This window comes from Microbacterium sp. (genome assembly GCF_049661145.1).
Classification (GTDB): Bacteria; Actinomycetota; Actinomycetes; order Actinomycetales; family Microbacteriaceae; genus Microbacterium.
On sequence record NZ_JBASZT010000336.1, the window covers coordinates 1 to 50,345 of the forward strand.

Annotated in this window: 44 protein-coding genes; 26 read left to right on the forward strand and 18 right to left on the reverse strand. The window is 69.2% G+C overall.

Features of this window, described 5'->3' with window-relative positions:
- From WBP48_RS13890 to WBP48_RS13905, 4 genes are all read left to right on the forward strand, one after another.
- Positions 1–1,807: GDSL-type esterase/lipase family protein (locus WBP48_RS13890; protein ID WP_424441345.1), on the forward strand; the 1,807-nt coding region annotated here is incomplete at its 5' end.
- Between the two features lie 242 nt (positions 1,808–2,049).
- Entirely contained in the window at positions 2,050–4,317 is a 2,268-nt protein-coding gene (locus WBP48_RS13895; RefSeq protein ID WP_424441346.1) for a polyribonucleotide nucleotidyltransferase, read from the forward strand.
- Positions 4,318–4,601: 284 nt separating this feature from the next.
- Positions 4,602–5,627, forward strand: a complete 1,026-nt coding sequence (locus WBP48_RS13900; protein WP_424441347.1) for an aldo/keto reductase — start codon at positions 4,602–4,604, stop codon at positions 5,625–5,627.
- Between the two features lie 97 nt (positions 5,628–5,724).
- The gene (locus tag WBP48_RS13905; protein ID WP_424441348.1) at positions 5,725–6,324 is read left to right on the forward strand and encodes a histidine phosphatase family protein; all 600 of its coding nucleotides are present in this window, start codon (positions 5,725–5,727) and stop codon (positions 6,322–6,324) included.
- Positions 6,325–6,407: 83 nt separating this feature from the next.
- Here WBP48_RS13905 and WBP48_RS13910 read toward each other — a convergent pair whose 3' ends face one another.
- A complete protein-coding gene (locus WBP48_RS13910) occupies positions 6,408–6,878 on the reverse strand; it encodes a GNAT family N-acetyltransferase (RefSeq protein ID WP_424441349.1) in 471 nt (156 codons plus the stop codon).
- Positions 6,879–6,922: 44 nt separating this feature from the next.
- Here WBP48_RS13910 and WBP48_RS13915 point away from each other — a divergent pair, with 44 nt between their 5' ends.
- Both WBP48_RS13915 and WBP48_RS13920 read left to right on the forward strand, forming a co-directional pair.
- Positions 6,923–7,738, forward strand: coding sequence for a 4-hydroxy-tetrahydrodipicolinate reductase (locus WBP48_RS13915; RefSeq protein ID WP_424441350.1), 816 nt, complete (start codon positions 6,923–6,925; stop codon positions 7,736–7,738).
- The gene (locus tag WBP48_RS13920; protein WP_424441351.1) at positions 7,735–8,187 is read left to right on the forward strand and encodes a hypothetical protein; all 453 of its coding nucleotides are present in this window, start codon (positions 7,735–7,737) and stop codon (positions 8,185–8,187) included. The genes WBP48_RS13915 and WBP48_RS13920 overlap by 4 nt, the downstream gene beginning before the upstream one ends.
- A 27-nt stretch (positions 8,188–8,214) precedes the next feature.
- On the opposite strand, the gene WBP48_RS13925 is transcribed toward WBP48_RS13920, so the two are convergent.
- The 6 genes from WBP48_RS13925 to WBP48_RS13950 all read right to left on the reverse strand — a co-directional run bounded on the left by WBP48_RS13925 (position 8,215) and on the right by WBP48_RS13950 (position 14,939).
- Positions 8,215–8,871 carry a LuxR C-terminal-related transcriptional regulator gene (locus tag WBP48_RS13925; protein WP_424441352.1) on the reverse strand — a complete coding sequence of 219 codons (657 nt, stop codon included), beginning with the start codon at positions 8,869–8,871 and terminating at the stop codon, positions 8,215–8,217.
- A complete protein-coding gene (locus tag WBP48_RS13930) occupies positions 8,871–10,331 on the reverse strand; it encodes a histidine kinase (protein WP_424441353.1) in 1,461 nt (486 codons plus the stop codon). The genes WBP48_RS13925 and WBP48_RS13930 overlap by 1 nt, the downstream gene beginning before the upstream one ends.
- Positions 10,328–11,854: a TRAP transporter substrate-binding protein gene (locus tag WBP48_RS13935; protein WP_424441354.1), complete on the reverse strand. Its 1,527-nt coding sequence runs from the start codon at positions 11,852–11,854 to the stop codon at positions 10,328–10,330. The genes WBP48_RS13930 and WBP48_RS13935 overlap by 4 nt, the downstream gene beginning before the upstream one ends.
- 66 nt (positions 11,855–11,920) lie before the next feature.
- Positions 11,921–13,477, reverse strand: coding sequence for a hypothetical protein (locus WBP48_RS13940; protein WP_424441355.1), 1,557 nt, complete (start codon positions 13,475–13,477; stop codon positions 11,921–11,923).
- A gap of 75 nt (positions 13,478–13,552) precedes the next feature.
- Complete coding sequence (locus tag WBP48_RS13945; RefSeq protein WP_424441356.1) at positions 13,553–14,521, reverse strand: TIGR01777 family oxidoreductase; 969 nt, start codon at positions 14,519–14,521, stop codon at positions 13,553–13,555.
- Positions 14,514–14,939 carry an OsmC family peroxiredoxin gene (locus WBP48_RS13950; RefSeq protein WP_424441357.1) on the reverse strand — a complete coding sequence of 142 codons (426 nt, stop codon included), beginning with the start codon at positions 14,937–14,939 and terminating at the stop codon, positions 14,514–14,516. Before WBP48_RS13950 ends, WBP48_RS13945 begins: the two co-directional genes overlap by 8 nt.
- A gap of 170 nt (positions 14,940–15,109) precedes the next feature.
- Here WBP48_RS13950 and WBP48_RS13955 point away from each other — a divergent pair, with 170 nt between their 5' ends.
- From WBP48_RS13955 to WBP48_RS13965, 3 genes are read left to right on the forward strand one after another with little or no spacing between them, the layout of a single operon-like run.
- Positions 15,110–20,656: a glutamate synthase-related protein gene (locus WBP48_RS13955; protein WP_424441358.1), complete on the forward strand. Its 5,547-nt coding sequence runs from the start codon at positions 15,110–15,112 to the stop codon at positions 20,654–20,656.
- On the forward strand, positions 20,653–22,395 hold the full coding sequence (locus WBP48_RS13960) for a diflavin oxidoreductase (RefSeq protein ID WP_424441359.1): 1,743 nt from the start codon (positions 20,653–20,655) through the stop codon (positions 22,393–22,395). Before WBP48_RS13955 ends, WBP48_RS13960 begins: the two co-directional genes overlap by 4 nt.
- On the forward strand, positions 22,395–23,309 hold the full coding sequence (locus WBP48_RS13965; protein WP_424441360.1) for a hypothetical protein: 915 nt from the start codon (positions 22,395–22,397) through the stop codon (positions 23,307–23,309). The genes WBP48_RS13960 and WBP48_RS13965 overlap by 1 nt, the downstream gene beginning before the upstream one ends.
- 48 nt (positions 23,310–23,357) lie before the next feature.
- Here the strand turns inward: WBP48_RS13965 and WBP48_RS13970 are convergent, their stop codons facing one another.
- From WBP48_RS13970 to WBP48_RS13985, 4 genes are all read right to left on the reverse strand, one after another.
- On the reverse strand, positions 23,358–24,275 hold the full coding sequence (locus WBP48_RS13970; RefSeq protein ID WP_424441361.1) for an NAD(P)/FAD-dependent oxidoreductase: 918 nt from the start codon (positions 24,273–24,275) through the stop codon (positions 23,358–23,360).
- A gap of 14 nt (positions 24,276–24,289) precedes the next feature.
- Positions 24,290–25,144 carry an L-threonylcarbamoyladenylate synthase gene (locus tag WBP48_RS13975; protein WP_424441362.1) on the reverse strand — a complete coding sequence of 285 codons (855 nt, stop codon included), beginning with the start codon at positions 25,142–25,144 and terminating at the stop codon, positions 24,290–24,292.
- A gap of 75 nt (positions 25,145–25,219) precedes the next feature.
- Positions 25,220–26,053, reverse strand: a complete 834-nt coding sequence (locus WBP48_RS13980; protein ID WP_424441363.1) for a phosphosulfolactate synthase — start codon at positions 26,051–26,053, stop codon at positions 25,220–25,222.
- 45 nt (positions 26,054–26,098) lie between these two features.
- Complete coding sequence (locus tag WBP48_RS13985; RefSeq protein ID WP_424441364.1) at positions 26,099–27,475, reverse strand: MmgE/PrpD family protein; 1,377 nt, start codon at positions 27,473–27,475, stop codon at positions 26,099–26,101.
- Positions 27,476–27,581: 106 nt separating this feature from the next.
- Here WBP48_RS13985 and WBP48_RS13990 point away from each other — a divergent pair, with 106 nt between their 5' ends.
- Positions 27,582–28,022, forward strand: a complete 441-nt coding sequence (locus tag WBP48_RS13990; RefSeq protein WP_424441365.1) for an SIP domain-containing protein — start codon at positions 27,582–27,584, stop codon at positions 28,020–28,022.
- A gap of 146 nt (positions 28,023–28,168) precedes the next feature.
- On the opposite strand, the gene WBP48_RS13995 is transcribed toward WBP48_RS13990, so the two are convergent.
- The gene (locus WBP48_RS13995) at positions 28,169–28,615 is read right to left on the reverse strand and encodes a TlpA family protein disulfide reductase (protein ID WP_424441366.1); all 447 of its coding nucleotides are present in this window, start codon (positions 28,613–28,615) and stop codon (positions 28,169–28,171) included.
- Positions 28,616–28,712: 97 nt separating this feature from the next.
- Here WBP48_RS13995 and WBP48_RS14000 point away from each other — a divergent pair, with 97 nt between their 5' ends.
- The 5 genes from WBP48_RS14000 to WBP48_RS14020 all read left to right on the forward strand — a co-directional run bounded on the left by WBP48_RS14000 (position 28,713) and on the right by WBP48_RS14020 (position 33,629).
- Positions 28,713–29,540 (forward strand): thymidylate synthase, encoded by an 828-nt coding sequence (locus tag WBP48_RS14000; protein ID WP_424441367.1) that lies wholly within the window; start codon positions 28,713–28,715, stop codon positions 29,538–29,540.
- A complete protein-coding gene (locus tag WBP48_RS14005; protein ID WP_424441368.1) occupies positions 29,537–30,037 on the forward strand; it encodes a dihydrofolate reductase in 501 nt (166 codons plus the stop codon). Before WBP48_RS14000 ends, WBP48_RS14005 begins: the two co-directional genes overlap by 4 nt.
- 57 nt (positions 30,038–30,094) lie before the next feature.
- Positions 30,095–30,850 (forward strand): SDR family NAD(P)-dependent oxidoreductase, encoded by a 756-nt coding sequence (locus WBP48_RS14010; RefSeq protein WP_424441369.1) that lies wholly within the window; start codon positions 30,095–30,097, stop codon positions 30,848–30,850.
- 69 nt (positions 30,851–30,919) lie between these two features.
- A complete protein-coding gene (gene dapA, locus WBP48_RS14015) occupies positions 30,920–31,897 on the forward strand; it encodes a 4-hydroxy-tetrahydrodipicolinate synthase (RefSeq protein WP_424441370.1) in 978 nt (325 codons plus the stop codon).
- A gap of 55 nt (positions 31,898–31,952) precedes the next feature.
- Positions 31,953–33,629, forward strand: coding sequence for a ribonuclease J (locus WBP48_RS14020; protein ID WP_424441371.1), 1,677 nt, complete (start codon positions 31,953–31,955; stop codon positions 33,627–33,629).
- A 217-nt stretch (positions 33,630–33,846) separates the two neighbouring features.
- Here the strand turns inward: WBP48_RS14020 and WBP48_RS14025 are convergent, their stop codons facing one another.
- A complete protein-coding gene (locus WBP48_RS14025; RefSeq protein WP_424441372.1) occupies positions 33,847–34,821 on the reverse strand; it encodes a hypothetical protein in 975 nt (324 codons plus the stop codon).
- 307 nt (positions 34,822–35,128) lie between these two features.
- Here WBP48_RS14025 and WBP48_RS14030 point away from each other — a divergent pair, with 307 nt between their 5' ends.
- The 9 genes from WBP48_RS14030 to WBP48_RS14070 all read left to right on the forward strand — a co-directional run bounded on the left by WBP48_RS14030 (position 35,129) and on the right by WBP48_RS14070 (position 42,942).
- Positions 35,129–35,623: an N-acetyltransferase family protein gene (locus WBP48_RS14030; RefSeq protein WP_424441373.1), complete on the forward strand. Its 495-nt coding sequence runs from the start codon at positions 35,129–35,131 to the stop codon at positions 35,621–35,623.
- A 76-nt stretch (positions 35,624–35,699) separates the two neighbouring features.
- On the forward strand, positions 35,700–38,441 hold the full coding sequence (locus WBP48_RS14035; RefSeq protein WP_424441374.1) for a DNA translocase FtsK 4TM domain-containing protein: 2,742 nt from the start codon (positions 35,700–35,702) through the stop codon (positions 38,439–38,441).
- A 37-nt stretch (positions 38,442–38,478) separates the two neighbouring features.
- Positions 38,479–39,081, forward strand: coding sequence for a CDP-diacylglycerol--glycerol-3-phosphate 3-phosphatidyltransferase (gene pgsA, locus WBP48_RS14040; RefSeq protein ID WP_424441375.1), 603 nt, complete (start codon positions 38,479–38,481; stop codon positions 39,079–39,081).
- On the forward strand, positions 39,078–39,623 hold the full coding sequence (locus tag WBP48_RS14045) for a CinA family protein (protein ID WP_424441376.1): 546 nt from the start codon (positions 39,078–39,080) through the stop codon (positions 39,621–39,623). The genes pgsA and WBP48_RS14045 overlap by 4 nt, the downstream gene beginning before the upstream one ends.
- A 179-nt stretch (positions 39,624–39,802) precedes the next feature.
- Positions 39,803–40,123, forward strand: coding sequence for a helix-turn-helix domain-containing protein (locus tag WBP48_RS14050; protein ID WP_424441377.1), 321 nt, complete (start codon positions 39,803–39,805; stop codon positions 40,121–40,123).
- A 1-nt stretch (position 40,124) separates the two neighbouring features.
- On the forward strand, positions 40,125–40,349 hold the full coding sequence (locus WBP48_RS14055; RefSeq protein WP_424441378.1) for a DUF3046 domain-containing protein: 225 nt from the start codon (positions 40,125–40,127) through the stop codon (positions 40,347–40,349).
- Positions 40,350–40,722: 373 nt separating this feature from the next.
- Positions 40,723–41,775, forward strand: a complete 1,053-nt coding sequence (gene recA, locus WBP48_RS14060; RefSeq protein ID WP_424441379.1) for a recombinase RecA — start codon at positions 40,723–40,725, stop codon at positions 41,773–41,775.
- Positions 41,775–42,548: a regulatory protein RecX gene (locus WBP48_RS14065; RefSeq protein ID WP_424441380.1), complete on the forward strand. Its 774-nt coding sequence runs from the start codon at positions 41,775–41,777 to the stop codon at positions 42,546–42,548. Before recA ends, WBP48_RS14065 begins: the two co-directional genes overlap by 1 nt.
- Before the next feature lie 43 nt (positions 42,549–42,591).
- A complete protein-coding gene (locus WBP48_RS14070; RefSeq protein ID WP_424441381.1) occupies positions 42,592–42,942 on the forward strand; it encodes a hypothetical protein in 351 nt (116 codons plus the stop codon).
- Between the two features lie 115 nt (positions 42,943–43,057).
- Here the strand turns inward: WBP48_RS14070 and WBP48_RS14075 are convergent, their stop codons facing one another.
- From WBP48_RS14075 to WBP48_RS14095, 5 genes are all read right to left on the reverse strand, one after another.
- The gene (locus WBP48_RS14075; RefSeq protein WP_424441382.1) at positions 43,058–43,261 is read right to left on the reverse strand and encodes a helix-turn-helix domain-containing protein; all 204 of its coding nucleotides are present in this window, start codon (positions 43,259–43,261) and stop codon (positions 43,058–43,060) included.
- Positions 43,261–43,755 carry a DUF2975 domain-containing protein gene (locus WBP48_RS14080; protein ID WP_424441383.1) on the reverse strand — a complete coding sequence of 165 codons (495 nt, stop codon included), beginning with the start codon at positions 43,753–43,755 and terminating at the stop codon, positions 43,261–43,263. Before WBP48_RS14080 ends, WBP48_RS14075 begins: the two co-directional genes overlap by 1 nt.
- Before the next feature lie 117 nt (positions 43,756–43,872).
- Positions 43,873–45,504 (reverse strand): amidohydrolase, encoded by a 1,632-nt coding sequence (locus WBP48_RS14085; RefSeq protein ID WP_424441384.1) that lies wholly within the window; start codon positions 45,502–45,504, stop codon positions 43,873–43,875.
- A 19-nt stretch (positions 45,505–45,523) separates the two neighbouring features.
- Positions 45,524–46,903, reverse strand: coding sequence for an APC family permease (locus tag WBP48_RS14090; RefSeq protein WP_424441385.1), 1,380 nt, complete (start codon positions 46,901–46,903; stop codon positions 45,524–45,526).
- A gap of 166 nt (positions 46,904–47,069) precedes the next feature.
- On the reverse strand, positions 47,070–48,110 hold the full coding sequence (locus tag WBP48_RS14095; protein WP_424441386.1) for a LacI family DNA-binding transcriptional regulator: 1,041 nt from the start codon (positions 48,108–48,110) through the stop codon (positions 47,070–47,072).
- 71 nt (positions 48,111–48,181) lie between these two features.
- On the opposite strand from WBP48_RS14095, the gene miaB reads away from it, so the two are divergent.
- Together miaB and WBP48_RS14105 are read left to right on the forward strand one after the other, a co-directional pair.
- Positions 48,182–49,732 carry a tRNA (N6-isopentenyl adenosine(37)-C2)-methylthiotransferase MiaB gene (gene miaB / locus WBP48_RS14100; RefSeq protein ID WP_424441387.1) on the forward strand — a complete coding sequence of 517 codons (1,551 nt, stop codon included), beginning with the start codon at positions 48,182–48,184 and terminating at the stop codon, positions 49,730–49,732.
- A 100-nt stretch (positions 49,733–49,832) separates the two neighbouring features.
- On the forward strand, positions 49,833–50,345 hold a 513-nt coding region (locus tag WBP48_RS14105), incomplete at its 3' end, for a tRNA (adenosine(37)-N6)-dimethylallyltransferase (protein WP_424441388.1).

Sequence of the window (50,345 nt, forward strand, 5' to 3'; positions counted from 1 at the left end):
GTCTGTGCCCGGTTATCCCACGGTGCGGGTCTCGGCGCCCCACAGCGCCCAGCTCGCGCGGCGCCTGCGGGCCTTTCAACCCGACGTCGTCCACCTCGCATCGCCCTTCCTGCTCGGCTGGCAGGCGCTCGCCGCCGCCGACGACCTCCGCTTGCCGACCGTCGCCGTCTACCAAACCGACGTCGTGGCATACGCCAGCCGCTACGGGTTGCCGCGGGCGACCGTGCTCGCCGAGCACCACCTCGCGCGACTGCACCGGCGTGCCACCCTGACGCTGGCGCCGTCCACGGCATCCATCGATCAACTCACGGGGCTGGGCGTCGACCGGGTTTCGCTGTGGGCACGCGGGGTGGACCTCGAGCGGTTCCACCCGGGTCGTCGCAGCGAGCAGTGGCGCACACAGGTCGCCCCCGGCCAGATCATCGTCGGCTACGTCGGCCGACTCGCCCCCGAGAAGCAGGTCGGTGACCTCGCCGTCCTGCGGGGGATTCCCGGCGTCCGCCTGGTCGTCGTCGGCGATGGGCCCGAGCGGGCCGCGCTGCAGCGACTGATGCCGGATGCCGCATTCCTCGGACACCTCTCCGGATCCGCGCTGGCTGAGGTCGTCGCGAGCTTCGACCTGTTCGTGCACCCCGGCGAGAGCGAGACGTTCGGGCAGACCATTCAGGAGGCGATGGCCAGCGGCGTCCCCGTGATCGCCACCGGTCGCGGCGGCCCACTCGACCTCGTCCACAGCAGCATCGATGGCTGGCTGTATCGTCCAGGGGACTTCGGCGAACTGCGCGCGCGGGTGGCAGACCTCGTCGGCGATCCCGCGAAGCGGCGTGCCTTCGGAGCCTCGGCGCGGGATGCCGTGGGTTCGCGGTCGTGGCCCGCTCTGAGCGTCCGCCTGGTCGAGCACTACGAGCGTGCGCGGAGGCTGCACCGTCTCGACGACTCGCGGGGTCGGCGACGCGCACTCGCGTATCCGCGACCGGACGAGCGCGACGCGGCATCGCGTACCCCGCCATGGCGGCGGTATGTCGCGCTCGGCGACTCGATCACCGAAGGCCTGTGCGACGCGTCGCGGATGCCCGATGGTCACTATCGCGGCTGGGCGGACCGGCTCGCGCACCTGCTTGCGCTGTCCGGTGGGGGCGGCGCCGCGAAGGGCGATTTCCGCTACGCGAATCTCGCGGTGCGCAGCCGCACCGTCGCGCACCTGATCGATGAACAACTGCCCGCCGCACTGCGGCTGCGCCCTGATCTCGTGTCCGTGCTGATCGGTGCGAATGACCTCGTCGGCATCCGTCCCGATGTTCCGGCGCTGGCCGCGGCGGTCGAAGGAGCAGCGATGAGCTTGCGCGCGAGCGGCTGCGAGGTACTGCTCGTGACACCGTTCCTGCCCCACCTGCGCACCGCGACGCTACTGGCACGGCGTTTCGCCCGATTCAACGCGGAGCTCCGGCGGATCGCCGTGCGCAGCGGTGCGATGCTGCTCGACATCGAGGCGCATCCCGCGCTGGGAGCGCTCGAGTTCTGGGCCGACGACAGGGTGCACTTGCGCTCATCGGGTCACCGCTTCGTCGCGTATCAGGCTGCTGCGGTGCTCGGTGTGCCGGATGCCGCCGCGCTCGCGGGTCTGGATGAAGCCCTGCACGCGGACGAGGATCCACCGCGCGAGGGCACCTGGCTGCGCCGTGACGCGTTGCCGTGGGCGTGGCGTCGGCTGCGCGGCCGGACAGCGGGCGACGGGCTGTCGGCGAAGCACAGCGACTACGTTGCGATCGCGGATCCGGATAGCCAGGACCGGGCGCGACAGGGCTGAGGCTGCGTCGGCTGATAGGCTGGTGCAGGATGCCGTGGATTCTCCGCGGTACCCGGAGCAGGCCGGCAGGAAGCTGGTCCCCTGTGGTGGGTTCCCATTCCGACGAATGGTGGCTTTCGACTGGTGGCCAGCGCTGACGAGTTCGTGGCGATGTCGCGCGTCGAAATCTGCCTGTTCCTGCTCCTTCGACACGCTCGCGTGCGATACGCGCGTGCGAGCTTAAACAAAGAAGGAGAGACCTCTTGGAAGGTCCTGAAATCACCGCCGCCGAAGCCGTCCTCGATAACGGACGCTTCGGCACCCGCACGGTCCGGTTCGAAACCGGACGCCTCGCCCAGCAGGCGCAGGGCGCCGTCGCCGCCTACCTCGACGAAGAGACCATGCTGCTGTCGGCCACCAGCGCCGGCAAGCACCCCCGCGAAGGGTTCGACTTCTTCCCGCTGACGGTCGATGTCGAAGAGCGCGCCTACGCCGCCGGCAAGATCCCCGGCTCGTTCTTCCGCCGCGAGGGACGCCCCTCCACCGAGGCGATCCTCGTCTGCCGTCTCATCGACCGTCCGTTGCGCCCGTCGTTCGTCGACGGTCTGCGCAACGAGGTTCAGATCGTCGTGACCGTCCTGTCGATCGCCCCGGGCGAGTTCTACGATGCGCTCGCGATCAATGCGGCATCCCTCTCCACGCAGATCTCGGGTCTGCCGTTCTCCGGTCCCATCGCCGGAGTGCGCCTCGCGCTCATCCCCGGTCACGGCGAGCACGCCGATCAGTGGGTCGCGTTCCCGAACGCCGCTCAGGTCGAAGAGGCCGTGTTCGACCTCATGGTCGCCGGCCGGGTCCTCGACGACGGCGACGTCGCGATCATGATGGTCGAGGCCGAGGCCACAGAGAACAGCTGGAACCTCATCCGCTCCGGCGCCGTCAAGCCCAGCGAGGAGATCGTCGCGCAGGGTCTCGAGGCCGCCAAGCCCTTCATCACGGAGCTCGTCTCGGCGCAGAACGTCGTGGCGAACACCGCCGCCAAGGAGATCCAGCCCTACCCGGTCTTCCCGGCGTACACCCAGCAGACCTACGACTTCGTCGCCGAGCGCGCCTACGACCGGCTCGTGCCCATCTACCAGATCGCCGACAAGATCGAGCGGCAGAACGCCGACGACCAGGTCAAGGACGACGTCAAGGCGCAGCTGATCGCCGCCGTCGAGGCGGGGGAGCTGCCCGCGACGGCGACGCTCGAGTTCGCCGGTGCCTACAAATCGGTCACGAAGCTGATCGTCCGCGGCCGCATCCTCTCCGAGGGCGTCCGCATCGACGGTCGAGGCCTTGCGGACATCCGTCCGCTGGATGCCGAGGTGCAGGTCATTCCGCGCGTGCACGGCTCCGCGATCTTCCAGCGCGGCGAGACCCAGATCCTGGGCGTCACGACGCTGAACATGCTGAAGATGGAGCAGCAGATCGACTCGCTGTCACCCGTCACGCACAAGCGCTACATCCATCACTACAACTTCCCGCCGTATTCGACCGGTGAGACCGGCCGCGTCGGATCGCCGAAGCGTCGCGAGATCGGGCACGGCTTCCTCGCCGAGCGCGCGCTCGTGCCGGTGCTGCCCTCGCGCGAGGAGTTCCCCTACGCGATCCGCCAGGTCTCCGAGGCGCTGGGCTCGAACGGTTCGACGTCGATGGGCTCGGTCTGCGCGTCGACGCTGTCGCTGCTGAACGCGGGCGTGCCGCTGCGCGCACCCGTCGCCGGCATCGCGATGGGCCTCGTCTCCGACACCGTCGACGGTCAGACCCGCTACGCGGCGCTGACCGACATCCTCGGCGCCGAAGACGCCCTGGGCGACATGGACTTCAAGGTCGCCGGAACCAGCGAGTTCGTCACCGCGATCCAGCTCGACACGAAGCTCGATGGCATCCCGTCGTCGGTGCTCTCCGCCGCGCTGACGCAGGCGAAGGAAGCGCGCCTGACGATCCTGAACGTGCTGACCGCCGCGATCGACGGCCCCGACGAGATGGCTCCGACCGCTCCGCGCGTCATCAGCGTGCAGATCCCGGTCGACAAGATCGGCGAGCTGATCGGCCCGAAGGGCAAGACGATCAACGCGATCCAGGACGAGACCGGCGCGCAGATCTCCATCGAGGAGGACGGCACGGTGTACATCGGCGCCGTCGACGGCCCGTCGGCCGAGGCCGCCCGCGCCCAGGTCAACGCGATCGCCAACCCCACCAACCCGGAGGTCGGCGAGCAGTTCCTCGGAACCGTCGTCAAGCTGGCCGCGTTCGGTGCGTTCGTCTCGCTCCTGCCCGGCAAGGACGGTCTGCTGCACATCAGCGAGGTCCGCAAGCTCGCCGGCGGCAAGCGCGTGGAGAACGTCGAGGACGTGCTCTCGGTCGGCCAGAAGCTGCTCGTCAAGATCACCAAGATCGACGACCGCGGCAAGCTGTCGCTCGAGCCGGTGCTCGATGAGACCGCCGACCAGGAGGGTCGCGTCGCCGCGACCGCTCCCGCCCAGGTCTGACCTCGGCGCACGATCGCAGGGCGCCGAGCCCGGCGAAAGACCACGGATGCCCGTTCCTCCCGTCTCGGAGGGCGGGCATCCGTCTTTCGCGCAGGATTGTCCCCCGAATGGGGGACAGCGGCGGGCAGAACAGCAATACCGTGATGCAAGCGTTATGCAATGTTCACCGCCGGTCCCCCGCAATGATCCGTTATGTCCCAGGGTTGCCCTACTCTCGGTACTAGGCACCGGGGGGTGCTGAACAACGTGGATCCTCCTGTGCGGATCCACGAGGGGGTGGACAGATGGGTTCTTTGGACGTCGGCACGTCGCCGACTCAGACGCGCGCCGGCAGTGCACACGACCATCCGTCCGCGCCGATCCCGGTGCAGGGGGCGCCGCTGGGGACGGCGGTCCGCGTGCCCCTCGGCGAGACAGGGTTGCAGGTCTTCCCGTTGATCCTCGGCGGTGCCGAGTTCGGGTGGCACGTGGACATGACGGCGGCCCACGGCATCCTCGACGCGTATCGTGCGTGCGGCGGCAATGCCGTCCACACCTCCGATGCCTACGCCGCGGGGCGCAGCGAACACATCATCGGGCAGTGGTTGCGCGGTCGCGGGGTGCGCGACGAGATCGTGCTCGGCGTGCGTGTCGGTACGAACCCCGACCACTCCGGTCTCAGCTCCGTCAACCTCATCCGTGCCGTCGAGTCCTCGCTCACCAGACTGCAGACCGACCGTATCGACGTGCTGTATCTCGACGCGGCCAGCGACCGCACAACGAGACTCGAAGACACCCTGGCTACAGCGGAGTGGCTCGTCGAGGCGGGCAAGGTCCGTGCCCTCGGTTCGTTCGGTCATTCGGCGGCGCAACTCGTCGAGGCGCGCATCCTGGCATCGGCGGGCTACCCACGGTTGACGGTGCTCGACGTGCCGTTCAACGTGCTGCGACAGGCAGACTACGACGGCGACCTGCGACTTGTCGCCGGTGCGCAGGGGATCGCCGTCACGCCGTCTCAGGCGCTGGAGCACGGTTACCTGGCGGGGGCCTTCCGCGACAGGTCCGGCGTCGCCGACTCGGTGCGTGGCGGGCAGCTGGCGGCGGCGATGAACCGCCGCGGCACGCGCACGCTGCGGACACTCGACCGCATCGGCACCGAGCTGTCGATCCCTACGTCGGCCGTGGCTATCGCGTGGCTGCGCGCGCAGCGCGCCGTGGTGGCGCCCATCGTCAACGTCTATGCCGTGCGCCACGTGGACGAACTGGTGCAGGGCGTCGGTGCCCGCCTCAGCCGCGCTCACCTTGCCGAGATCGCCCGTGCCACGCAGTAGGGGTGGCCTGCGCCGTGGGCGCGTGCAACCCGGCATCTGCGTAGACGACTGACGTAGGCTGGGGGAGACCACAACCCCCCGGCGAGACGAGTGACTCGTGACGCACTATCTGTACCTTGTGCGTCACGGCGAGCATCTCGATGCCGAGCACGGCCTCGAGGACGGGCCGCTCTCATCGCGCGGCAAGCGTCAGGCCGAGTTGCTGGCGGACCGCTTGTCCGGCGTGCCGCTGGAGGCGGTCTGGCATTCTCCACTGGTGCGTGCTGCCGAGACGGCGCGAGCCGTCGCCGAACGGCTGCCCGCAATCACACCGCAGCCGTCCGCCCTACTGTTCGACTGCATCCCGACAGGGTTGACCCCCGACACACCCTCGATCTACGCGCCGTTCTTCGGGTCGTACACCGAGGCGGAGGTGGATGCGGGGCGGGCCCAGATGGACGATGCCGTGTCCGCATTCCTGGTGCGAAAGCCTGACACGCACGAACTGCTGATCACCCACAACTTCGTCATCGCTTGGTTCGTGCGCGAGGTGCTTGAGGCGCCGGAGTGGCGTTGGCTGACGATCAACCAGGCCAACTGCGGGCTCACCGTGCTGGCGCAGCGCACCGGACGGCCGTGGGCACTCGTCGCGCACAACGACCTCGCGCATCTGCCCATGGAGCTGCGTACCGGTCTGCCGGAGATCCCCCTGGTCTAGGCGCGACGATCCAGGTTAGCCTTTCAGGGGCGCTGCCGCGCCGTGGGGGCGAGAAAATCCGCCTCAGGTGCTGAGACTTTGCATCAGAGCGCCTTGCCGTACCAGCGGGTCGCGTTGGGGTTGTCGTTGTACGGCTCGATCGCGGTGAAGCCGGTGCGCGCATACAGGGCGCCGGCCGCCTCGAGGGTGTGGTGCGTGTCGAGGACGAGCTCGCCGGCTCCCCATTCCCGCGCGCGTCGCTCGAGGTCCTCCAGCAGCAAGCGTCCCCAGCCGCGGCCGCGCGTCTCGCGTCGCAGGTACAGGTGCTTCACCTCGTAGCGGACGCCCGCGGGACCGTCGGCCACGCGCCGGATGCCGCCGCACCCGACATCCGCGCCCTCGTCGTCCACAACGACGACGAAGACCCCGGCGGGAGGCGTGAAGACGGACGCCGCCGGGAACACCGGCCGGTAGTTCTGCCCCTTCGGGAACGCTTCGCCGCGCATCTCGAAGTACTCCGACAACAGTGTGCGCGCCCGGGTGGAGTCCGCGGGGACCGGTTCGAGACGGACCATGGATCGAGCGTAGCCGTCCCGCCTGGACCCCGTAATCTGATGGGATGACGACGAAAGTGGCCATCGTGGGCGGCACAGGCAAGCTCGGCCGGATCATCGCGGGCGTGGTCGACGCCGAAGCTGACTTCGAAACGGTCGCCGTGCTCGGGTCGTCGAGCGGTCTCGCCGAGATCGGCGGTGCCGACCTCGTCGTGGACGCCTCGACGCCCGGCGTCTCGGTCGACGTTGTGCGCGCCGCGATCGAGCGCGGCATCAACGTGCTCGTGGGGACATCGGGTTGGTCGGCGGAGCGCATCGCGCTGGTGCGTCCGTTGGTGGCTGCCGCGGGCACCGGCGCCGTGTTCATCCCGAACTTCTCGCTGGGGTCGGTGATCGGCACGGCGTTGGCCGCTGCCGTGGCGCCCCATTTCCCCTCTATCGAAATCATCGAGACGCACCCCGGGACGAAGGTCGACTCGCCCAGCGGTACCGCGGTGCGCACGGCGGAACTCATCTCCGACGCGCGCTCGGAGGTCGGACCGGTCGAGTCGCCGCACGTCGATCAGCGCGCGCGGGGGCAGCAGGTCGCGAGCGTACCCGTGCACTCCCTGCGGCGGCCGGGCGTCGTCGCCAAGCAGGAGACGATCCTGTCCAGCCCGGGGGAGTCGCTGACGATCGTCCACGACACTGTGAACCCGGGCCTCGCCTACACCCCCGGCATCCGCGTGGCCCTCGCCGCCGCCCGGGACGCGCGCGGTGTCCTCGTCGGGCTCGACGCCCTGATCGACCTCGGCCTCGGACCCCGTCACGCTTCACCGGTCGAATCTCCCGTGGATGAGGGTGCGGCGCCCGGGCAGGTCGCCCGCGCCACCGGCGCATGAGCGCGCGCGTCGGCGTCGCCGTCATGGCGGTGCTGCTGGGCGTGTACATCGTGCTCGTCGCGCAGCGCGCGTGGCTGCTGCTCGTCTCGGGTGAGCCGGTCGGCATCGCGATGGGCGTGGCGCTCGTCGTTCTTCCGATCGTGGCGGTGTGGGCCCTGTGGCGTGAGCTCAGCTTCGGGCTCGGCGCCGAGCGCCTTGCGAAGCGTCTGGAGGCCGAGGGCGCCCTCCCCACCGAGGAGATCGACGTGCGCGAGAGCGGGCGCCCCGATCGCGCGCAAGCCGATGCGCTGTTCCCGACCTATCGCGCCGCCGTCGAGCAGCATCCCGAGGATTGGCGGCCATGGTTCCGCCTCGGTCTCGCCTACGACGGCGCCGGCGACCGCCCTCGGGCGAGGCAGGCGATCCGCACGGCGATCGCCCTGGAGCGCAGCGGCCGCGGCGCGGACTGAGCGCGACGTCGGGACGGCCGATCGGGCTCAGACCGCGGCGTTGAGGTGTGCGAGCACGGCGAGGACGCGGCGGTTGGAACCGGCATCAACGGGCAGGTCGAGCTTGCCCAGGATCTGTGCGACGTGCACTTCGACGGTGCGCTCAGACAGCACGAGCCGCGCTGCGATACCCACATTGCTCAGACCCTCAGCGACGAGGGCGAGCACTTCGCGTTCTCGGGAGGTCAGTCTTGCCAACGGCTCAGTGCGACGCTTGCGGGCCAGGACCGCTCCGACCACGGCAGGGTCGACCACGAGGTCGCCGGCGATGACCCGGTAGATGGCCGTCATTAGCGCGTCAGCATCCAGAACACGGTCCTTGAGCAGGTAACCGACGTGGGAATGGCCCTCGAGAAGGTCCATGACGAGTTCCGGGTCGACCACATGCGAGAGAAGCAGGACGGCTGTGCCCGGATATTGCTCGCGGATCTGAGTCGCGCCGCGCAAGCCCTCCGCGGTGTACGTCGGCGGCATTCGCACATCCACCACCGCCGCGTCAGGTCGGTACTCATCCACGACGCTGAGCAGCCCGGCGACGTCGCCCGCTTCGGCGGCGACGTTCGCGCCCGCTTCGCGCAAGAGGTGGGCGATCCCGGCTCGGGTGACCAGCTCGTCATCCGCGACCACGACCTTCAGCGTCGCCATCACTTCAGACTACGAGGCAACCACGCATGGTGTCTCCACCCCGGGCCGACGCGGACGGATATGAGTCGCCCCCCGAGCGCGCGGACGATGTCAGCGGTGCTGCTAGACATCCCACCACCCGCTGCCGCTGTGACCGTGACGCGCCAGTCCGCTCCGACCGGTTCGATGGCGGCGACGACCGGTCCCGTCGCGGATCTCGTGCACGTCACCAAGAGTCGATAAGCCAGTTCCGAGGTCGCGGTGTCGACGCCGGTGGGCACCTGAGACAGCTCGACGGGCACCGGGCTGTGCTGTCCGACCGCGCTCCAAGCGTGCTGCAATCCGCCGGAGTCGAGCTGGGGAGGACGAATACCGTGTGCCACCGCGCGGAGCTGGTCGAGCACGAGACGCACCATTTCGGCGCAGGCTTGACGCGTCTGCGCATCCAGCTCGGGAGCTGCACGGATGGCGAGTCCCAGAGTGAGGACATGCTGCTGGGCGCCGTCGTGCAAGTCGCGTTCCAATGTCCGACGCCCACGTGCGGCAGCCGCGACGAGGCGCCCCGCGGACTCTTCGATCCGACGCGCCGTATAGGCCGCCTCGGCCGCCAGCCTGCGGTTCTCCAGCGCGAGTCGGGCAGGTCCCCGCAGCGTTCGGGCGAGCATTGGGCGTGAGATCATCCGCAGGTCGCCGCGCAACTGAACCACCCGCCCGTCCGGGCCGACGACATCGACGGCATGCGTCGCCACCGCCATCGGCCGTCCGCGTGCGTCGACGAACACCCCTTCACTCGTGGGGTAGGCCAGGCTGATCGCATCCGTTCCGAGCGCGCCGGCGAGGACCCGATCGGCATCGTCGGCCGTCGTCAGCGCGGCGACGGCCTCGCCGAGGCGCGCACTGCGAGTCGTCGCGTGCACCAGCGACGAGCCGATCACAACGACCGCCAGCGCTGCCGCAATCACGGAGCCGGAAGGCTGGGCGGCCACGCACAGCCACCAACTGACGAGGAAGGGCAGCGTCAGCACGCGGTCGCGCCGATCGCCGATCGCCGGCATGACGCACAGAGAGCAGAGGATAGCGAGGAGGCCGGCGGCGTACGCGACATCGGCGATCACAGGAACGGGCGCGAGCACGAGAGGATTGGCCCGACAGTCGACGGTGCAGCGAGGGTCGTGGAACGGATCCTGGATGACGACGGAGAGGGGTCCTGCTGCCGTCGCGCCGACGGCGGCGAGGACCATCGGCCATTGTGTGCCGTAGCCAACCAGCATGGACAGGACGAGCACCAGCGGCATCGCCGCGGATGCCAGTGCGTGCACCACGGGATCCGCGTTCACTGCCAGGCTCTCCGCAACGATCTGGGCGAGCACTCCACAGGCCACCGCGGCCACCGCGCGCGAGGGCTCCAGCGAACTGCTCGCCACACCCATCACGCCCAGAACGACGAGCGCGGCGGCCGCGACGAGCAGGAGCGCCGTCATCGTTTCGGGTCTCCGATCCTCTCCAGCGGGTTGGCGAAGAAGCCGGACAGCGGAGGCCACAACGCCTCGAACTCGGGGGTCGGCGTCCATGACGCCCTGCTGCCGTCGCGCACGAAGGTGAACTCCCACTGGCCCGTGCAATCGTCGGTCCCATCCTCGTGCATGGACAGCCGGTCGTCGTTGATCGCATAGCTGCCCTGGCATGACCGGCCGTGCGGTTCGACGAACACGAACGTGGCATCGGTGTTGAGGACGAACGTCCACGCTCCCTGGTTCAGCGCGGCTTCTTGCTGACTTCCGCCTGCCCCTGTAAGGCCCTCCGCCGACACGTCGAGTCGCCATGCGCCGGCGAGGGCGGTCTGATCACCACTGGGGCGGACCGTCGGCAGCGCGTCGGCACTCACCTGTGAACACGGCTCCGGGTGATCGACCGAGGGGTGCTGCTGCACGAGCTCGCGAGCCCGAGCGATTGCAGCCTTCGTCACGGGATCAGCGGACTCTAGTTGCGTGACCACGGGTTGCACGGACTGTCGCCAGGCGGTGAGTTGCGCCTGGTCCGCGACGGCGACGTCGCCGATGTGCAGATCGCAGAACGCACGAGCGCCCGCGGCGAGTGAGACGGTTTCATCGGTCGACCAGTCCCGCGTCGCCTCCGCGGCTCTGCGCAGCGCGTCTTGCTGCGCAGTAGTCAACCCTGCCCACACCTGCGCGTTGACGATGATCACGTTCGCCTTCACGGACAACTGCACGTTGGCGGTGATCGTGGACGGTGTTCCGCTGCTCCCGTTCTGGAATCCCGACGGCCGATCGACCGAACTCACCGACGCCGACACCTCGCCTGTGTCGATCGCCTGCCCTGCATCGTCGCCGTTGCGGGAGTCGGGAATGGCGCCAAGGGCGGTGATGACGTCCGCGGTTGCCTGGCTGGGACGGACGAGAACACGGGCACCGCTCAGATCCGACGGCTCCAGGACCGGCGCCGCGAATCCGAGCACCTGGGCCAGCTGGTCATAGGTGAGTGCGAGCCCGACCACGCCCGCGTCCTTCAGACCGTCGAGCATCTGATTCGTCACGGGATCGGCGAGAAACTGTGCCGCCTGGGCAGGGGACTCGAATACCAGCGGCGCGTTGAGTGCCTGGAGGCTCGTTGCACCCTCCAGATCGAAAGTCCGCGCGGCGACTATGCCGACATCAGCAGCTCCGTCGCGCACCATGTCTATCACCTCGCTCGATCCGTCCTCTGCGCCGGAGTAGACCGAGGGCCCCGGCTCCAGCGATACGCCGCCGCGGGACGCCTCCTTCGTTCTCGAAGCGAAATCCGTCAGGGTCTCGGAGGTCAGGCTGTTCGTGGTGTAGGCGACCGCGGTGAGTGCTAGCGGTGCCGCGTCGCCGCCCGACTTGTCCGGAGGCGGCGTCGTGCAGCCTGCCAGGAGGAGGGACACCAGGAGCGAGAGGGAGAGTGCTTTTCGGACCAGCTTTCCAGAGGCGCTGCCGCGCCGTGGGGGCAAGGAAATCTGGGTCATGTCACGAGACTTTCGCGTTAGCATGCCGAGCCTCCAAGATCTGTCGGACACCGTGTGCGGCCGACGCTACCCAGGAGCCGCGGGTGCGGCATCGGCGTCATCACGTGACCGAGCTACGCGGTGACGCGTACGGGGTATCACGATCTCCAGACGCGTTCCAAATGGCCCCGCCGACGTTGTGACTGTCCCGCCGGCAGCGGCGACTCGGTCGCGGAGCGCCGGAGTGACCGTGTGCGGCGTGGATCCGGCGCTCGTGCCGTCGTCTTCGATCGCGAGTCGGATCCGCTCCCCGGCCGGGCGCAGGCGAATCGTCCGCTGCGATCCGGGCGCGTGTTTGGCTGCGTTCGTGAGCGCCTCCGCCGCCGCGAACCACAGCGTGCGAGCGATCGTGTCGTCGACCTCCACGGGTTCGATGTCCACCATCGCGCCAAGCTCCTCGGCCATTCGCTTCAGCGCGATCGCCAGCGATCCGGCGCCCGAGAGCGGATCGAGCCCGACCGCCACCCGGGTGATGTCCTGCTCGGTGAGGGTGACGTGTTCCAGGAGCTCAGCGGAGGCGTTCGCCCGCTCGAGGCGGCGTTGCAGCACCGAGAGCGACGTGAGGGGGCCGGTACGGAGCGCATAGAGCAGCGCGGCGCGTTCTTGCTCCTCGACGTGCACCAACCGTCCGCGAAGCTCCTCCAGTTCGCGGACGCGATCGGCGACGGCGACCCGGCTGCGCACGTTGTCGGCCGCCAGTCGCAGAGCGTGGCCGACCGCGGACTGATGCCGAGCGGGTACGGGCCGCGACGAGACGAGGACGGCAGAGCGGTTGCGTGTTGGTGCGGCAGTGACCGGCGAGCCGTCGAGCCGAACCCATCGCCCAGGCGCCACGCGGATCGCCGCAAACGTCTGCGGATCTCCGGTGACACGCGCCAGCTGCGCGTCGAGGGATCTCAGCACATCGGTGCCGACGTCCAGCGCGGCGAGCCGTCGCAGTCCTGTCGCCGCGATCGATAGGGCGACCGTGCCACCGGCCAGTAGCGCCGCGTGACCTGTGAGAAGAACCCAGGGCGCGACTTCCGCCGCCCACCATCGTGCCGCGGAGATGCCGACCAACGAGCCGCCCATCGCCAGCACAGCGACGAGGTAGGCGGACGCGGCTCCCGACGCGCGGTGCGGGAGGGATCGCCACGTCCAGGCGCCGTACGCGAGAACGGCCAGGCCGAGGCAGATCAGCGCGCCGCGCGATCCGCCGGTCATCGTCGTGGCCGCCGTAGCTGCCGTGAGCGCGAGGAGTGCCCATTCCCGGTATCCCCACGCCGTCCCGGACCCCAGGATCAGGGCAGCGATCAGGGGGATCAGGTACGTCAGCGTCGCCCAGTTGAGCACGGGTGCGACGCCTGACAGATTCGGCGCGAACCAACAGATCGAGGTGATCACCAGCATGACGCCCGTGAGGCGGGTCCGTCGGGCAACCAGCGTCTGTGCCCCGGCGACCAGGAGGACGAGACCGGCCGTGATGTCGATGACGTCCGGATTGCGGCGGTGGACGAGCACCGGGATGCCGATCGCTGCGACGGCGACAAGAGCGCCCGCCAGCGGTAACGCACTCCCCACACTCATGCCACGCCGAGGTCGCATGGTCGGATGGTAGCAAGGACGGCCGCCTCGGGCACCGTCCCGTCTGGCGCGGCTCGCAACGCCGCGGACTGAGCGCTACGCCGGGACGGCGGCGGCCACGGCATCCTCGACCGTGGGATGGGCGAACGCGAAACCGGACGCCGTGAGCACCGTAGGCACGACGTGCGCGTCGCTCGTGAGCAAGCCCTCCGTCGCGTCGCGGCCGAGCACAAGCTTCAGTGCCCACTCCGGAGCGCGGGCGAGGTAGGGACGGTTCAGGTGCCGGGCGAGCGCGAAACCGAGGTCGTTCGCCGTCGCGCGCGCAGGTCCCGTGAGATTGACGGGCCCGACGAGGCCCGCATCGATGACGTGACGGATCGCCCGCACGTGATCGTCGAGCGCGATCCATGGCCACGCCTGCGTGCCGCGCCCGATCGGGCCTGACACGCCGAGCCGCGTGAGCGTCAGCAGCGGCTTCAGAACACCTTCGGGGTGCACGATGGGCGCCGTCCGCAGCAGTGCCACGCGCGCCCGATCACCCGCGCCACGCCGCGCCGCGGTCTCCCACTCGCCGCACAGGTCGGCGAGGAACGACTCGCCACGCGGGGACTGCTCGGAAAGCTCGGCGCCGGGAGCCGATCCGTAGAAACCGACGGCGGATGCCGACACGAACGCGGGCGCATCCTCACCCAGACGCCGGACGGCCGCCGCGAGAGCCTGGGTGGGCGCGATCCGCGACCAGATCAGGTCGTGCTTGTGGCGCTTCGTCCAAGGGAAGTGCCCGAGGCTCGCCCCGTTCAGCCCGACAACGGCACGCGCGCCGGCCAGGACGTCGGGGTGCAGCGGCGTGCGTCCCGGATCCCACGACACCTCGTCGGCGGTTTCTGTGGCGCGGCGCACGAGGCGCGTCACGCGGATCCCGTCGGCGCGCAACGACGCGACGAGCGCCCGGCCGATCAGACCCGACGCGCCCGCGACGACGACGCGACCCTCATCGGCGGGGACCGGCGGGGCGGGCGCACCGTCATCAGCCTCGCGCGCCCCGGCATCCGACTCGTCAGGCAAGCGTCGCCTCGAGCGTGATCTCGATCCCCTTCAGCGCGGCCGACACGGGGCATCCGGCCTTGGCCTCGTCGGCGATCCGTGCGAAGTCCTCCGCCGACAGACCCGGGACGACGGCGTTGACGTTCAGGTGCGATCCGGTGATGCCGGTGCCGGGGATGAAGGTGACGGATGCCGTGGTCTCGACGCTCTCGGGCGGGGTGCCGTTGCCAGTGAGGGCGTGCGAGAGCGCCATGCTGAAGCACGACGAGTGCGCCGCTGCCAGCAGCTCTTCGGGCGTTGTCACCGACGTCGACCCCTCGCTGCGAGCCTTCCAGTTGACCGCGAAGGGCCCCTGGTTCGAGCTCTCCAGCGCGATCTCGCCGGAGCCTTCCGTGAGGGAGCCCTTCCAGCTCGTGGTCGCTTCGCTCGTGACGCTCATGACAGTCCTCCCGGGTGTTCGGTGGGTGTGTGGTGGCGCGGCGGCGCGCCTGTCCACGAGCCTAGACGCGGCGACGCGGGGAGGGAACCGGGTGTCATGAGGTTCCCATCGTCGGGCAATCACGGGCCAACCGGTGCATTTCAGTGAGGTTAGCCTTACCATATCTAGTCATGACCCACCCCCGTTTCGGGCTGTACGACCCTCGCCTCGAGAAGAGCGACTGCGGCGTCGGCTTCATCACCCGCAAAGACGGAGTGCAGAGCCACGACGTGATCGACCGCGGCGATCAGGCGCTGTGCGCGATCCCGCACCGCGGCGGCATGTCGGCCGAGGGGGTAGGCGACGGCGCCGGGGTCAGCATCGACCTGTCGGTCGCGTTCTTCCGTGCGCTGACCGGCGTCGAACTCGAGGGCGGTCGATTCGGCGTCGGCAACTTCTTCCTGCCAGACGATCCCGCACAATGGACTCGTGCCCGCGGGCTCATCGACGACGCGTTGACCGCAGCCGGCTTGGAGACGTTGCTCGTCCGCGACGTGCCGGTGGATGCCGGTGCCGTCCGCCCCCGCGCCTTGGCGTACCAGCAGCCGATCGTGCAGTGGATCTTCCGACTCGACGCGACGGCGGAGACTGCTCACGAGCGTGCAGGAAGCGACCGCGACCGGATCGACAGTGCTGCGAACACGGTGCTGCTCGCGATCGAGGCGGAGGCGTACGCGGATCCGGACCTCGCGGGGCTCTATCCGCTCTCGTTCAGCGCGCGCACGCAGGTGCTCAAAGGGCGGCTGAACGCGGGCGAGGTCATCTCCTACTTCACCGACCTGCGTGACCCGCGGCACGCGGTGCGTTCGCTCTACTTCCACACGCGCTTCTCCACCAACACCGAACCGCACCCCACCATGGCTCAGCCGTTCCGGCTGATGGCGCACAACGGCGAGCTGAACACCGACCGCAAGAACCGCATCTCCGACGAGGCGCTCGCAAGCTCCCGTCATCGGCGCATCGTGCGCCCGCCGGGGCAGTCCGACTCCAGCCGCCTCGACCAGACGCTGCAGAGCCGCGTGTTCGATGACGGTCTCGACCTCGTCGAAGCAGTCGTCTCGCTCATGCCGCCGGCGTGGGAGAACGACCGCTCGCTGAGCCCCGGCATCCGCGCCATGCTGGAGTACTTCTCGCTCTACGAGGAGAAGAACGACGGCCCCGCGGCGCTCATCTTCAGCGACGGCGACGTGATCGGCGCGCGCCTCGATCGCCTCGGCCTGCGGCCGCTGCGCACGGTGGAGACCGGCGAGTACCTCATGGTGTCGTCGGAGGCCGGCCAGGTCTCCTTCCCCGACGACGAGGTCATCCGGCGCGGGCGGATCGAGGCCGGCGGCATGCTGTACCACGACCATCGCAGCGGTCGCACGCTCCGCACGCGCGAGACGCTGGAGATGCTCGCAGCGCGACGCGACTATCCGGCGCTGCTGGAAGACGCCCGCGTCGAGCTCGACGCGCTGCCGGCGCCGCAGTTCCACCGCAGCACCACGACGCTCGGCTACGACGGCGACCTCACCCTCGCCGGCCGCTACGTCGCCTACTCGCTGAACCAGGAGAGCTTCCGGTTCATGATGGACCCCATGCTCGCCGACGGGTCGGAGCGCATCAGCGCGATGGGCTACGGCAACGCCATCAACGCGCTCTCCGATCAGGAGGGCGGCATGGCGAAGTACTTCTCGCAGCGCTTCGCCCAGGTCACCAACCCCCCGCTCGACTCCCTGCGCGAGGCCGACGGCATGAGTATGCGGGTGGCGCTCGGTGCGAAGCCCGACGGCGGCGCGCGGCGGCGCAGGCAGCTCGTGCTGTCGTCGCCGATCCTCGGGCACCTCGACATGGTCCGCCTGCGCGAGCAGCAGGTCTCGCCGCTGCGCCGCTTCGACCTGTTGTTCGAGCCGTATCCGGAGGATGCCGACCGCAACGCCGGCTCGGTCGTCGCGGCCCTCGACGCCCTCTGCGACGACGTGGCGGCGTTCGCGCGCGAGGAGGGCGGCATCGCCCTGCTGTCGGATCGCGCGATCACCACGACCCGCGCGCCGCTGCCGCTGCTCCTCGCGATCGCCGCGGTGAACCAGCGGCTCATCGACGACGGGTTGCGGCTGCGGGTCTCGCTCGTCGTCGAGAGCGGGCAGCTGCCGTCGTCGCACCACATCGCCGCCGCGCTGGGCTTCGGGGCCTCGGCGGTCTACAGCGTGAGCGCGCGGTTGCGCGCGGAGGAGAAGTACCCCTCGGCGTCCGCCCCCGCGGGCGAGTACACCGACACCGATCGCGCGTTCGCGCGGTTCCGCAAGGCGGCGGAGAAGTCGCTGGGCAAGACGATGGGCCGGGTCGGCCTGTGCACCGTCGAGAGCTACATCGGCGGCGAGTTCTTCGAACCCAACTACCTCGACACGAGCGACCCCGTGCTTGCGCGCTGCTTCCCCCACATGGCGGCGCCGGTGGGCGGCGTCGGCTTCTCGCGCATCGCGGCCGCCGCGGCGTCGTGGCACGCGCGCGGATGCGTCGTCTCCACCGAGTCGCAGGTGCCGCTGCTCGGGCTGTTCAAGGAGCGGTCGGAAGGCGCGGGCCACTCGTTCGGCACCGCGGCGGTGCGCGGCTTCGCCGGCATGACCGAGGAGCCGCACGTGTTCGCCGGGGACGATGCCGCCGACGCCGATGACACCCCGCTCGGCCGTCTCACCCTCGGTCAGCTCGATGATGCCTTCGGACTCACCGACGAGGCCTACGTCCACACCGGGCTCTCGGCGCTGACCGAGGCGCAGATCGACGCGTTCGGCATGACGCCCGGCTATCGTGCCTTTCTCGAGTCGACCCGCGCTGAGCGAGCGGGGCGCCCGTCCGCCCTCCGCGACGTGCTGGCGCTGCCCGCGGATGTCGCGGGACTGCGCACGGCCGAAGAGTTCCACCGAGAGCTCGCGCGCTTTTCTACGACCGGCAACGCGAGCATCCTCGTGCGGGGCCTCGAGGTGCGCCACTTCGGCGGCGGACGTCACCGTGTGCGATTCACGGATGCCGCCGCGGCGACCCGCGAGCGCTATCGTGCGTTCGCGGAGTTCGTCGCAGCCCTCGTGCCCGGCGGCCTCGGTGCATGGAGCGTGGACGACGAGGGGCTCGACCTCACCGCACACGGCCCGGCGGGGGATCTGCTCGACCTGCTCGAGCCGGCGCCGGCGAGCATCCCCGTGTCAAGTGTGCAGCCGGCGCACGAGATCACCCGCCGCCTCGCCTCGGGCGCGATGAGCCACGGCGCACTCGTCGCCGCCGCGCACGAGGCCGTCGCCCACGGAACCAACATGGTCGGCGGCATGTCGAACTGCGGTGAGGGCGGCGAGCACCTCTCCCGCTACGGCACGATCCGCGGGTCGCGCATCAAGCAGTTCGCGTCAGGACGCTTCGGCATCTGGGTCGGCTACCTCGCTGACCCCATGCTCGAAGAGCTGGAGATCAAGATCGGTCAGGGCGCCAAGCCCGGCGAGGGCGGGCAGCTGCCCGCGCCGAAGGTCACGGTCGACATCGCCGCCGCACGCGGCGGTACGCCCGGCGTCGAGTTGATCTCCCCGCCGCCGCATCACGACACGTACTCGATCGAAGACCTGGCCCAGCTCATCCACGACTGCAAGGCCGCCCGCGTGCGGGTCGTCGTCAAGCTCGTCTCTTCAGAAGGGATCGGCACGATCGCGGTCGGCGTCGCGAAAGCCGGCGCCGATGTCATCAACGTCGCCGGCAACACCGGCGGCACCGGAGCGGCGGCCGTCACGAGTCTCAAGTACGCCGGTCGCTCTGCCGAGATCGGCATCGCCGAGGTGCACCAGGCGCTCGTCGCGAACGGCCTGCGCGACAAGGTCGTGCTGCGCTGCTCGGGCGCCCACCAGACCGGCGGCGACGTCGTCATGTCGGCGCTGCTGGGCGGCGACAGCTTCGAGTTCGGCACCACCGCGCTCATGATGCTCAAGTGCGTCATGGCGAAGAACTGCAACATCAAGTGCCCTGCCGGGCTCACCACCAACGCCGAGGCGTTCGACGGCGACCCTCGCGCGCTCGCGCAGTACCTCCTCAACATCGCGCACGACGTCCGTGAGATCCTCGCGCGCCTGGGGCTGCGGTCGCTGCACGAGGCGCGCGGCCGATCCGATCTCGCGCAGCTGCTCGATCACCCCGCGAGCGTCGGGCGCCTTGATGTGCGCGCCATGCTCGCGCGCGTGCCCGAGCGCCACGTCCCCGACCCGGTGTTCCTGGAGAAGCACTTCGCGGTCGACGATGCGCTCATCCGGGACGTGCGGGCCGCGCTCGTCGACCGGGGCGAGGCGAGCGTCGAACTCGACGCCGGGCGGCTGCGCAACAGCGACAAGACCGTCGGCGGGCAGCTCTCGATCGACGTCGAGCGACTGCTGAATCACGAACTCGATCGAGGGGTGCGAGCGGCGCTTCCGGCCGTGCACACCGACGAACGCGGCCGGAGCAGGCTCGCTGACAGCGCTGTGCGCATCGTCTCCCACGGCTCTGCGGGCCAGTCGTATGGCGCGTTCTGCAACGACGGCATCGAGCTCGTCCACACCGGCACCGCGAACGACGGCGTCGGCAAGAGCCAGTGCGGTGGCCGCATCGTCGTGCGCACACCGGGCGGCGGAAGCCCGACGCCGGGCGGCAACGTGCTCATCGGCAACTTCGCGCTGTTCGGCGCGACCGGCGGCCGCACCTTCGTCGAGGGCGAGGCGGGCGACCGGTTCGCGGTGCGCAACTCCGGCGCGACGGCGGTGGTCGAGGGCATCGGAGACTTCGGCTGCGAGTACATGACCAACGGCGCGGTGCTCAACCTCGGCTCGGCGGGCAAAGGCCTCGGCAACGGTATGAGCGGCGGGTTCCTCTACCAGTACGACCCGGACGGCACGATCGCGGGTCGGGTCAGCGCCGACTCGCTGCTCGTGTTCCCGCTCACCGATCGCGAGCACGGCGCGTTCCACGAGCAGGCCGTGCTGCTGCTGCTCGGCTGGCATCGGGATGCCACCGGGTCCCCACTCGCGGCGCGCCTGCTCGCGGAGTGGGAGACGACCAGGCAGCACATCTTCTGCGGCATGCCGCGTGCGCTGCTGCTCACGCAGGACGCCGACGCGATCCTCGCAGCCTCGTCGCGCAAGCACCTGCTCGACGAGCTGGCGACATCGGTGGCGACCGAGAAGCTGCGCTCCTTCAAGCGCCACTATCGTGAGGGCCGTCCCGTGCTGGGCGGCCGGGTGCCGCTGGAGCCCGCCGTCGATCGGTTCGGGTTGCTCTCCTCGTACACGGTGCTCGTCATCGCCCATGACCTCGCGCAGCGGCGGGTGCCCGGCGCGACCGGTCCCGACGACGCGCGCGTGCACGATGCCGCCCGCAAGCTCGTGCTCACCGAGGACTTCTTCGTCATGCAGAAAGTGATGAAGTACCTCCGCGACCGGCTCGATCCGCTGGACGATGCCGAGCTGGCGACCCTCATCTCCGCCCGGCGGCTCGCCGACTACACGCGTTCGCTCGAGCTGCGCAACGTGCGCGGCATGGACGCGCCCGGCACCTACGGGTGGATTCTGCACCAGCAGATCAAGAACCTCGCGCGCACCGACGCCGCGCGCTTCGACGAGCTGCTCGCCGAGTCTGCCCTCGACGACCTCGCCGCCGGTGCGGCGAAGCTGCTGGCAGGAGTACCGTCGTGAACCTGCTCGAGGCGCTGCCCGACGCGCCGTTCAGCGCCGAGCAACAGGCGTGGCTCTCCGGCTTCTTCGCCGGCATGGCCGCCGCCCGCAACGAGGACCCGACAAAGGGCACGACGGCCACGCTCACCGTCGACGTGCTCTTCGGCAGCCAGACCGGCACGAGCGAGTTCCTCGCCGAGGACCTCGCCGCCGCGGCTCGTGCGCGCGGCATGGCGGTCACGCTCCGCGCGCTCGACGACGTTGCTCTCGACACGCTTCCCGGAATGGGGCGCGTGCTCGTCGTGACGTCCACGTACGGCGAGGGGGAGATGCCGGACAACGCCGAGCTGTTCTGGGAGGCGCTGGCCGCCGACGCTGCGCCCCGCCTCGACGGCGTCCGCTTCGCGGTGCTCGCGCTCGGCGACAGCGGCTACGACGACTTCTGCCAGGCGGGAAAGCTCCTCGATCTGCGGTTCGAGCAGCTCGGTGGCACCCGCATGCTGCCGCGCGTCGACTGCGACGTGGATTACGACGAGGCCGCGAACGCGTGGATCGCCGACGTCGTGGGCCTGCTCGCGGCGGAGGCGCCGGCATCCGTTTCGGCGTCGGCCTCTGCGTCTGCGCCGGGCGCGGCGCCGGCGAGGCAACGGCCGAAGTGGAGCCGCAGGTCGCCCTACCCCTCGCGGCTCGCCGTGAACCGGGTGGTGTCGGGCGAGGGGAGTGCGAAGGAGATCCGGCACTTCGAGCTGGCACTCGGTGACAGCGGCATCGAGTATCAGGCCGGCGACGCGCTCGCGGTCGTGCCGCGCAACGATCCCGCGCTCGTAGGGCTGCTCCTGGAGCGTCTGGCGCTCGACCCCGAGACCGAGGTCGGCGGCGCGACCCTGCGCGTACAGCTGGCGCACGGCTGGGAGATCTCGACCCCTTCCAAGGAGCTGGTGGCGCTGCTCGCCGAACGCGCTCCCCGCAACGAGTTGGCCGACCTGTTCACGCGTGCCGAGCGCGAACCGCTCGATTCGTGGCTGTGGGGCAAAGACACCCTCGACCTGCTGCACGGGGCGCCCGACGTCCGCCTCGACGCGGATGACCTCGCGGCCGTGTTCCGACCGCTGCAGCACCGCGCCTACTCGATCTCGTCGAGCCCGCTGCACAGCCCTGATCGCATCCACTTGACCGTCGCGGCCGTGCGGCATGGTGGTCCTCGCGTGCACCACGGGGTGTGTTCGACGTTCCTCGCCGACCGCGTCGGCGAGGATGACCCGGTCGGGATCTTCCTGCAGCCGAACGCCGCGTTCCGGCCACCCGCCGACGACGCCGCGCCGGTCGTGATGATCGGACCCGGCACCGGCATCGCGCCGTTCCGAGGATTCCTGCAGGAGCGTGCGGCGCGCGGAGCGACCGGGCGCAACTGGCTTTTCTTCGGCGACCAGCATCGGGCTTGCGACTTCATCTACGCCGACGAGATCGAGGACTTCTCCGCGCGCGGCGTGCTCACGAGGCTTGACCTCGCCTTCTCACGCGACCAGCAGGAGAAGGTCTACGTCCAGACCCGCATGAGGGCGCAGGGGTCCGAGTTGTACTCGTGGCTGGAGGACGGCGGCTACGTGTACGTGTGCGGCGATGCATCGCGCATGGCCCGCGACGTCGAGCGCGCACTCCTCGATGTCGTGGCAGCCCAGCGTGGCCGAGGCGACGACGATGCGGCCGAGTACGTCGCGGGTGTGAAACGTGAAAAGCGCTACGTGAGGGACGTGTACTGATGAATCCGCACTCCGAGCAGCCCGACGACCCGACATGGGCACGTGATCGTGAGGGCGTGCTCACTTTGCGTCGCATACCGGCATCCGTTTCCGAGGTGACGCGCAGCCTCGTCCTGCTGGAGCGGCCCGCGGCGGTGACCGACAACGACATCGCACGCATCACCCAGATCGGCGCCTACGCGGCCCCGAGTGCGCCCGGTGGACCATTCCGGATCGAGTGCGGCCGGATCTCGGTGCGGATCGACACGGATGCCGTCGCCGGCGCGTTCCTCGCGGATCCGGACCCGCGGGCCGAGCGCGGCGGCGCATTGCCGGCGCTGCAGTTGCGCGGGCGGGGTGTGCACCCCGTGCATCGCTGTCATGCGCTGGATGACGCGGACCGGCTCGTGCTGGAAGGCCTCACCCGTGTCGAGGCGGAGCCGGCCGGTGCCCCCGACGTCCGCCTCAGCCGAGCACCGGCCCGCGCGGAGGGCGAGTTACCCGATCAGCTCGAGCGCGTCGACGACCTGATCACTCACACGCCACGGAGCGGCGTGTTCATCCCGCACCGTCACATCGAGCCCGGCGTGCTGTTCGGTCTCCTCGAGCATGCCTGCAACGTCGGGCTGCCGATCGGCATCGCTGTACTGTCGTCGGCCGTGCTGCACGCCGTGCAGGACGTGATCGAGACGGTCTCGCGCACCGGAGGGCTCACTGTCGTCACGACTCAAGATGCGATCGTCGAGGTCGCGCTCTACGCCGTGCGGCACTGCATCCTCGTGCGCCTGCACGGGGCTCACGGGCCGACTTCGGTACTCGAACTCTACGATGCCGAACTCTCGTGCATCGCACTGATCTCGCAGTTCGGCATCGTCGGTGACCGCACTCACGATGCATGGGAGCATCTCGCCGACTCCCTGCCCGACGCCATCTGATCCCGCCCTCCGGTCCCGTCTCGATCGAGCAGGCGGGACCGCGCCGTGCTAGGCGATGAGGTCATCGATGATCGCGGCTGCCGCACGCGCGCCCTGTCCCGCCGCCACGATGAGCTGCTGAGGGCCGGGAGCCACAGCGTCCCCGGCGCCGTACAGGCCTGCGACCGAGGTGCGACCGTCGAGGTCTGCGAGGAGGAATCCGTCGCTGTCGCACCGCAGGCCGAGGTTCGCGGTGGCGTCGAGCGCGGATCGCCACACGGGCCGGACGAAGCCGCCGCGCACGGGGACGACCGCGTCGTCGACGAGCCGGACATGGTCGATCGCGCCCCGGTCTCCTTCGAGAGCGGCGATCGGTCGGGAGTCCACCGTGATGCCGCGGTCGGCGAGATCGGCGAGCTGTCGGGGAGCAATACTGCCGGCGCCGTTGGTGAACACGGTCAGCCGGTCGGTCCACCGGGTGATGAGCCGTGCCCACCGCGGCAAGTCGGACGTCTCACCGATCAGGGCGAGCGGGCGGTCACGCAACTCCCACCCGTCGCACAGGGCACAGCTGAACAGCGTCATCCCGTAGAACCCGGTCAGTCCGGGGATTGCGGGCAGCATCTCGCGGACGCCGGTCGCGATCAGCACGCGCCCGGTGACGACCTCTTGGGGCGCATCCCGCGCTCGGGCGTGCAGCGATACGACGAACGAACCGTCGCCTGATGGTGCGGCAGCGACGGCGATCACTGCCGAGCGATCGAGCACGCGGACGTTCGGATAGGCGGCCAGTTCGACCCGCGCGAGCTTACGCAGCTCGAGTGGCGGCACGCCGTCGCGGGTGAGAAAGCCGTGCGAGCGCAGCGTCGCGGCGTTGCGCGGCCGTGCCGCATCGACGAGGACGACGGAGGCGCGCGCCCTACCCAGATTCAGCGCTGCCGACAGCCCTGCCGGACCGCCGCCGACGACGACGACGTTCGCGTGCAAGGGGGTTCGCCCGCTCAGTAGTACTGACCGTGCCGGTAGTCCCACGTCGGGAACCGGGCGGCGAGAGCGGCGACGATGCGATCTTGTGAGAGGCCACCCCGGATGAGGGCTGGTGCGGGGTGGATGCCGCGCCTCCCGTGCTGTTCGGGAACGAGCTCACCATCGTCGTCGACGAACGAGACCATGACGCCCTGTTCGTATCTGTTTCCGGTGTCGGGCTGCAGGGAGCGCACGTAGTCATCAGCCTCGATCACGAGGTCGGCACCGCTCGCAATGCGATCGCCGATGCCGTCGACACGGCCGCGATTGCCCTGAAGCGAAAGTCTCGCGACATGAGCCAGACTTCCTCGCCCCAGGGCGCGGCAGCGCCACTGGAAATGCTGACCCGAGGGGTTGGCGGAACTGGCGAAGAGGAGCGTGTGATCTGCGTCCCAGAGTGCCCGGGCGATGCGCTCACCGGGAATGCCGAAGCGCACGACGAAACAACTCGTGGCGCGTTCGTCCATGACGTAGTCCGCTGCGCCGGGGGGAATGTGCGCGCGACCATGCGGGGTCCACGGCAGGATGCAGCCGAGCAGCACGTCCTGCCGCCAGTGCGCACGGTAGAAGTCCAGAATCTCGTCGGTCGTCTGGGCGAGCGTGACCAGCTGGTCGAGCGATCCGCACAGCACGACACCGGGTTTGCGGAGCGGCCGGTTCTTGACCTCGAACTTGCGGCGCAGGCCCTCGGCGTCCGTTGTGACGATGATGTACCCGACTTTGGTGGGGCTGACGACGATCTTTCCACCGGAGCGGAGCAGATCTACGGCTTCGTGCTGGAGGTCGCCGTTCCATGGGAGGGTCGGGGCGGGGACGGTCCTGTTCGACATGGTGTTGTTCCAGGGTGATCGGGGCGGCCGTGAGAGGCCGTGTTGGCTACGACCTCCCACGGGGCTCTCAGGGAGTCAGGCGGGGTTGATGACCCGGCCCCACGTGGACTTGTTGCCCCAGATGTTCTGGCGCAGCCCCTCGAGTTGAAGGATCTGCGAATGGTCGACGAAGAGGTTGACCTCGTTGCCGTAGTTCTTGACGTACCACTCGAACACGGGGCCGTCGGCCGCCTCGAACATGACGTTCTCCAGCCCCACGCCATTGATGATGGATGCTGCGGCGCCCGTGTTCCACTCGGTCACGTTCTCGGTGATGCCCTCTGACTCGATCATGATGATCTCGGCACCGGCATCCAGCGCTTGCTTCGCCCGATCGATGAGGTCGCCGACGTCCTTCTTGGTCTCGGCCGCGAGTTCCGCCTCGCCGGAGTCTCCTCCGGAGCCGATCTGGATGCCGAGCTCCGGCTTCGCCTTCAGGCCCGCCTTGACGACCTTCTCGACCAGCCGCAGTAGTCCGGATGTCGGCAGCATGATGAAGCCGGTCGAGATCTCGATGACATCGAAACCGGCCTCCTTGGCCTCCTTCAGGTACTGATCGACGGCATCCGGTCCGTAGCGCAGGACCGTTTCGATCCATCCGCCGGAGGACACGTAGGCGTTGTGCTCGTGGGCGATATCGCTGAACGCGCGCACGTGCTCCGGCGGAACGAGGGCGAACGAACCGCCTGCCCACTTGATGCCGTCGACCCAATTGCCTGCGACATCGAAGACGTCCTGTAGGTGGCGGGTGCCGAACGTGGCGTAGTACGGGGCCCTGATCTCGGTGATCCCGAACCTCCGCGGCTTCTCCGGCCGGAAGGCGCGCGGGACGAAGTTGAAGGCGGTGTCGAAGGGGATGGCGTTGCTCATGGCGTTTCTGTTCCTTGTTGTTGGTGCGGGTGTTTGTGCGCGGCGTCAGGCGCGGGTGGTGCTGACGCGGGCGAGCGCGTCGGTGAGGTCGGTGACCGCGTGGTCTTCCAGGCCGGCGATGATGTCGGCGATCTCGTCACGCAGCCGCGGTGTCGTGAACGGCGTCGTGAGCGCGTCGAACTTGCGCCGGGCGCCGTCCCACGAGAGCGGGTTGTCGTGGAAACCTTCGTACGAGCTCTGCACCGAGCGCAGTACGGTGCCGTCTGCGAGTGTCACGATGAGCTCGGCCGGCATCTCGTCGGGGAAGCGGGCCGAGAACGCGCCGTCCGGGGCGATTCGTACCTTCTCCATCAGCGCCTGCACGTCGTCCGAGACGATGCGCTCCGGCGCGTACTGGGCCGGGTTGAGCTCGCCGTCCAGCAGGACGACCGCCAGCATCCACGGCAAGGAGTGGTCCGCCTCCTCCTTCGTGCGGACAGTGCGCTTGTCGCCCTCCTCGCCGCCGCCGATGATCGAATAGGCGACATCGAAGGTGCGCAGGCTCACGCTCGTGATGGTGGCGGGATCGAATCCCGCCTGGGACCGGACGTCCTGGGCGGCGTCGAGTGCCGACTGGGAGTGGATCTCGGCGTTGTGCTTCTTGATGATCGACCGCCGTACCCGCTCCAGGTCCTCGGTCGACCAGTCGATCTCGAACGGCCCCGAAATCGACTCCTTGAAGCCCTTGTTGCCCTCGAAGACCTCTTCGGGCCCCGTGATCCCGCGTGAGGCGAGCAGCGCGGCGAAGGTGCCTTCCTTCGATACCTGCGGGTAGGCCAGCCCCTTCCAGTGCGAGAGGTTTCCGGTGCGGGTCACCCGCAGTGCATTGTTGGCTGTGCCCGCGATCGCGATGGCATTCGCGATCTGATCGGCGGGAAGACGCAACGCCTTGGCCGCCGCCGCTGCAGCTGCGTAGGCGCCCTGCGTCGTGTGGTCGAAGCCGCGAGCACGCACCGGGGCGACGTCGGATAGCCGGGCGTGCACCTGGTAGGCGACGGCGAACGCCGTCAGCAACTCCCGCCCGCTCGCTCGCACCGACTCGGCCGCGGCGAGCACCGCGCCGAAATTGTCGGAGGGGTGATTGGTCTCGCCCTTGGCGAGATAGGAATCCATGAAGTCGAGATAGCGACTCAGCGCGGAGTTGTAGAACGCGGCACGGTCCGGCGCCGTTCGGCCACCACCGATGAGGGTGGATGCCGGCGTGCCGCCCAGGTCGTCGATGAGCCCCCGGATCGCGACGATCGGTTCGGCATCCAGCGCGCCGATGGCGACGCCCACGGTGTCGAGAACTCGGATCTTCAATTGCTCGAGCGCATCAACGCTCAGATCCTCAAATTCGGCGGCCGCGGCGAACGCGGCCAGTCGAGAGACTTCTGTGCTCATGAGAGCGTCCTTTCCAAAGGAACAGAGAGAACGCGATATCGCTTAGGTTAGGCTAGCCTTATCAACAAGTAGACGCCTGATTTATCTCGATGTCAAGAGAAAGCTCATGCCCCCGCACATCCTTCTCGTCGGCGACAGCGCCGATCTTCCCGCGCTCGGCGCGATGCTCCGCGGCCTTTCCGCCGACACGTACGGGCAGGTCTACGTCGAGGTGGCCACCGCGATCCAGATCCGCGCCCTGCCGGCTCCGGTGAACGTCTCGGTCACCTGGTTGTGCCGTGACCGCGCCACCAGCGCCCTCGACGTCATCCCCCGCGGCATCGGCGCGCTGGCCCATCGTGGCGAACTCGCCAGTCGGGCGATCTCGGCCTGGGTCGCGGAGTGGCAACCCTGCGAGCCGCGAGAACCCGCGGTGCTCAGTGACCCCGACGCGTCCGGCACCCGGGAAGACGACTACGCGTTGTGGATCGGATGCTCGGCCGGCGAACGCATCAGTGACTTCTACCGCAGGCTGCAGCAGTGCCTCGACGAGCCGCGCCACCCGTGATCCCTGCGCGCCTGGGGAACCATCCGAAGGTTGCGCTGGAGCGCGCTGTCGAGTCGCCCGTCAGCGCGAGGAACGTCGTGACCAGCAGCAGGGCGGCGGTGATCGCGGCCGCGAAGCGCGGCCCGCGGGCGTCGATCCTGCCGGCGTCAGGCATGCGCACCCTTTCGTGCGGGCTGCGTGATGCGACCGAGCTCCAACTCGACGGCGCTCCGGCTCGGCGTGCCGCCGAACCGCGTCTGGATCACGCCGTCGCGGTCGAGGATGAGCGTCGTCGGCGTCTGCAGCACGTGGAAGTGCTTCGCGATGTCGGGACGATGCGTCAGATCCACGTCGAGGTGCACCACTCCGTCGTGGTCGGCGGCGATCGCGCCGAGGGTGCGGTGCACGGCGGGGCAGCGCGTGCTCTTTTCGGTGCTGAACTGCAGCAGCGTGGCGCGCTCGCCGAGCGCGGCGGCGCCCAGCCGTTCCGGCTCGACGACCTCAGCGGGGTTCTGCCGCCGCGGACGGTTCTGCTGCCAGCGCAGCACGACGCCGAGCCCGACGGTCGCCGCGAGAAGGGCGGCGAGGATGAGGATCGCGTCCGACAGATTCACAGCCCCTCACAATAGTCGAGCGTCGAGGCGGAAGCGCCGCGTGGCGGGCCGTACGTAACACCGCCGCGTGTCGCAGCTCGCCGGTAGCCTGGCAGTCATGAGCGCGCACTCGGCATCCGCACCCCTCGTCCCCACTCCGTACGAGGACCTCCTCTCCGAGGTACTGCGTGACGGCGTGCACAAGGACGATCGCACCGGCACCGGCACGACGAGCGTGTTCGGGCGGCAGATCCGCTTCGACCTGTCGGCGGGCTTTCCCCTCATCACGACCAAGCGTGTGCACCTCAAGTCGATCGTCTACGAACTGCTGTGGTTCCTGCGCGGCGAGTCGAACGTGCGCTGGCTGCAGGATCACGGTGTCTCGATCTGGGACGAGTGGGCGGATGCCGACGGCGAGCTCGGCCCGGTCTATGGCGTGCAGTGGCGGTCGTGGCCGACGCCCGACGGCCGGCACATCGATCAGATCTCCCAGGTCATCGAACAGATCCGCACGAACCCCGACTCACGCCGGCTCATCGTGTCGGCGTGGAACCCCGCCGACATCCCCGACATGGCGCTCGCGCCGTGCCACGCACTGTTCCAGTTCTACGTCGCGGACGGGCGGCTGTCGTGTCAGCTGTATCAGCGCAGCGCCGACATGTTCCTCGGGGTGCCGTTCAACATCGCGTCGTACGCCCTGCTGACGCTGATGGTCGCGCAGCAGACCGGCCTGGAGCCCGGCGACTTCGTGTGGACCGGCGGCGACTGCCACGTGTACGACAACCACGTCGAGCAGGTGCGCGAGCAGCTCTCGCGCGACCCGTACCCGTACCCCACCCTGCGCTTCGCGCGCAAGCCTGACTCGATCTTCGACTACACGTTCGAGGACATCATGCTCGAGGACTACCAGCACCACCCGGCCATCCGGGCGGCGGTGGCGGTGTGACGTCCCGGCTCGGACTCATCTGGGCGGAGGCGCGCGGCGGGGTCATCGGCAGCGCTGGCGGCATGCCCTGGCACGTGCCCGAGGACGGGGCGCACTTCCGCGCGGTCACCATGGGGCATCCGGTGATCATGGGGCGGCTCACGTGGGAGTCGTTTCCCCCGCGCTTCCGGCCCCTGCCGGGCCGGCGCAACATCGTCGTGACTCGGTCCGCCGACTGGTCGGACGACGGTGCGGAGCGTGTCGGCTCCCTCGACGACGCCCTTGCGCTGGTCGCCGACACGCCGGAAGCCTGGGTGGTCGGCGGCGGCGTGCTGTACGTCGAGGCGATCGGCCGCGCCGACGTGCTGGAGGTGACCGAGCTCGACCTCGAGGTCGACGGCGACACCTTTGCCCCCGCGCGCGAGGACTGGCGGGTTGCCCGCATCGACCCCGCGGACGGCTGGGCGGTGTCGCGGTCGGGAGTGCCCTACCGCTTCCTTACCCTCATCCGCCCCTGACCTGCTCTCGCGGTATCCGCGTCGCGGCGACCGCGCGGGGGCGGGTAGCGTTGCGGGATGGCGAGAACGGCGGTGGTGACGGGCGCGAGTTCGGGTCTCGGTGCGGAGTTCGCGCGACAGCTGGCGGCGAAGAATGCCGACCTCGTGCTCGTCGCGCGGGGCGGGAGCGACCTGGAGAAGCTGGCCGGCCGGCTGCGGGAGCAGCACGGCGCCCGGGTAGAGGTGCTCGTGGCGGATCTCACCACCCCTGAAGGGCTCGCGCGTGTCGAGGAGCGGGTCGCGGCATCCGTCGATCTGCTGGTCAACAACGCCGGGTTCGGCCTCGACCTGCGCTTCGAGCGCAACGACGTCGCCGACGAGGAGCGGCACCTCGACCTGCACGTGCGCGCGACGATGCGGCTCATGCACGCCGCACTCGGGCCGATGCTCGAGCGGGGCAGCGGCCGGATCATCAACGTCGCCTCGGTCGCCGGCTTCCTCCCGCGCGGGACGTATGGTGCGGTCAAAGCCTGGATCATCTCCTTCAGCCGCTGGGCGAATGCGACGTACGCTCCGCGCGGAGTCACGGTCACCGCCGTCTGCCCCGGGTTCGTCCACACGAACTTCCACGAGCGGCTCGGGCTTCCGCCGGGCCAGGAGGGGGTTCCCGGGCTCATGTGGCTCGAGGCGCCCGCCGTCGTGCGCGAGGCACTGAGGGATGCCGCGCGGGGCCGATCGGTGTCCATTCCCTCGCTGCGGTACAAGGCGCTCATCGCGGTCGCGCGGATGCTGCCCGGTCCCCTCGTGGCGCGCGTGGCGCGAACCGGCCGCTGAGCTCCGGCGCTCGCCTCGCCTCGGCCCTGGCAACCCGGCGATGCGCCGACGAACCGATAACCTGGGAGTATGACGCACACGGGCAATCCCTTCGGACAGGTCCTCGTCGCGCTCGTCACCCCGATGACGGCCGACGGCGAAGTCGATTGGCCCGCGGTCGAGAAGCACATGGACGACGTCATCACCGCCGGTGCCGACGGCATCGTCGTGACCGGGACCACGGGGGAGACCTCCACGCTCACCGACCCCGAGAAGCTGCGGCTCGTCGAGGTCGGCAAGGATGTCGCCGCCGGGCGCGCCAAGATCATCACGGGCGGCGGCTCGAACGAGACCGCCCACGCGATCGAGCTCTACAGAGCGAGCGAGAAGGCGGGCGCCGACGGCATCATGATCGTGACGCCGTACTACAACAAGCCGACGCAGGCCGGCATCCTGACCCACTTCCGCCTCGTCGCCGACGCGACCGACCTGCCGGTCATTCTCTACGACATCCCGGGGCGCACCGGCGTGCCCATCAAGTACGAGACGATCCTGCGCCTGGCCAAGCACCCCAACATCCTCGCGATCAAGGACGCGAAGGGCGACTTCAGCGAGGTCAGCCGCGTGCTCAACCAGACCGACCTGATGTACTTCTCCGGTGACGATGCCAATGTGCTTCCGCACCTCGCGATCGGCGCGTCCGGCCTCGTCGGTGTCACCGCGAACATCGCGGCGGCTCCGTATCGCGTGATCGTGGATGCCGTCAATCGCGGCGACCTGACCGCGGCGACGGCCGCGCACAAGAGCCTCGAGCCGCTCGTGCGCGCCGTCATGACGCACGTCCCCGGCACCGTCAGCGCGAAGTACATCCTCCACGGCCTCGGCCGCATCTCGAGCCCCCGCGTCCGCCTTCCCCTCGTGGGGCCGGAGGAGTGGGAGGCCGCGATCATCGAGGACGAGCTGGCGCTCGTGAAGGGTGTCGACGGCGCCGACTTCTCGAACTTCCGGCCCGACCGCAACGCCGCCGCCGGCGGCGCCCTCCCCAAGGTCCACGGCACGACCCGCTGAGACCGCAACAGCATGGAAAGAACGGATGCCGTCGGCATCCGGTGAAAGGCACGCGATGCCCACGACCGTCTACGATCCGCCGGCTCTCGAATCCGGGGTGCTGCGCGTGACCCCGCTCGGCGGTCTCGGCGAGGTCGGCCGCAACATGACCGTCTTCGAGTACGGCGGCAAGCTCCTCATCGTCGACTGCGGCGTGCTCTTCCCCGAGGAGCATCAGCCGGGCGTTGACCTCATCCTCCCCGACTTCGAGCCGATCAAGCATCGGCTGGACGACGTCGTGGGGCTCGTGCTCACGCACGGCCACGAGGACCACATCGGCGCGGTGCCGTACCTGCTGCGGCTCAAGGCCGACATCCCCCTCATCGGCTCGCAGCTGACGCTCGCGCTCGTGGAGGCGAAGCTCAAGGAGCACCGCATCAGGCCGTACTCGCTCACGGTCGCCGAGGGCCAGCGCGAGCAGATCGGCCCGTTCGACCTCGAGTTCATCGCGGTGAACCACTCGATCCCCGACGCACTCGCTGTCGCCATCCGCACCCCGGCGGGTCTCGTGCTCGCGACGGGTGACTTCAAGATGGATCAGCTGCCACTGGACGGCCGACTCACCGACCTGCGCGCCTTCGCACGGCTGGGCGAGGAGGGAGTCGACCTCTTCCTCGTCGACTCGACCAACGCGGACATCCCCGGGTTCACACCGCTCGAGCGGGCGATCGGACCCGTGCTCGACCAGGTCATCGCGAAGGCGCCGCGCCGTGTCATCGTCGCGAGCTTCTCGAGTCACGTGCACCGCGTGCAGCAGGTCATCGATGCGGCCGCCGAGAATGGGCGCCGCGTCGCGTTCCTCGGGAGGTCGATGGTGCGCAATATGCAGATCGCCGAGGACCTCGGCTACCTGCGGGTGCCCGCCGGAGTACTGATCGACTACAAGAAGGCGCAGGACCTTCCCGACGACCGCATCGTGTACATGTCGACCGGCTCGCAGGGCGAGCCCATGGCGGTGCTCTCCCGCATGGCGAACCTCGACCACGCGATCGAGCCCGGGCCGGGGGACACCGTGATCCTGGCATCCAGCCTCATCCCCGGCAACGAGAACGCCGTCTACCGCGTCATCGACGGGCTCACGAAGCTCGGCGCGAACGTCGTCCACAAGGCCAACGCGAAAGTGCACGTCTCGGGGCACGCGGCGGCGGGGGAGCTGCTGTACTGCTACAACATCCTCAAACCCCGCAATGTTCTTCCGGTGCACGGCGAGTACCGGCATCTCACTGCCAACGCGAGGCTCGCGCAAGACACCGGCATCCCCTCGGAGAACACGATCCTCGCCGAGAATGGCACCGTCATCGACCTCAGGGGCGGGGTGGCGCGCGTCACGGGGCAGTACGACATCGGATTCGTCTACGTCGATGGGTCGACGGTCGGCGAGATCACGGATGCCGACCTCAAGGACCGCCGCATCCTCGGCGAGGAGGGGTTCATCTCCGTGATCGTCGTCGTGGATGCCGCGACGGGCCGCATCATCACCGGGCCCGAGATCCACGCGCGCGGATTCGCGGAGCAGGACGCCGTGTTCGACGCCGTCAAGCCGAAGATCGCCGCGGCGCTCGCCGAGGCCGCTCAGTCGGGCGTGCGCGACACGCACGCGATGTCGCAGGTTGTGCGCCGCACGATCGGCCGCTGGGTCAACCAGTCCCTGCGCCGCCGCCCGATGATCGTGCCGCTCGTGATCGAGGCGTAGGTTCCGGCTGTCGGCTGGTTCAGCCCCTCGCTCGCTCGGGGTCGCATCTGGTCGGATTGCGCTGGCTGTGGCGGCCATCTGCGACCCGCTGGGAGGCGGGTTGCGGGGCGTTCTGCTCGCGGGGTCGCATTTGGTCGGATTGCGCGCCCGGTAGCGGCCATGTGCGACCCTCTGATGCCTGGGGACGCGTCGCCACGAGCTCTCGAGCCCATGGTCCTCAAGGCTTCCAACCGCGCCTGATGAGGGCCCTCCGCACGCGCTCGACGGCGGTGCGGCGCCGCACCTGCTTGCCGGAGACGCGGACGGGTTCGATCCCGGCATCCGCATAGGCGGCGTACTTCTCCAGGTCACGCTCCCACTGCGCAGGGTCGCTGCGATGGTGATCGCCCTCGACCTCGACGGCCACTTTCTGGTCGGGGAACACGACCTCGGTGATGCCGATCCGCCGCCCTCGGGCGTCGAAGACCTCGACGTCGAGCAACGGCGCCGGAAAGCCCGCCTCCTCGGCATCCAAGCGGAACTCCGTTTCGACGGGAGAGGCGCTGCCGACGCGGATCCTCGGCAGCGCTGCGCGCAGCTTCGGCGCGCCGCGACGGATGCCGGCGTCGATCGCGCGCGCCAGCTGCTCGATCGTGGCGAACGCGCGTTCGGGTTGCAGCGTGCCAGCGCGGTTACGCGGAACGTGCACGATGGCGTCGCCGAGGATGATGAGTTCACGCACCGACAGCTCACCTCCCAGCATCGCCCAGGCGCTCGCGACCGTCGTCGTGGGCAGCCCTTCGACGAGTTCGACGTGCGCGAGCTTCGGATCGATCCTGCGCCCCCGGATTCCCCGTCCGCGGGGTGCCCGCCGCGGCGAGAAGACGGCGACCTCGAGTTCAGGGCCGGTCGTCACCGGCAGCCCGCGGAGGGCGAGCGCCGTGCGCCCGGCGAAGAATGCCCCGTCGGGCATGACGGCGGCATACGCCCTCGCTCGGCGGATCGTCTCGTCGCGCTGGGCGCGGTCGCGTGCGAACGGCTCATCGTCAGCCGGATGCAGGGGTGCCGTGCGACGGGGCCGGCGTGCTCCGTGGAACGGGGCCTCGAGATCGCGCGCGCGAAGTCGCCGGCGGGTCGCGCCGCGAGCGAGTGCGTTCTTCGTCGCGAACGCGTCGCCGAGTCCGTGAGGGAGGGGAGCGGGGGTGCGTGGCATCCCCTCACCCTGCCTTGCCCCGGCGGACGCCGACGCAAGAGCACCCCCGAATGTGGAGACTCCGCGCAACCCTCCCGCTGGGGAGGAGGCGATGACGACGGCCGCGCCGCTCGCCAGGGGGTCTCATGTGGTCGCTACGCCGCCCTGATTCCGACCACACGCGACCCCGTGGGAGAGACGCCCGCCGCTCGCTCGCTCGCGGGGTCGCAGCTGGTCGCTACGGCGAGCTCAATCCGGGCACATGCGACTCCGCGGGCGTTGCGGGTTCGTGACCGAGAGGCAACGCGCGCTCGACTAGCATCGGGGCATGGCCGCGACCTTCGGCATCCGCCCCGCGACGCAGGCGGACGGGACGTTCCTCGGCGACATGGTCGTCGAGGCGGCGAACTGGCGGCAGGGCGGCGCGCGGCCCCGGTACGACGTGCTCGCGCAGCCGGAGTACGGTCGCTACGTGATGGCCTGGATGCGCCCGGGGGATGCGGGCTACGTCGCCGTCGATGCACAGGACCGGCCGATCGGTGCCGCGTGGTACCGGATGCTGCCGCCCACCGAGGCAGGCTTCGGCTACGTCGGTGCGGGAGTGCCCGAGCTGATCATCGGCGTTCGGCCGATCTGGCGGGCGCAGGGTGTGGGCCGGGCGTTGCTGCAACACCTGTGCGACCACGCCCGCACGCAGGGGTTCGGACGCATCAGTCTGTCGGTCGAACACGACAACTTCGCGCGGACGCTCTACCGTAGTGAAGGATTCGCCGTGACGGATCCCGGCCACGGCCGCGACACGATGGTCAAGCGCCTGCAGTGAGCTCTCGTGGCCGCGCTCGGATGCCGGGGCCGCGTCAATCCAGGGAAACGTCGTACTCGCGGCCTACCGTGGAGTAATGGCACGATCGAGCACGCCCACGAACGCCCGCGCGTCCGCGAAGGGTTCGTCGCCGCGTGCGCAGAGGACCGAACGTGACCGCAAGGCCGAGCCCCCGCCGAAGCGCTACGTCGATGACGTCGACAAGCCGCCGCTCGTGGTCCGCGCCTGGCTCGGCCTCGCCCATGCGACCGGGGGGATGTTCCGGGCGTTCGGCCCGGAGACGCTCGAGAAGGACCAGCGGCGCGACGGCTTCCCCTTCCTCCTCGTGCTGCTGGCGGTCGCGGGTGCCGCCGTGGAGTGGTTCCTCATCGGCACCGAGATCGGCACCAACGCGAGCGCCTACACCGTCGGCTTTCTCGTCGGACGGGCCGCGTTCGTCATGCCGGTGCTCCTGCTGCTGTTGGCGGGGTGGCTGTTCCGGCATCCGCCGTCCGTGCACGACAACGGGCGCATCGGCATCGGCTTCGGCCTGTTCGTCCTCTCTCTCGCCGGGTTCTGCCATGTCGCCGGCGGCCGCCCCCATCCCAGGGGCGGCGCGCTCGGGTTGAGTGACGCCGGCGGTGTCTTCGGCTGGCTTCTCGGGGAGCCGCTCACCTTGCTCACGGACATCGGCGCGTACATCGTGCTCGGCATCCTCACCTTGCTGAGCGTCCTCATCATCACCAAGACTCCGCCGAATCGCATCGGCCGTCGCCTCGGCGACCTCTATGCGTGGCTGTTCGGCGCGGAGCGTCCCGAACCCGCGACTCCCGCGACCGAGACGGCGGCGACCGTCGCCTTCGGCGCTGGCGCGGCGAACTCCGCAGAACAGGAGGATGCCGAGAAGGAGCCGGGTCTGCCCTGGTGGCGCCGCAACAAGTCCGGTCGCGAAGAGGATGCCGACGGGCAGCTCGGCTCCGATGACCTGACGACCCTGCTCGCCCCCAGCGCCGCCGGTGGGTTCGACCAGGCGGTGGCGATCCCCGCGCCACCGCCGCCGCCCGCGCTGCCGGACGCTGCGACCGAGGTCATCGATCCGGCCGTCATCGCGAGTGCCAAGCGGGCCGCAGGGCGAGGGCGCACCGGCATCCGCGAGGACAGCGGCGAGATCGTCGTGGACGACGGGATCCTGCCGGGGATCTCCGCCCTCGGTGACGACCACGACGGCCGTCCGCCGCAGGCGCCGTACCGCCTTCCGGCCGCGACCTCTCTGGCGCAGGGCGCTCCCGCGAAGGCGCGCTCCGAGGCCAACGATCGTGTCGTCGCAGCGATCACGGGCGTCTTCGAGCAGTTCGGGGTCGATGCGCGCGTGACGGGATTCTCGCGCGGCCCGACGGTCACGCAGTACGAGATCGCGCTCGGCCCGGGAGTCAAGGTCGAGCGCATCACGGCGCTGACCAACAACATCGCGTATGCCGTGGCATCCAACGAGGTACGCATCCTCGCGCCGATCCCCGGCAAGAGCGCGATCGGCGTGGAGATCCCCAACACCGACCGCGAGATCGTCACGCTCGGCGACGTGCTGCGCTCGCAGGCGGCGACTTCGCAGACGCATCCCATGACGATCGGGGTCGGCAAGGACGTCGGGGGCGGCTACGTCGTCGCGAACCTCGCGAAGATGCCCCACCTGCTCGTGGCCGGCTCCACCGGTTCGGGCAAGTCGAGTTTCGTGAACTCCATGATCACCTCGCTCCTCATGCGCGCGAAGCCGTCCGAAGTGCGGATGGTCCTCATCGATCCCAAGCGCGTCGAACTGACGAGCTACGCCGGCGTGCCGCATCTGATCACCCCCATCATCACGAATCCCAAGAAGGCCGCCGAGGCGCTGCAGTGGGTCGTGAAGGAGATGGACATGCGGTACGACGATCTCGCCTCGTTCGGATTCCGTCACATCGACGACTTCAACCGCGCCGTCGTCGCGGGCGAGATCCAGCTGCCCGTCGGCAGCGAGCGGGTGCTCAAGCCCTATCCGTACCTGCTCGTCGTCGTCGATGAGTTGGCCGACCTCATGATGGTCGCCCCCCGCGACGTGGAGGACTCGATCGTCCGGATCACACAGCTCGCGCGCGCGAGCGGCATCCACCTCGTGCTCGCGACGCAGCGTCCCTCGGTCGACGTCGTCACGGGCCTCATCAAGGCGAACGTGCCCTCACGGCTCGCATTCGCCGTGACGAGCGTGACCGACTCGCGCGTCATCCTCGACCAGCCCGGCGCCGACCGGCTCATCGGGCAGGGCGACGGCCTGTTCCTGCCGATGGGGGCGTCGAAGGCGTTGCGCGTGCAGGGCGCGTGGGTCGCCGAGAGCGAGATCGAGAAGGTCGTCCATCACGTCAAGAACCAGGCGCGGCCGGAGTACCGCGCCGACGTCGCGGCGGTGGCCGAGAAGAAGGAGATCGACGCCGACATCGGCGACGACCTCGACCTGCTGCTCGCGGCGGCGGAGCAGATCATCTCCACCCAGTTCGGGTCGACCTCGATGCTGCAGCGCAAGCTCCGCGTGGGCTTCGCGAAGGCCGGGCGCCTGATGGACCTGCTCGAGTCGCGCGAAATCGTCGGTCCGTCCGAGGGGTCGAAGGCCCGGGACGTGCTCGTGACGCCCGACCAGCTTCCCGAAGTGCTGGCGCGGCTGCGCGGCGACGATCCACCGCCCGCGGCGCCCACGGCATCCGCCCCCGATCCCTACGGGCCGGATGCCGTCGAGGCCCAGTACGGGGGTCACGACGTCGTCAGCGGCGACGAGGGCTCCGAGGACGCCTGGGGGCTGACCGGCCGCGACTGACGGGGTATGACGGGCCCCGCGCCGGTAGGCTCGGCTCGTGGCGATCCAGCGACAGATCCCGAGGCAGCTCCCCAACGCGATCACGATCGTGCGTATCTTCTGTGCGCCGATCTTCCTCTGGATGCTGCTGGCCGATGGCGGCGTCGATGGCCCTCTGCGCTGGTGGGCGGCGGTCCTGTTCATCGTCGCGATCGCGACGGACGGCATCGACGGGTACCTTGCTCGCAAGTACGAGATCGTCACCGACCTCGGCAAGCTTCTCGACCCTATCGCCGACAAAGCGCTGACCGGTTGCGCGTTCGTGGGTCTGTCGATCCTCGCCGAGCTGCCGTGGTGGGTAACGATCCTCGTCCTCGTGCGCGAGGTCGGCATCACGGTCCATCGGCTCGTCGTCGCCAGCACCCACGTCGTCGCCGCGGCGTGGATGGGCAAGCTCAAGACGGTTGCTCAGGCTGTCGCCTTGTCGCTCGCGCTGTTGCCGCTGTGGACGGTTGTGGGGGAGTGGATCCACGTCGTCAATACTGCGACGATGTGGATCGCCGTGATCCTCACTGTGGCCAGTGGCATCGACTACGTCCTCACCGAGGTCCGCGGCGCGCGTGCGACGCGGGCGACGGATGCCGGGGGTAGCCGCGCATGACACCGTTCCAGCCGCCGTCGGAGCTTCCCGACGAACTGGAGAACACCCTGGTCTCCGGAGGGCGTCGATCCGACCCCGAGCGGCTCGTGAAGCGGCTGGTCGAACTCGGGTGGACCGTCGCTGTCGCCGAGTCGCTCACGGGTGGGCTCGTGGCGGCATCCATTGTGTCGGTCTCCGGAGCATCGAAGGTGCTGCGCGGCGGTGTCGTCGCCTACGCCACCGACGTCAAGGCGAGCGTGCTCGGCGTGGATGAGACTCTGCTGGCGGCGCACGGGCCGGTGCATCCTCGGGTCGCCCGCCAGATGGCGGACGGTGTCCGTCGGCTCCTCGGCCGCGACGGCATTCCGGCGGACGTCGGCATCGCCACGACAGGCATTGCCGGGCCTGTCTCGGCGGACGGACAGCCGGTCGGCACGGTGCATATCGCGGTCTCGACCACGCTCGGTTCTCGGGTGGAGTCGCTGCACCTGGACGGCGACCGCGACCTCGTCCGCGCCGAATCCGCCGCGCGTGCTATTCGACTGGCCCTGGATGCACTGTGAGCCCCGCGTGCGCCGTCTCGTATGACGGGGGGAATACCGTCTGTGTCGATGCGGTTACGTATGAGTGATTCCCAAGCATTCCCCAGCGCGAGAGGTCTATCGTTGCGAGCAAGTCAGGTACTGTTGTCCATCCTGGGCACGGTTTTCGACCGAGGCGTCACTGGAGGAGGGGGCCCGAGATGATCCTGGTTCGTCAAGAAATCGGCGAAGTCCTGCGCGACTTCCGCCTGCAGAAGGGCCGTACGCTCCGTCAGGTTGCTGGCCGCGCCAGCGTGGCGCTCGGCTACCTCAGCGAGGTCGAGCGGGGGCAGAAAGAAGCCTCGAGCGAGATCCTCGCCTCGGTGGCGGAGGCGCTGGATGTGCCCATCTCGACCATCATGCGCGAAGTGGGTGACCGTATCTCCGTGCTCGAGGGTCTGCAGGTCTTCCCCGATGTCCTGCCCGACGACCTCGCCGTGCTCAGCGATGGGATGATCGAGCCCGAGTTGTCGTTGCGCTGACGTGCGGCGCAGCGAGTTCGCACGCGCCGTCGATGCCGAATTCGGCGGGCGCGGCGCCGCGCTGATCGCCGATCTCGTGCTCGCGCCGCTGGATGATCGCACCGCGGCACAGGCGCTCGCCGACGGGCTGGAGCCGCGGGAGATCTGGCTCGCGCTGTGCGCCGAGATGGACGTGCCCGAGTCGCGCCGCCATGGCGTCGGCCTGCTGGAGCCTCGCAAGCGCTGACGCCGCGTGCGCGGGCGCGCCTCACCTCGACTTGCCGTCTTCGGTCGGATCGACGGTGCCGAGGCGACAAGACCCGGCAAGTCGCCGTTGCGCTGCCCCGGTCCCCACCGGTCGTCGAATGCCGTGCCGGAGGCGCGGTGTATCGAGAGGCGGCGTGTCGTCGTAGTTTTGTTCGACACGCGCATAGGCTCCTCCACAAGAGGTGTCACGAGGAACTTATCCACAGAAGGGGCGGCAGCGCCGACCGATGTCGGAGGCCGTCCCTAACGTGAACCGAGTCATCACGACACCTCCGCCTTGTCGTAGCATCCATCCCGCCGGGAGGGAGCGCGACAGCCTACAGGCGACGGAACCGCGACCCAAGGAGCACGTCATGCCCTCACCAGCCGACCGCGAGAAGGCCCTCGAATCGGCCCTCGCCCAGATCGACCGCCAGTTCGGAAAGGGCTCGGTCATGCGACTGGGTTCCGACGAGCGTGCGCCGGTCGAGGTCATCCCGACCGGTTCCATCGCGCTCGACGTCGCCCTCGGCGTCGGCGGGCTGCCGCGCGGGCGCATCGTCGAGATCTACGGACCGGAGTCCTCCGGCAAGACGACGCTGACCCTCCACGCGATCGCCAACGTGCAGCGCGCGGGCGGCATCGCCGCGTTCGTGGATGCCGAGCACGCACTCGACCCCGACTACGCGCAGAAGCTCGGTGTCGACATCGACCAGCTACTCGTATCGCAGCCCGACACGGGGGAGCAGGCGCTCGAGATCGCCGATATGCTCGTCCGGTCCGGGGCGATCGACCTCGTCGTCATCGACTCCGTCGCGGCCCTCGTGCCGAAGGCCGAGATCGAGGGTGAGATGGGCGACTCCCATGTCGGTCTGCAGGCGCGTCTCATGTCGCAAGCGCTGCGCAAGCTCACCGGTGGCCTCAACCAGACCAACACGACGATGATCTTCATCAACCAGCTTCGCGAGAAGATCGGCGTGTTCTTCGGATCACCCGAGACCACCGCCGGTGGCAAGGCGCTGAAGTTCTATGCGTCGGTGCGACTCGACATCCGCCGTATCGAGACCCTCAAGGACGGGACGGATGCCGTCGGCAACCGCACCCGCGTCAAGGTCGTCAAGAACAAGATGGCGCCGCCGTTCAAGCAAGCCGAGTTCGACATCCTGTACGGCGTCGGCATCTCGCGCGAAGGGTCGCTCATCGACTTCGGCGTCGAGCACGGCATCGTCAAGAAGTCGGGCTCCTGGTACACCTACGACGGCGAGCAACTCGGTCAGGGCAAGGAGAATGCGCGCAACTTCTTGATCACGAACGACGACATCGCCGCGGAGATCGAGACCAAGATCAAGCAGAAGCTCGGCATCGGCCAGCCCAAGGTCGTCGAGGCGGCACCCGTCGCCGACCTGGCCTCCCGCCGCCCCGCGTGATGCCCTCGGGCAACAACGATGACGGGGGCGACCTCGCCCCCGTCATCCCGCTCTTCGGGGACGCTCCGCGCGCCCCCCGAGCGCAGCGAGTCGAAGCGCCGCAGTCCCCCACCGGCGACCACGTGCCTGCGCGCAGCGGTGCTTCCCCGACCGGTGATCGAGTGCCCGCGCGCAGCGCGGGTGTATCGAGATCCCGTTCGCACCCCGAACACGACACCGCGAACTGGCACACGACCTGGGCCGAGGAGGCCGCGGACCAGGCTCCGTCCCTGCCCGCCGACGAGGTCGACCTCGCTGCATGCGCCGAGCAGGCGCTGCTGAAGAAGCTGCGGACGCGTTCGCTCTCCGAACGCGAGGCGCGCGGAGCGCTGCGCGAGCACGATCTCAGCGACGACACCGTCGAGACGCTCGTCGTGGGAATGCGTGGTCACGGCTACCTCGATGACGCGCGACTGGCGGAGCAGCTTATCCACACCGGCACGACCCGCAAGGGTCAGGGCAGGCAGGCGCTGGCGCAGACACTCGCCCAGCGCGGCATCCCCCGCGAGACCATAGATGCGGCCCTCGCGGAGTTTCCCGACGACGACGCTGATCGCGCGCTCGAGTTCGCACGGTCCAAGGCGAGGGCCATGGCCGGGCTCGATCGCGAGGTCGCCCTTCGCAGGCTCGCCGGCCAGCTGGCCCGCCGAGGCTACGGTCCGACCGCACTCTCGGCGGCGCGTCAGGCCCTCGACGAGTTCGTCCCGGCGCGTCGCTCCGTGCACTTCGAGTGACTGCTTCCTGGAGGACGGCGAAGAGAGGTGCGACGAGTAGCACATGGCAACAGTGCCAGTGCTAACGGATGATCACTGTCGCGGAGGCCGACAGACTGCACACCGCGAGCTCGGCCCGACGAAGGACGACGACAGCGCCGAGGGGATTGCTCGTGCGCGCTGGCTGCAGTACACCGACTACTACTCGCGCGGTGAATTTCTGACGATCACGGTGCAGGATGTGACCCTCGATGAGGATGCGCTCGCCGACGCGCAGAAGTACGAGTCTCTAGTGGCGGGCATCTCACTGTTCTGCGGCATCCAGACGATCGCGGCCGCAGATCGCGAGGCGTTCGCTTCGGCATCGGCGCCGTTCGCGGGTTTGGACCGCCCGGCCGCGACCCACTCGGACTGAGCGCGGCCACCGGCAGCCGGGGCCGCGTATCGAACTCTGTCTCGAGCCGGCGGCTCTGTCTCGTCGGGTGTCCTCGTCGGGTGTCCTCGTCGGGTGTCCTCGTCAAGTGTCCTCGTCAGGTGTCAAAGTGCAGCACGTCACCGGGTTGGCACTGCAGCACGCGGCAGATCGCATCGAGCGTCGAGAACCGCACGGCCTTGGCGCGGCCGTTCTTGAGCACTGCGACATTCGCCGGAGTGATGCCGATCGCCTCGGCGAAGTCCCCCACGCTCATCCGGCGTTCGGCGAGCAACTGGTCGATCGAGATGCGGATTGCCATCAGACGACCTCGTCCAGCTCTTCGCGGAGCGCGATGGCCTGTCCGAGCAGTGACCGGAGCACGACCAGGATGCTGGCGAGGGTCGCGAGCCCCAGGCATGCCAACACCTGCGCGAGCGCGAGGAAGGGACTCCCCGCTTGTCCGTTGCTGATCACGATGAAGCCGAAGGCGACGAGCAAGGCAGCGCACAAGAGGCAGGCGACGACGACATCGACCCAGAGCAGGGACGAGCGCGCGAACACGGTCCCGCGGGAGATCCGGCGAACGAGGAGCATCACCATCCCGAGCGCGAGCGTGCCGAGGATCGTGACGGCGATCGCGAGTGCGAGCAGGGGCGAGCGCAGGTCGGCGTACTCGGGCAGGCCGTCGGCGACATCGGCGGACAAGCCGGGCAGGAACGCCAGCGCGGCGACGCCGACGAGGAACAGCGCGCCCAGGAGAACCTGCGTCACGAGGACGACGGTGCGCGACGGTCGGGGGAAAGTGACGATCATATATCGATTATCGATCGATGATCTATCGAATGTCAATAGATGCAGTCGACGGTGCGGGCGAGCGCATCTGCCTCCGCTCGGTGGCATCTCCGAGCGAAGGCCCCGGCTCGACGACGCTCAGGCGGGCGCGTGCGAGGGCGCGGCGTAGGTCGGGATGCCCTCGAGCAACGTGAGAAGCGGCCGTGCCCGTGCCATGTCCTCGGGTGCCGCCGACAGCGGGTCGACGTCGATGACGACAAGGTCGGCGGGGGCTCCCACTGCCAGCGTTCCACCTGCTGATCCGACGGAGGAATGCGCGTGCGTCGTGTAGCCCTCCAGCGCCTGGTGAGCCGCGAGGGCCTGATCGAAACCGACGGGTGGCATGCTGGGTCGTTCCGCCGGCCGCCGCAGCTGTGCCGCGGCCATGATCGCCCACGGGTCGAATCCCGCGACCGGCCAGTCGGATCCGAGTGCCAGTGTGACCCCTGCCCGGCGGATGTCGCCGGTTCGCCACGCGTGGGCTGCACGCTCGGGTCCGAGACGCCTCGACCAGTCGTCGCTGCCGTCCGCGCGCACGAAGTGCGTGCAGTGCGTCGGCTGCATGCTTGCGGCGATGCCATGGGCGCTCAGGAGCGCGATCGTGTCATCGTCCGCCGACTCGAGGTGCTCGATGCGGTGTTGCGGCGCTCCCGGTGCGCCCGGGGGGAGGGCGGCGAGCGTCTCGGCGGCGAAGCGGATCCCCCGTTCCCCGATCGCGTGCGTCGTGGTCGGGATGCCCCGGTCGTGGAACAGCCGGATGCGAGAGACATAGGCGTCGTGGTCGCTCCACGTCGCCGTCAGGCATTGCCCGTCGGCATCCGGTGTGTCGAGCCAGGCGGTTCCGCCTTCGACGGTGCCGTCGATGAAGAACTTCACGCCTTCCACCCGGAAGCGGCGCCCGCCCGTGCCCTGAAGGGCGACGAGCCGAGCGATGTCGTCGTCGGTGGTGGACGGTTCGCACCACGGCGACAGACGCAGTCTCACCGACAGTTCGCCGTCGGCCTCGATCGCGCGCAGCAGATCCAGCGCGTCGTCGTCCTTCAGGTCCATGACGTGTGCCGACGTGATGCCGAGCGCGGCGATGTCGCCGAGGAGTGCCCGCAACTGCCGGGTGCGGCTCTCGAAGGTCGGCGTCGGTATCACTGCCTCCACGCGATCCATGGCGGGAAACTCCAGCAGCAACCCCGACGGCCGACCGGTGCCGTCGTCGACGACCGTCGCGCCGTCGCTCGACCTGGACGGCTCAGTGATCCCCGCCCGGGCGAGCGCGGCATCCGAAGCCAACGCGCCGTGCGCGTCGAACATCTTGACGTAGACAGGGCGTTCGTCGCCGAACACGTCCCGCAGGAGGTCGTTGTTCAGTGGACGCCCTTCGAATGCATTGGGGTCGAGGCCCCACGCGAAGGACCACTCGTTCTCCCGCTGCTCGTCGCGCCCTCGCTCGAGCGCTTCGCGCAGCCCGTCGTAGGTGGTCACGCCGACGAGCGACGTGCCGCGGGCGACGCTGAGGCTGTAGATCGGATGCATGTGCGAGTCGTTGAGTCCGGGCACGATCGTCGCAGCCGCGAACTCGAAGACCTCGGTGTGGGACCCGACGACGTGCGCGAGCTCGGCGAAGCGTCCGGTCCCGATGATTCGCCCGCCCGCGATCGCGATGGCGTCGACGTGCTCCGAGCCTTCGTGCATCGTATGAACCCGAGCGGCCCTGACGACGGTATCCGCTGTTGTCATCTGTCTGCTCCTCGGTGGGTCACTCTGCGAGGTCCAGCGTGGGCGTCGGGCGCCGGAACCCACGTGTGATGACGAGCAGGATCACGAACCCGACAGCAGCCCACGACAGGCCGATGACGAACGTCGTCGGTGCCAGGTTGGTCCACAGCCAGAGGGTCAGCGCGAGCCCGATGCAGGGCAGCACCACATTGTTCAGGACACCCCACCCCGCGCGCTCCTTCAGGTCGACGAAGTAGTGCTTGACGACGGAGAGATTCACGAACGAGAACGCGATGAGCGCGCCGAAACTGATCATGCTGGCGAGCAATTCGAGATCGAGCACGAGCGCGAGGAGCGAGACCGCCGAGACGATCAGGATCGCGAAGACCGGCGTGCCGAACCGTGTGCTGAGGTGTCCGAACACGGGTCGCGGCAGCACGCCGTCGCGCCCCATCGCGAACAGGATGCGGGACACCGACGCCTGCGAGGTCAGGGCGGACCCGAGGGCACCGGCGATGAACCCGCTGATGAACAGGGTCGACAGCCACTGCCCGCCGAGCGAGGCCACGACATCGAGAGAGGCCGTGTCGACCGATCCGAAGACGTTGGACGGGTAGGCGATCTGGGCGAGGTAGGACAGCAGGATGTAGATGAGGCCCGCCGAGACCGTGACGATCATGATGGCGCGCGGCACGGATCGCGTGGGCTGCTTCGCTTCTTCTGCCAGCGTCGAGATCGAATCGAATCCGAGGAACGACAAGCACAGGATGGCGGCGCCCGCGAACAGCAGCCCGACCCCGTCCGCGGAGCCGTCGCCGCGGAACGGAAGCATCGGGTCGACGCCGTTGCCGACAGCTGCCGCGATGGAGAGGGCAACGAACACCACGATGAAGATCGTCTGCACGGCGACGATCACGAAGTTCGCCCGGGCGATGGACCTGATGCCGATGATGTTGAGCGCCGTGACCAACAGGATGGACGCCAGGATCCACACCCACGGTGGGATCACCGGAAAGGCGCTGCTCAGATAGAGGCCGAGGATCAGGTAGTTGATCATCGGGAGGAAGAGGTAGTCGAGCAGCAGTGACCAGCCGGTGAGGAAACCGACCGCGCCGCCGAAGCTCTGCTGAGTGTAGACGTAGGCCGATCCCGCATACGGGTAGGCGACCGTCATCCGCGCGTAGGAGCGCGCCGTGAACACCATCGCGACGAGCGTGATGATGTACGACAGCGCGACGCGACCGCCGGTCAGCTGCGTGACGATTCCGTAGGTTGTGAACGCCGTGAGCGGCACCATGTAGACGAGACCGAACAGGACGAGTGACGGAACGCCCAGTACGCGCTTGAAGTTCCCCGCCGTGGCCTCGGGGGCGCCCTGGGTCGGACGGGGGAGCGATGCGTCGGGTGCGGGATGGGCCATGGCTTGCTCCTCTCACACGGCGCTGAGGCACCGGATGTCGCGGAGGGGATGACGGTTCATCGGGGCGATCGCGAAAGGTGCTCACTCGTGACCGGACCGGAGTGCTATATCGATAAAGCGCAAGCTAGCAACGCCGACATCGCACAGGCAAGCGCACGTGGCCGACTCAGTGGTCGTGTTTACAACCTCGTAACAGTCGCGACGTCGACTCCCGTCGGCAGAGCGCGATCGGGACGACGTCCTGGAAGTACGGCGCCGGCTCCGCCGCATCGCCGGACTCGAGGACGGTACGAAGCGCCTGCACGCATCGGCGGCCGAATTCTCGCGCGCGGAGGTCGAGTGCGGTGATCGGGGGGTTCGTGAACCGCAGAATGTCGGAGTCCACGACCGTGGCCACGAGCAGATCCGTCCCCGCCCGCCGGCCGGCCTGTTCCGCGCCGGTGACCACGTTGAGGACGACGCCATCGGAGCCCGCCACGATCGCGTCCACGGGCGACGCGCTCGCGCGCAGCAACTCCGCAACGGCAGCGCGGACCTCGTCGGGTGGTGCGGGATGCCGAATGGGTAGGACCTGACCGACCGTGTCGTTGTCCCGGCACCACCGCTCGAACGCGCTTCGCACCGAGATCGCCCAGTGGGACCGGACCTCGGGGGAGACCAGCGCGGGGCGGCGGGCGCCGCGCTCGGCGAGATGATCCATCAGCTCGGCGACTGCCGCCCGGTGATCGCTCACCACCGCCGCGCGTCCCGGGGGAAGACCCGGCGGTACGGGTTCGCCCGTGACGACAGGGAGCGTCCCCGTCAGCATCGCGTGTGCCGACGGGTCGTCGGCGTCCGGGTCGAGCAGGACGACCCCGTCCGCGTGCAGACGCTGCAGGTTTCCGGGACGTACGTCCGCGGGGATCAGCGAAACCACCATTCCGCTGCGCTCGGCCTCCTCGACCACCCCGAAGGTCGCCTCCATGTAGTACGACATACTGCTCGTGTGTCGTGGTAGGCGCAGTGCGATGATTCCGGTCCGCGACCCTCGGAGCCGCCGCGCGAGGGTGTTCGGCTGGTACCCGAGTTCGCGGGCGACGGCGAGCACGTGCTCTTTCATGCTCTCGGACACGCGCCCATTGCCCGTGATGGCGTTGGAGACGGTCGAGCGGGTGACCCCGACGCGGTCGGCGATGTCCTGCAGCGTCACTGCTCGGTGATCGTGCATGGAACGAACCTATCGCCCGGTTCTCGCGGCCGGCGCAGCGTGCGGCGCGTACTCGTAGAATGGCACGCATCATGACCTCTCCGTCCGCCGCATCCACGCTGATCGCGCCGTCGTCGGCGGCCGTCGCCGAAGGCGGCCGTGTGCGCACCTACGAAGTGCGCACCTTCGGCTGCCAGATGAACGTCCACGACTCCGAGCGCCTGTCCGGCTCGCTCGAGAGCGCGGGCTACGTGCGGGCGGATGCCGGGGCAGAGGCGGACATCATCGTCATCAACACGTGCGCCGTGCGCGACAACGCCGCCGGCAAGCTGTACGGCACGCTGGGGCACCTGAAGAGCCGCAAGGACAAGCACGAGGGCATGCAGATCGCGGTCGGCGGATGCCTCGCCCAGATGGACAAGGATGCCGTGCTCGACAAAGCCCCCTGGGTCGACGTCGTGTTCGGCACCCACAACATGGGTTCCCTCCCCGGCCTGCTGGAACGCGCCCGGCACAACGGTGACGCGGAACTCGAGATCCTCGAATCGCTCGAAGTCTTCCCGTCCACTCTGCCCACCAAGCGCGACTCCGTCTATAGCGGCTGGGTGTCGATCTCGGTCGGCTGCAACAACACGTGCACGTTCTGCATCGTCCCGCACCTGCGGGGCAAGGAGAAGGACCGGCGTCCCGGCGACATCCTGAACGAGATCCGGCTGCTCGTCGACGACGGCGCGATCGAGGTGACCCTGCTCGGCCAGAACGTCAACAGCTACGGCGTCGAGTTCGGCGACCGCCAGGCCTTCGGCAAGCTGCTGCGCGCCGCCGGCGAGATTCCCGGTCTGGAGCGCATCCGCTTCACGAGCCCGCACCCCGCCGCCTTCACCGACGACGTCATCGACGCGATGGCCGAGACCGGCGCCGTCATGCCGCAGCTGCACATGCCGCTGCAGTCAGGATCGGACCGCATCCTCAAGGCGATGCGCAGGTCGTACCGGAGCGCGCGGTTCCTCGGCATCCTGGACCGTGTGCGCGCCAGGATGCCGCACGCGGCCATCACGACCGACATCATCGTCGGCTTCCCCGGCGAGACCGACGAGGACTTCGAGGACACGCTGTGCGTCGTCGAGCAGGCGCGTTTTTCGAGCGCGTTCACCTTCCAGTACTCCATCCGCGAGGGCACGCCCGCTGCGACGATGCCCGATCAAGTACCGAAGGCCATCGTGCAGGAACGGTATGAGCGTCTCGTCGCCCTGCAGGACCGGATCAGCCTGGAGGAGAACCAGCGCCAGCTCGGCCGACGCGTCGAGGTGCTGGTGTCGGCCGGCGAGGGCAAGAAGGATGCCGAGACGCACCGCCTCACCGGCCGTGCCGAGGACGGCAGGCTCGTGCATTTCGAGTTGCCGGTCGCCGGCGCCGTCCCACGCCCGGGTGATGTCGTCTCGGTGACTGTCACCCATGCCGCTCCCTTCCACCTGCTGGCCGACAGCACCGATGGCGCGCCGCTCGCCATCCGCCGCACCCGTGCCGGCGATGCCTGGGATCGCGCGCAGGCCGAGTCCTGCGCCGTCCCCGCAACCGCCGGAACCGCGGGCGCCCCGCGAGCCGTGGGCCTCGGCATCCCCACCCTGCGCGTCGGGCCTTGATCGGCTCCGGTCGCCCCGCGAGGCCGAAGGCCGAGTCGAAACGCAGCCAGCCGATGGGGAGCGTTTCGACCCGCCGCGTCCGCAAAGCGGCCAGATCACTGTGAGTGATCCGCAGCTCTGGACGATCGTCGGGGCGACCGGCACCGGCAAGACCGACCTCTCGCTACGGCTCGCCGAGGCGTTGCGCAACCGCGGCCGCGACGCCGAGATCGTGAACGCCGACGCGATGCAGCTCTATCGGGGAATGGACATCGGCACGGCGAAGCTCCCGGTGGCCGAGCGCCGCGGCATCCCGCACCACCTGTTCGACGTCCTGGAGGTGACCGACGAGGCGGCGGTGGCCTGGTACCAGGATGCCGCGCGCACCGCGATCGGCGAGATCCACGCCCGCGGCGCGGACGCCATCCTCGTCGGCGGCTCCGGCCTGTACGTGTCGAGCGTGATCTACGACTTCCGCTTTCCGCCGCGCGACGACGGGTTGCGCGCCGAACTGGAAGCGGAGCTGGAGCGGGTCGGTGCCGGCGCCCTGTACGAACGGCTGCGGCAGGCCGATCCGGCGACGGCCGCGCGTATCGACCCCCGCAACGGCCGCCGGATCGTGCGGGCCCTGGAG

Coding starts and splice junctions, on each gene's coding strand:
- WBP48_RS13900 (WP_424441347.1), top strand. CDS start 4,602: ATGGGTTCTTTGGACGTCGGCACGTCGCCGACTCAGACGCGCGCCGGC.
- WBP48_RS13910 (WP_424441349.1), bottom strand. CDS start 6,878: ATGGTCCGTCTCGAACCGGTCCCCGCGGACTCCACCCGGGCGCGCACA.
- WBP48_RS13915 (WP_424441350.1), top strand. CDS start 6,923: ATGACGACGAAAGTGGCCATCGTGGGCGGCACAGGCAAGCTCGGCCGG.
- WBP48_RS13920 (WP_424441351.1), top strand. CDS start 7,735: ATGAGCGCGCGCGTCGGCGTCGCCGTCATGGCGGTGCTGCTGGGCGTG.
- WBP48_RS13925 (WP_424441352.1), bottom strand. CDS start 8,871: ATGGCGACGCTGAAGGTCGTGGTCGCGGATGACGAGCTGGTCACCCGA.
- WBP48_RS13930 (WP_424441353.1), bottom strand. CDS start 10,331: ATGACGGCGCTCCTGCTCGTCGCGGCCGCCGCGCTCGTCGTTCTGGGC.
- WBP48_RS13935 (WP_424441354.1), bottom strand. CDS start 11,854: ATGACCCAGATTTCCTTGCCCCCACGGCGCGGCAGCGCCTCTGGAAAG.
- WBP48_RS13940 (WP_424441355.1), bottom strand. CDS start 13,477: ATGCGACCTCGGCGTGGCATGAGTGTGGGGAGTGCGTTACCGCTGGCG.
- WBP48_RS13950 (WP_424441357.1), bottom strand. CDS start 14,939: ATGAGCGTCACGAGCGAAGCGACCACGAGCTGGAAGGGCTCCCTCACG.
- WBP48_RS13955 (WP_424441358.1), top strand. CDS start 15,110: ATGACCCACCCCCGTTTCGGGCTGTACGACCCTCGCCTCGAGAAGAGC.
- WBP48_RS13965 (WP_424441360.1), top strand. CDS start 22,395: ATGAATCCGCACTCCGAGCAGCCCGACGACCCGACATGGGCACGTGAT.
- WBP48_RS13975 (WP_424441362.1), bottom strand. CDS start 25,144: ATGTCGAACAGGACCGTCCCCGCCCCGACCCTCCCATGGAACGGCGAC.
- WBP48_RS13980 (WP_424441363.1), bottom strand. CDS start 26,053: ATGAGCAACGCCATCCCCTTCGACACCGCCTTCAACTTCGTCCCGCGC.
- WBP48_RS13985 (WP_424441364.1), bottom strand. CDS start 27,475: ATGAGCACAGAAGTCTCTCGACTGGCCGCGTTCGCCGCGGCCGCCGAA.
- WBP48_RS13990 (WP_424441365.1), top strand. CDS start 27,582: ATGCCCCCGCACATCCTTCTCGTCGGCGACAGCGCCGATCTTCCCGCG.
- WBP48_RS14000 (WP_424441367.1), top strand. CDS start 28,713: ATGAGCGCGCACTCGGCATCCGCACCCCTCGTCCCCACTCCGTACGAG.
- WBP48_RS14010 (WP_424441369.1), top strand. CDS start 30,095: ATGGCGAGAACGGCGGTGGTGACGGGCGCGAGTTCGGGTCTCGGTGCG.
- dapA (WP_424441370.1), top strand. CDS start 30,920: ATGACGCACACGGGCAATCCCTTCGGACAGGTCCTCGTCGCGCTCGTC.
- WBP48_RS14020 (WP_424441371.1), top strand. CDS start 31,953: ATGCCCACGACCGTCTACGATCCGCCGGCTCTCGAATCCGGGGTGCTG.
- WBP48_RS14025 (WP_424441372.1), bottom strand. CDS start 34,821: ATGCCACGCACCCCCGCTCCCCTCCCTCACGGACTCGGCGACGCGTTC.
- WBP48_RS14030 (WP_424441373.1), top strand. CDS start 35,129: ATGGCCGCGACCTTCGGCATCCGCCCCGCGACGCAGGCGGACGGGACG.
- WBP48_RS14035 (WP_424441374.1), top strand. CDS start 35,700: ATGGCACGATCGAGCACGCCCACGAACGCCCGCGCGTCCGCGAAGGGT.
- WBP48_RS14045 (WP_424441376.1), top strand. CDS start 39,078: ATGACACCGTTCCAGCCGCCGTCGGAGCTTCCCGACGAACTGGAGAAC.
- WBP48_RS14050 (WP_424441377.1), top strand. CDS start 39,803: ATGATCCTGGTTCGTCAAGAAATCGGCGAAGTCCTGCGCGACTTCCGC.
- recA (WP_424441379.1), top strand. CDS start 40,723: ATGCCCTCACCAGCCGACCGCGAGAAGGCCCTCGAATCGGCCCTCGCC.
- WBP48_RS14065 (WP_424441380.1), top strand. CDS start 41,775: ATGCCCTCGGGCAACAACGATGACGGGGGCGACCTCGCCCCCGTCATC.
- WBP48_RS14070 (WP_424441381.1), top strand. CDS start 42,592: ATGGCAACAGTGCCAGTGCTAACGGATGATCACTGTCGCGGAGGCCGA.
- WBP48_RS14075 (WP_424441382.1), bottom strand. CDS start 43,261: ATGGCAATCCGCATCTCGATCGACCAGTTGCTCGCCGAACGCCGGATG.
- WBP48_RS14080 (WP_424441383.1), bottom strand. CDS start 43,755: ATGATCGTCACTTTCCCCCGACCGTCGCGCACCGTCGTCCTCGTGACG.
- WBP48_RS14085 (WP_424441384.1), bottom strand. CDS start 45,504: ATGACAACAGCGGATACCGTCGTCAGGGCCGCTCGGGTTCATACGATG.
- WBP48_RS14090 (WP_424441385.1), bottom strand. CDS start 46,903: ATGGCCCATCCCGCACCCGACGCATCGCTCCCCCGTCCGACCCAGGGC.
- WBP48_RS14095 (WP_424441386.1), bottom strand. CDS start 48,110: ATGCACGATCACCGAGCAGTGACGCTGCAGGACATCGCCGACCGCGTC.
- miaB (WP_424441387.1), top strand. CDS start 48,182: ATGACCTCTCCGTCCGCCGCATCCACGCTGATCGCGCCGTCGTCGGCG.